This is a genomic window from Paenibacillus hemerocallicola (genome assembly GCF_006265175.1).
Classification (GTDB): domain Bacteria; phylum Bacillota; class Bacilli; order Paenibacillales; family NBRC-103111; genus Paenibacillus_AB; species Paenibacillus_AB hemerocallicola.
In genome coordinates this window covers 1-52884 of the sequence record NZ_VDCQ01000069.1, presented here as the reverse complement: position 1 = coordinate 52884, position 52884 = coordinate 1, and the positions used below count along the sequence as shown (strand labels likewise).

49 protein-coding genes and 1 pseudogene are annotated in these 52884 nt (G+C 56.0%); 7 read left to right on the top strand and 43 right to left on the bottom strand.

Translation table 11 applies throughout. The features are described from left to right. Positions 1-129: 129 nt before the first annotated feature. Positions 130-828 (bottom strand): response regulator transcription factor, encoded by a 699-nt coding sequence (locus FE784_RS33410; protein ID WP_139606591.1) that lies wholly within the window; start codon positions 826-828, stop codon positions 130-132. A gap of 40 nt (positions 829-868) precedes the next feature. Beyond that, the gene (locus tag FE784_RS33405; protein ID WP_139606590.1) at positions 869-1231 is read right to left on the bottom strand and encodes a winged helix-turn-helix transcriptional regulator; all 363 of its coding nucleotides are present in this window, start codon (positions 1229-1231) and stop codon (positions 869-871) included. A 128-nt stretch (positions 1232-1359) separates the two neighbouring features. Here FE784_RS33405 and FE784_RS33400 point away from each other — a divergent pair, with 128 nt between their 5' ends. Both FE784_RS33400 and FE784_RS33395 read left to right on the top strand, forming a co-directional pair. After that, complete coding sequence (locus FE784_RS33400; RefSeq protein ID WP_139606589.1) at positions 1360-2565, top strand: MFS transporter; 1206 nt, start codon at positions 1360-1362, stop codon at positions 2563-2565. A gap of 64 nt (positions 2566-2629) precedes the next feature. Then, a complete protein-coding gene (locus tag FE784_RS33395; RefSeq protein WP_139606588.1) occupies positions 2630-3472 on the top strand; it encodes an aldo/keto reductase in 843 nt (280 codons plus the stop codon). 231 nt (positions 3473-3703) lie between these two features. Here FE784_RS33395 and FE784_RS33390 read toward each other — a convergent pair whose 3' ends face one another. The 23 genes from FE784_RS33390 to FE784_RS33285 form a co-directional block, all read right to left on the bottom strand. After that, complete coding sequence (locus tag FE784_RS33390; protein ID WP_139606587.1) at positions 3704-5614, bottom strand: discoidin domain-containing protein; 1911 nt, start codon at positions 5612-5614, stop codon at positions 3704-3706. Positions 5615-5632: 18 nt separating this feature from the next. Next, positions 5633-6700, bottom strand: a complete 1068-nt coding sequence (locus FE784_RS33385) for a Gfo/Idh/MocA family protein (protein ID WP_139606586.1) — start codon at positions 6698-6700, stop codon at positions 5633-5635. Positions 6701-6768: 68 nt separating this feature from the next. After that, a complete protein-coding gene (locus tag FE784_RS33380; RefSeq protein WP_139606585.1) occupies positions 6769-7734 on the bottom strand; it encodes a carbohydrate ABC transporter permease in 966 nt (321 codons plus the stop codon). 52 nt (positions 7735-7786) lie between these two features. Continuing rightward, positions 7787-8704 carry a carbohydrate ABC transporter permease gene (locus FE784_RS33375; protein ID WP_139606584.1) on the bottom strand — a complete coding sequence of 306 codons (918 nt, stop codon included), beginning with the start codon at positions 8702-8704 and terminating at the stop codon, positions 7787-7789. Next, positions 8701-10926, bottom strand: coding sequence for a DUF5696 domain-containing protein (locus tag FE784_RS33370; protein WP_246132303.1), 2226 nt, complete (start codon positions 10924-10926; stop codon positions 8701-8703). Before FE784_RS33370 ends, FE784_RS33375 begins: the two co-directional genes overlap by 4 nt. A gap of 52 nt (positions 10927-10978) precedes the next feature. Continuing rightward, positions 10979-13039 carry a YIP1 family protein gene (locus FE784_RS33365; RefSeq protein WP_139606582.1) on the bottom strand — a complete coding sequence of 687 codons (2061 nt, stop codon included), beginning with the start codon at positions 13037-13039 and terminating at the stop codon, positions 10979-10981. A 13-nt stretch (positions 13040-13052) separates the two neighbouring features. Continuing rightward, positions 13053-13895: a carbohydrate ABC transporter permease gene (locus FE784_RS33360; RefSeq protein ID WP_139606581.1), complete on the bottom strand. Its 843-nt coding sequence runs from the start codon at positions 13893-13895 to the stop codon at positions 13053-13055. 68 nt (positions 13896-13963) lie between these two features. Further along, complete coding sequence (locus FE784_RS33355; RefSeq protein WP_139606580.1) at positions 13964-14917, bottom strand: carbohydrate ABC transporter permease; 954 nt, start codon at positions 14915-14917, stop codon at positions 13964-13966. Continuing rightward, positions 14918-17905 (bottom strand): extracellular solute-binding protein, encoded by a 2988-nt coding sequence (locus FE784_RS33350; RefSeq protein ID WP_139606579.1) that lies wholly within the window; start codon positions 17903-17905, stop codon positions 14918-14920. Positions 17906-17932: 27 nt separating this feature from the next. Then, positions 17933-19252 (bottom strand): ABC transporter substrate-binding protein, encoded by a 1320-nt coding sequence (locus tag FE784_RS33345; RefSeq protein WP_139606578.1) that lies wholly within the window; start codon positions 19250-19252, stop codon positions 17933-17935. An 84-nt stretch (positions 19253-19336) separates the two neighbouring features. Further along, entirely contained in the window at positions 19337-20944 is a 1608-nt protein-coding gene (locus FE784_RS33340) for an FAD-dependent oxidoreductase (RefSeq protein WP_139606577.1), read from the bottom strand. A gap of 12 nt (positions 20945-20956) precedes the next feature. After that, complete coding sequence (locus tag FE784_RS33335) at positions 20957-21787, bottom strand: sugar phosphate isomerase/epimerase family protein (protein ID WP_139606576.1); 831 nt, start codon at positions 21785-21787, stop codon at positions 20957-20959. 555 nt (positions 21788-22342) lie between these two features. Then, positions 22343-23974 (bottom strand): response regulator, encoded by a 1632-nt coding sequence (locus tag FE784_RS33330; protein ID WP_139606575.1) that lies wholly within the window; start codon positions 23972-23974, stop codon positions 22343-22345. Beyond that, on the bottom strand, positions 23971-25821 hold the full coding sequence (locus tag FE784_RS33325; protein ID WP_139606574.1) for a cache domain-containing sensor histidine kinase: 1851 nt from the start codon (positions 25819-25821) through the stop codon (positions 23971-23973). The genes FE784_RS33330 and FE784_RS33325 overlap by 4 nt, the downstream gene beginning before the upstream one ends. 51 nt (positions 25822-25872) lie before the next feature. After that, positions 25873-27423 (bottom strand): extracellular solute-binding protein, encoded by a 1551-nt coding sequence (locus tag FE784_RS33320; RefSeq protein ID WP_139606573.1) that lies wholly within the window; start codon positions 27421-27423, stop codon positions 25873-25875. 979 nt (positions 27424-28402) lie between these two features. After that, positions 28403-28765 carry a hypothetical protein gene (locus FE784_RS33315; protein WP_139606572.1) on the bottom strand — a complete coding sequence of 121 codons (363 nt, stop codon included), beginning with the start codon at positions 28763-28765 and terminating at the stop codon, positions 28403-28405. A 507-nt stretch (positions 28766-29272) separates the two neighbouring features. After that, complete coding sequence (locus FE784_RS41260) at positions 29273-29422, bottom strand: hypothetical protein (RefSeq protein WP_176706691.1); 150 nt, start codon at positions 29420-29422, stop codon at positions 29273-29275. Positions 29423-29637: 215 nt separating this feature from the next. Further along, positions 29638-30378: a WecB/TagA/CpsF family glycosyltransferase gene (locus FE784_RS33310; protein ID WP_139606571.1), complete on the bottom strand. Its 741-nt coding sequence runs from the start codon at positions 30376-30378 to the stop codon at positions 29638-29640. A gap of 59 nt (positions 30379-30437) precedes the next feature. Next, complete coding sequence (locus FE784_RS33305) at positions 30438-30680, bottom strand: hypothetical protein (RefSeq protein WP_425465580.1); 243 nt, start codon at positions 30678-30680, stop codon at positions 30438-30440. Positions 30681-31344: 664 nt separating this feature from the next. Then, positions 31345-32268 carry a helix-turn-helix transcriptional regulator gene (locus FE784_RS33300; RefSeq protein WP_139606570.1) on the bottom strand — a complete coding sequence of 308 codons (924 nt, stop codon included), beginning with the start codon at positions 32266-32268 and terminating at the stop codon, positions 31345-31347. 80 nt (positions 32269-32348) lie between these two features. Then, the gene (locus FE784_RS33295; protein ID WP_139606569.1) at positions 32349-33515 is read right to left on the bottom strand and encodes an epoxide hydrolase family protein; all 1167 of its coding nucleotides are present in this window, start codon (positions 33513-33515) and stop codon (positions 32349-32351) included. A gap of 112 nt (positions 33516-33627) precedes the next feature. Further along, positions 33628-34209, bottom strand: a complete 582-nt coding sequence (locus tag FE784_RS33290; protein WP_139606568.1) for a GNAT family N-acetyltransferase — start codon at positions 34207-34209, stop codon at positions 33628-33630. Positions 34210-34300: 91 nt separating this feature from the next. Next, on the bottom strand, positions 34301-34789 hold the full coding sequence (locus tag FE784_RS33285) for an RrF2 family transcriptional regulator (protein WP_176706693.1): 489 nt from the start codon (positions 34787-34789) through the stop codon (positions 34301-34303). 307 nt (positions 34790-35096) lie between these two features. Between FE784_RS33285 and FE784_RS33280 the strand changes: the two genes are divergently transcribed. The 3 genes and pseudogenes from FE784_RS33280 (at position 35097) to FE784_RS33270 (ending at position 36706) form a co-directional block, all read left to right on the top strand. After that, the gene (locus tag FE784_RS33280) at positions 35097-35480 is read left to right on the top strand and encodes a DoxX family membrane protein (RefSeq protein ID WP_246132302.1); all 384 of its coding nucleotides are present in this window, start codon (positions 35097-35099) and stop codon (positions 35478-35480) included. A 165-nt stretch (positions 35481-35645) separates the two neighbouring features. Beyond that, a pseudogene (locus FE784_RS43010) lies at positions 35646-35918 on the top strand (DUF6444 domain-containing protein); the annotation flags it as partial. Between the two features lie 314 nt (positions 35919-36232). Next, a complete protein-coding gene (locus FE784_RS33270; protein ID WP_176706692.1) occupies positions 36233-36706 on the top strand; it encodes an IS66 family transposase in 474 nt (157 codons plus the stop codon). A gap of 303 nt (positions 36707-37009) precedes the next feature. Here the strand turns inward: FE784_RS33270 and FE784_RS33265 are convergent, their stop codons facing one another. From FE784_RS33265 to FE784_RS33255, 3 genes are all read right to left on the bottom strand, one after another. Then, on the bottom strand, positions 37010-37189 hold the full coding sequence (locus tag FE784_RS33265) for a hypothetical protein (RefSeq protein ID WP_139606565.1): 180 nt from the start codon (positions 37187-37189) through the stop codon (positions 37010-37012). Between the two features lie 96 nt (positions 37190-37285). Beyond that, positions 37286-37807 (bottom strand): hypothetical protein, encoded by a 522-nt coding sequence (locus tag FE784_RS33260; RefSeq protein ID WP_139606564.1) that lies wholly within the window; start codon positions 37805-37807, stop codon positions 37286-37288. A 211-nt stretch (positions 37808-38018) separates the two neighbouring features. Further along, positions 38019-38681 carry a hypothetical protein gene (locus FE784_RS33255; protein ID WP_139606563.1) on the bottom strand — a complete coding sequence of 221 codons (663 nt, stop codon included), beginning with the start codon at positions 38679-38681 and terminating at the stop codon, positions 38019-38021. A gap of 642 nt (positions 38682-39323) precedes the next feature. Here FE784_RS33255 and FE784_RS33250 point away from each other — a divergent pair. Both FE784_RS33250 and FE784_RS33245 read left to right on the top strand, forming a co-directional pair. Beyond that, on the top strand, positions 39324-40196 hold the full coding sequence (locus tag FE784_RS33250) for an ankyrin repeat domain-containing protein (protein WP_139606562.1): 873 nt from the start codon (positions 39324-39326) through the stop codon (positions 40194-40196). A gap of 18 nt (positions 40197-40214) precedes the next feature. After that, the gene (locus tag FE784_RS33245; protein WP_139606561.1) at positions 40215-40607 is read left to right on the top strand and encodes an ankyrin repeat domain-containing protein; all 393 of its coding nucleotides are present in this window, start codon (positions 40215-40217) and stop codon (positions 40605-40607) included. A 146-nt stretch (positions 40608-40753) separates the two neighbouring features. Here the strand turns inward: FE784_RS33245 and FE784_RS33240 are convergent, their stop codons facing one another. The 15 genes from FE784_RS33240 to FE784_RS41665 form a co-directional block, all read right to left on the bottom strand. Beyond that, the gene (locus FE784_RS33240; RefSeq protein ID WP_139606560.1) at positions 40754-41809 is read right to left on the bottom strand and encodes a hypothetical protein; all 1056 of its coding nucleotides are present in this window, start codon (positions 41807-41809) and stop codon (positions 40754-40756) included. Positions 41810-42275: 466 nt separating this feature from the next. Then, positions 42276-42911 (bottom strand): phosphatase PAP2 family protein, encoded by a 636-nt coding sequence (locus FE784_RS33235; protein ID WP_139606559.1) that lies wholly within the window; start codon positions 42909-42911, stop codon positions 42276-42278. A gap of 88 nt (positions 42912-42999) precedes the next feature. After that, positions 43000-43350, bottom strand: coding sequence for an MmcQ/YjbR family DNA-binding protein (locus FE784_RS33230; RefSeq protein ID WP_139606558.1), 351 nt, complete (start codon positions 43348-43350; stop codon positions 43000-43002). Then, positions 43337-43744: a VOC family protein gene (locus FE784_RS33225; protein ID WP_139606557.1), complete on the bottom strand. Its 408-nt coding sequence runs from the start codon at positions 43742-43744 to the stop codon at positions 43337-43339. Before FE784_RS33225 ends, FE784_RS33230 begins: the two co-directional genes overlap by 14 nt. A 135-nt stretch (positions 43745-43879) precedes the next feature. Further along, positions 43880-44785: a DUF6597 domain-containing transcriptional factor gene (locus tag FE784_RS33220; protein ID WP_139606556.1), complete on the bottom strand. Its 906-nt coding sequence runs from the start codon at positions 44783-44785 to the stop codon at positions 43880-43882. Positions 44786-44840: 55 nt separating this feature from the next. Further along, the gene (locus FE784_RS33215) at positions 44841-45827 is read right to left on the bottom strand and encodes an ABC transporter ATP-binding protein (RefSeq protein WP_139606555.1); all 987 of its coding nucleotides are present in this window, start codon (positions 45825-45827) and stop codon (positions 44841-44843) included. Between the two features lie 13 nt (positions 45828-45840). Next, entirely contained in the window at positions 45841-46641 is an 801-nt protein-coding gene (locus FE784_RS33210) for an ABC transporter permease (protein WP_139606554.1), read from the bottom strand. 6 nt (positions 46642-46647) lie between these two features. Beyond that, on the bottom strand, positions 46648-47442 hold the full coding sequence (locus FE784_RS33205; RefSeq protein WP_139606553.1) for an ABC transporter permease: 795 nt from the start codon (positions 47440-47442) through the stop codon (positions 46648-46650). 183 nt (positions 47443-47625) lie between these two features. After that, positions 47626-47844: a CLC_0170 family protein gene (locus tag FE784_RS33200; protein ID WP_139606552.1), complete on the bottom strand. Its 219-nt coding sequence runs from the start codon at positions 47842-47844 to the stop codon at positions 47626-47628. A gap of 41 nt (positions 47845-47885) precedes the next feature. Continuing rightward, positions 47886-49124, bottom strand: coding sequence for a Ger(x)C family spore germination protein (locus tag FE784_RS33195; protein WP_139606551.1), 1239 nt, complete (start codon positions 49122-49124; stop codon positions 47886-47888). Continuing rightward, positions 49093-50214 carry a GerAB/ArcD/ProY family transporter gene (locus FE784_RS33190; protein WP_139606550.1) on the bottom strand — a complete coding sequence of 374 codons (1122 nt, stop codon included), beginning with the start codon at positions 50212-50214 and terminating at the stop codon, positions 49093-49095. Before FE784_RS33190 ends, FE784_RS33195 begins: the two co-directional genes overlap by 32 nt. A gap of 6 nt (positions 50215-50220) precedes the next feature. After that, positions 50221-51849, bottom strand: coding sequence for a spore germination protein (locus tag FE784_RS33185; protein WP_139606549.1), 1629 nt, complete (start codon positions 51847-51849; stop codon positions 50221-50223). A 291-nt stretch (positions 51850-52140) separates the two neighbouring features. After that, positions 52141-52275, bottom strand: a complete 135-nt coding sequence (locus FE784_RS42510) for a hypothetical protein (protein WP_281287195.1) — start codon at positions 52273-52275, stop codon at positions 52141-52143. Next, positions 52272-52535, bottom strand: a complete 264-nt coding sequence (locus FE784_RS33180) for a hypothetical protein (RefSeq protein ID WP_139606548.1) — start codon at positions 52533-52535, stop codon at positions 52272-52274. The genes FE784_RS42510 and FE784_RS33180 overlap by 4 nt, the downstream gene beginning before the upstream one ends. 76 nt (positions 52536-52611) lie before the next feature. Beyond that, positions 52612-52884, bottom strand: a 273-nt coding sequence (locus FE784_RS41665) for a hypothetical protein (RefSeq protein WP_218103854.1), incomplete at its 5' end; no start/stop codon positions are given.

Sequence of the window (52884 nt, the reverse complement as noted above, 5' to 3'; positions counted from 1 at the left end):
AAAACAACACGATGTTAACGGATGTGGAGCGCATTCCCCCAGCTCTTGTCTCCGGCGCTTCCTCTCTTTGCACACTTTTTCAACAGCCAGTTCCGTTCGGCAGTTCCGCTCTGCCTTTCCTTCTCTTCCCTAAGGCTTGAGCCGGTAGCCCATGCCCCATACCGTCTCGATAAATTCGCTGTCGGGAGCAACTTTTGCCAGCTTGCTGCGCAAATTGCTCATATGGACATTAATCGTATTATCGTCTCCGTAGAACGGCTCGCCCCAGACGCTCTCGTACAAATTCGCTTTTGTAAACACTTTCTTCGGCGACGACAAAAGCATGGCCAGTATGTCATATTCCCGCGCGGTGAGCGAGAGTTCCTTCCCCTCCGCCGTCACCCGCTTCGTCTCGATGTCCAGCATAAGCCCTCTGTGCCGCAGTACTTCCGGCTCCGGCTGAGCATGCTGCGCCATTCGCGCATACCGGCGCAGGTGGGAATCGATTCTTGCCGAAACCTCCTCGATATCGAACGGCTTCGTTATGAAATCGTCCGCGCCTCCGCGAAGCGCGGACACCTTGGTCTCCCGCTCGCTCTTGGCCGATATGACAAGCACCGGCACGCCGCTCCGCTCGCCGATTTTCCCGAGCAGCTCCTCGCCGGTCATGCCTGGCAGCATCAGATCGAGCAGGACCATGCTCCACGGCTGGCGCTCCAAATAGAGCAGCGCCTCCGTCCCCGAGAAGGCGGGCTGGGGCGTATAGCCGCTGTTTCTTATTATGCTGCACAATAGCTGGCTTATATCATTGTCATCCTCGACAACCAAAATATTCACGCTGCTCACCATCCGGTTCTCCCTTGTAATGCAGACGCGGCCCGCCGCGCGATTATTTGTTCAGTATATTATCTTCCAGCACGGCGAATTTATCGCCGTATTCCCGGATAATATGATGCTCCCCCCATGCGCACAACGAGTCCAGAATCGACTTGAGACTCCAGCCGTATTCGCTGAGCTCGTATTCGACTTTGGGCGGCACCTGGTTATAAACGATTCGGGTGACGATGCCGTCCTCCTCCAATTCCCTTAATTGCTGGGTCAACATTTTTTGAGTGATGGCCGGCATGAGCCGTCTCAAATCGCTTGTCCGTTTCTTCCCGTACGTCAGATGGCACAGGATGACGCATTTCCACTTCCCCCCGATTACCTCGAGGGTCGCTTCGACGGAGATGTTGTATTTTTTGGTACCCATGTTGGCCTCCTGTTGATAGGAACTTTTTAGTGCCTATAGTACTTTAAAGTACGTACTGTTCTTTTCGTTCCGACGGCTCCATAATAACATGTACCGGCCGGCGATTACCAGATTAGGAGTGAATCGAAATGCCGCTTGATAAAAAACGAAGCACGTTGGCGCTTCTGGCTTTGGCGATAAGCGCCTTTGCGATCGGAACAACCGAATTTATCAGCGTGGGGCTTCTGCCTCTCATCGCTGAAGATTTGCATATATCCGTTACTTTAACGGGGTTAACCGTTACGTTGTACGCACTCGGCGTCATGCTCGGCGCGCCGATATTGACCTCTCTGACATCCGGCGTTCCGCGCAAAACGCTGCTGATGTGGATTATGATCGTTTTTATAGCCGGCAACGGTCTCGCCGCCATATCGGGCGGAATTGCCATGCTGCTTATAGCCCGCGTGGTCTCCGCGCTCGCCCATGGCGTATTCATGTCCATCGGTTCGACGATCGCGGCCGACCTCGTGCCCGACAACCGCAGAGCGAGCGCTATCGCGATCATGTTCTCCGGGCTGACCATCGCCACCGTTACCGGCGTGCCCCTCGGAACCTTTATCGGCCAGCAGTTGGGCTGGCGCGCGGCCTTTATCGCCATAGTCGTCATAGGCATCCTGGCTTTTGTCTCCAACCTGTTTTTAGTTCCGGCCAATTTGCGTAAAGGGAACAAGACCCCTGTTCGCGATCAACTGAAGCTCGTCACCAACGGCCGGCTGCTGCTTGCGTTTCTCATTACCGCCCTCGGGTATGGAGGAACCTTTGTCGTCTTCACTTATTTATCCCCGTTGCTGCATGACATAACCGGATTCAAGGAAACGACCGTAGCCCTCATCCTTCTCCTCTACGGAATTGCCATCGCCATCGGCAATGCGATCGGGGGAAAAGCGGCGAATCGCAACCCGCTGTCGGCCTTGCTCGTCATGTTTGCCCTTCAAGCCGTCGTCCTGTTCATTCTGACGTTCACCGCTCCGTTCAAAATAGCGGGATTGATCACGATATTCGGTATGGGATTGCTCGCATTCATGAACGTACCCGGACTTCAAGTCTATGTAGTCACGCTGGCCGAGCGTTACGCGCCAAAAGCCGTCGATGTCGCCTCCGCCGTCAATATTGCCGCCTTTAATGCAGGCATTGCCATCGGGGCATACTTAGGCGGTGTCGTTACGGATACGATCGGCCTGATTCATACTTCCTGGATAGGAGCGCTCATGGTATTGGCGGCCGTTGCTCTCACGGGATGGAGCCGGGTGCTGGCGAGCAAGGACGAGACGTCTGCCGAAGCACGGGCGGCTTAACGATAACCCGGGCTTTGGACACGAATCATATGACACTACATGAATAAATGGAGGTACTATTTTTATGACTCGACATCTACAAAGCACAACCGCGCTGCACAATGGCGTTCCAATGCCGTGGTTCGGCCTCGGCGTGTTCAAGGTGGAGGAAGGCTCCGAGCTCGTCGAAGCCGTCAAAGCATCCATCCGGCACGGCTACCGCAGCATCGACACGGCCGCGATATACGGCAACGAAACCGGCGTCGGCCAAGGGATTCGCGAAGCGCTTGCCGAGAACGGCCTTTCCAGGAAAGACCTGTTCGTCACCTCGAAAGTGTGGAACTCCGACTTGGGCTACGAGTCTGCGCTGGCCGCTTATGAGACCAGTCTGACCAAGCTCGGCTTGGACTATTTGGACCTTTACCTGATTCACTGGCCCGTGGCGGGCAAGTATAAAGAAGCTTGGAGAGCCTTGGAGACGTTGTACAAAGAGGGCCGCGTTAAAGCGATCGGGGTCAGCAATTTCCAGATTCATCACCTCGAGGATCTGTTGAAGGATGCGGCTGTCAAGCCAATGGTGAACCAGGTCGAATTCCATCCCATGCTGACGCAAAAAGAGCTGCTCGGCTTCACGAGAAGCCAAGGCATTCAACTGGAAGCCTGGTCTCCGTTAATGCAAGGTCAACTGCTGGATAACCCGGTGCTCGGGGAAATTGCCGACAAGCATAGCAAATCGATCGCTCAAGTGATCCTGCGCTGGGATTTGCAGCACGGAGTGATCACCATCCCGAAGTCGACGAAAGAACACCGGATTATCGAAAATGCGGCTATCTATGACTTTGAGCTCACCCAGGCGGAAATGGACCGAATCGACTCCCTGAACGAAAACCGCCGCGTCGGCCCGGACCCGGACAATTTCGATTTTTGATTGCTGCAAAGCTGGGCGGCCGGGCATGTTGCGGCCGCTTTTGATTGGTATGAGGATGGATAGGAAACTTTGTTCGATGCCCCGCCGGCAAAATCGTTATAAGAGATCCGTTTCGATAAGCTTCAACTCAAAAAAACCTCCAGCACCACTTTTATAGTGGATTTGGAGGTTTTGAGGTTTCTATTTATGAGGGTTCCTCGTCAGGTCTTATCGTATCGGAAAAACTTCGTCTCAGAAAGGGTCGTTGTAAACCCCCGCCTCCCATAAGGAAGCTTTCGTCGAGCCTGCGGCCCGCGTCGTCAACAAAATCTTCACGTATCGGGCGCTTGTCGACGCGAAACGGATATCGTCCATGCCTCCGTCACCGGTGGTTGTAGCGTAGACGGTCGAATAGGAGATGTCGTCATCGGAAAGCTGAATCGAATAAGCCGCATCATAGGCGGTTCGCTGCCAGTCGAGCATGATGCGGTTTATCGTCCGCGAAGAGCCGAGGTCTATCTTATACCATTGATTGTCCGCCGCGACGCTTTCCCATCTGGAGCCGACGCCGCCGTCGATCGCGAGGCCGGCGGACGCCGTATTGCCGGAGGCGCTCGCGGTACCGCCCAGGGCCAGGTTAGGCCCTTCCGCTTGGTATACCTCGATTTCTTTCAAGCCGGGTCCTCCCGCAGAGGAGCGGTGCGTCATCAAAATCTTGATGTACCGTTTGTCGTACGGCGAAGTCGCAATGTCGTCCGTCCCTCCGTTGCCGGACGTCTCGGTATGCGCGTTCGTGTACGCCGCCCCGTCATCCGATACTTGGATCGAATATTGATCCGCATAGTCGGCATTCCACTTCAGCACGATCCGGTTGAACGGCTTGCTTGCTCCGAGGTCGATTTGCACCCATTCCGAGTCGGTGGCGCCCCCCGTCCAGCCGTCCAGCAAGCTGCCGTCCGTCAGCTTGCCCGCCTCCGCTCCGTACGCGGAAGCGGTGACGGTGCTCCCGTACGCCAAGTTCGTTTTGTCCCGGATCAGTTTCGCCGCGCGAATGGCGAAGCCGGATTGGTTGTTGTACCACGGATACGGATGCCCGTTCTCGAAAAAGTTCGACCGGGCGCTCGCCATGAAGTTGTCCACCCGCTCCCGGTCGTCCAGCATCGCCGCGGCGAGCGTCAGGTTCGACCAGGGGAAGCTTGTCGTATTTTTCATCGAAGACCAGCCGGGATGGTAGGTGTTAAAGGTGGTATATAGGTCGGAAGCTCTTGTCGAGGCGGGGGAGATGACGCCGAACATCATCGGCCATAGCTGGGAGGTTGCATCCGCATAGAAGGTCGTCCAATTCGTCGATACGGACGGGCTCGTATAATAATAATGCTTGTATTTATCGGCTGCCGGCTGCCACAGCAGCGTTTCGATGCCGTTCTGCACGCCGGTCTGCTTGGACGCGTAATCGGCGGACTTCGCCGCGTCCCCGAAAACGTTCTGCTCCAGCCAGGCGATGCTGCCGTAGCCGTCGTACACCTCCGAGTTGTCCATCAAATATTTGATCTTGTAGTCCGGCTTCGCCCATGTCAAGCCGTCGCCCGTGAGGGTCGCCGTCATGGCGTCGGCGATCGTCTCGATCGCGGTCCGGTGCGTAATCAAATAGGACGTGTCCCCGCCGGATTCGGCATACTTTTTCAAGACGCTCATGAAGGTGGCCGCGTACGAGTCGGACGAGTCGTACTTGCCGCAATGCACCTCGGTCCCGTCGCTCACCTTGGCGTAATGGACGTATACCGTGCCGGTCACCCCGTTATAGTCGGGGGCGTTCGTATGGCCGATATACCAGCCGATCCATTTCTTCGCCGCAGCGAGATTGTCCGCGCTCGGATGCTCCAGCATGCCGAGTACGGCCAAGTTGGACTGATACGGTTCGATTTTGTAATAATCGTCGCCAACGCCCGTCGTACATATGCTGCCGCCGACAGACATTTTCACCTTGGCCGTCAGCGATGACAGCACCGCTCCCGAAGGCTGCTGCAAGCCTGCGATATATGCCGACTCGTTCTCGACGATGCGGGAGTAGTCGACCGCGGCGGATGCCGCGGCCGGAAAAGCGAGGAGAAATACAAGTAAGCTGGCGAGCTGAGAAATTCGTGCGAATAGCGGATGTCCCATCCTCAATCGTCTCCTTGTTCAGACCGGATAATGAATTTCCGTTTGCTTGGCGCCGGATTCGTAAATGCCGCACAGTATTTTCATCATCTCCACTCCATCCTCCACCGGACTGATCGTCTCGCGTCTCCCCAGACAAGCGTCCACGAAATGGTCGATCTCGTTTTGGAAGCCGTTGTTCGGATCGAACGTGAGACTCGTCATTTGCGGCGATACGTTGAGAATCGTATCGTGCTTCTCGGCGACGAGAGACAGCTCCGGTTCAAGCTCCAGCCCTCCTTTCTCGCCGAACAATTTGACCGTCAGCTCGTCTTTTTTGGCATGAAGCGAGAAGCTGACGTCCACGACGAGGGATGCTCCGTTCTCGAAGCGGATAATCGCATTCGCCAAATCTTCCACCGTGTTGCCGGCCGGATCGAAGTCGGAAGACCGGTATGTCTGAAAGTTCCTTACATTGGAACGGTTCCCCAATTTGACGTACGTGTTACCGCTGACCGTCTTGACCTTCGGCTTGCCCATCAAGTACCAGCACAGGTCGATGACGTGAACGCCGAGATCGATCAGCGGCCCGCCCCCCGACTTGTCCTTGTCCGCGAACCAGCCTCCGGGATTGCCGAGGCGGCGCAAGCATGACGCCTTCGCATAATAGATCGGGCCGAGCTCGCCTTCGTCGATAAACTTTTTGGCCACGATGGCGTTCGTGCCGAATCGGCGCACATAGCCGACCTGCAGCACTTTGCCGCTCCGCTTCGTCGCCCGCTCGATCGAGAGGGCCTCCTCCACGTTCATGCACAGCGGCTTGATGACGAGCGCATGCTTGCCCGCATCGAGCGCGGCTATGCTCATCTCCGCGTGGAAGCAGTTCCACGTGCAGACGCTGACCGCATCGAGAAGCGGATCGGCCAGCATCGCCCGATAATCGGTATATACGTTCGGTATGCCGTATTTCGCGGCTTTGTCCCTCGCCCGCTGCTCGTTCAAGTCGCAGACCGCGTGCAGCTCGACTCCGGGATTGGCCGCATACGCCCGCAGATGCGTGTCCGAGATCATGCCCGTGCCGATCATGCCTACCTTCAGCTTTTCGCCCATAGATTCGTCATCTCCTTATTTGTTGCGTCATATTCGGCTTATGCAAAGCTGTTTGTGCATTCAACTTCTTATCCGACGATGCCGGTCCGCTCGATGCTTTTCATGAAATACCGCTGCAGCTCGAGATAGACGAGCAGCACCGGGAGCAGCACGAGCACGCAGGCCGCCATGACGGTCGCCTGGTCGGGAACCGCCGTCGCGCCTCCGCTCATCGTGTTGATGCTCTGGCCGAGCAGCGGCAGCATCATCGGCAGCGTAAACTTGGCATTGTCGACCAGATAAATCGACGGCTCGAAGAAATCGTTCCAATGCCACACCAGCGACAAAATGCCCGAGACGAGCAGCGCCGGCACGACGATCGGCAGCACGATCCGCACGAAGATGGCGATCGAGCCGCAGCCGTCCACGCGGGCGGCGTCCTCCAGCTCATGGGGCAGGTTGCGGAAAAATTGGCGAAAGATGAAGATGAACAACGCGCCCCTGAGACCGTGGGCGAAAAAGCCCGGAACGATCATCGGCCAATACGTGTTGATCCAATCGAGCTGCTTGAACTGGATGAACAGCGGAATGATGATCGTCTGCGGCGGCACGATCATCGTGAACATCGCCAAGCCGAACAACGCCTCCCTCCCGGGAAAATGGAATCTCGCAAAGCCGTAGCCGACGATCGAGCACGATATCATCTGCCCCGCTACGCCCAGCAGCGATAAAACGGCCGTATTTTTCAAGTAGGAAAAATAGTGCAGGGCGGCATATGCATTGAAATAACTGTCCACGTTGAACGTCTTCGGGATCCAGAAGACGGTCGGGTCGACCAAATCGGTGACGGACTTGAACGACGTGGAAATCATGAACAGGAACGGATACAAAAACACGAACGAGAGCCCGATCAGGTACAAATAAACGATCGCCCTGTAGCCGAAGCCGATCCACCGCCGTCCATACGCGATCGCGGTCAGCCGGCCTTTGGAGCTCGGCGGCTTGACCCGTCCGGACGGGACGGCGGCTTGCGGCGTTTCGATGCGGTGCTCCATGCGGCACCTCCTCTCCCTTTGATGGGCCAAGCGCGCTCCGCCTCCTCCGCGGCTACCGCTCGCCGATATAAACGATCCGTTTGCGCGTAAGCGCGATGACGAGCATGACGAGCAGGAAGACGAACAAAAAGTAAAGCCAGCCTAGCGCAGAAGCATAGCCCAATTCGATTTTGCTGAAGCCGGTATATTTGATGTAGATCATCATGACGTTGCGCAGGTCGGTGAATGAGTCGACCAGCGTGAAAATGGCGTTGAGCAGCAGGATCGGCGTCATGAGCGGAAACGTGATTTTCCAAAACATTTCCCATGGCGTCGCGCCGTCGCACTTGGCCGATTCGTACAGCGATTCCGATATGCCCTGCAGCCCGGCAATGAACAGCAAAATCGGGATGCCCGTCTTCCAGAGCGCCACGGTCAGCGTCTTCAGCACGTCGGACAGCGCGTCCGCCAGCTCGGGCGGCAAGTAGACCGTCAGTGCGGCCGGAATGTCCAAGCCGCCGACTTCGCGGATTTGTCCACCGCCGCTCGCGCTTTGCAGCTGCGCCATCGCCGCCTGCATCGGATCGGCCTGCAGCCCGAGCAGCTGCTGCATGACGAACCCGCTGCCGATCAGGACGGGCAGGAAAAACGCCCCGCGAAAAAACAGCTTCCCCTTCACGTTCTGATTCAGCATCGAGGCAATGAATAACGAGAAGGACAAAATAAGCGGGATTTCGATCAGCGATGTCCGCACCGCATGCAGGAAAAACGGAACGAACTGGGTGTCCTTAATAAAAGCGCGCGTATAATTGTCCCAGCCGACGAATTTCATGTTCAGCTCGGACACGTTGTTGATGCTCTGGAAGCTCATATACAGCGACATCGCCAGCGGGTAGACGAGAAAGGCGAGGAAGCCGACGAGCCAGGGCGAGATGAACAAATAGCCGCTCCACATTTTCCGTGTCTCCAAACCGAGCCTGATCCTCTTCATCCGCCCTCTCCTCCCCGTACGACCTCATAGCCGAGCGGACCGACGGCTACGCTGCCCCCGCGGTAAGCCGTTTTGCCGTAATTGACGATCGTCCGCACCCCGGAGGCGTAGGTCGTCTCATATACGCCTTCGGCCAGCTTGCGGTGATTGTCGATCGGCTGCGACCAGACGTCCCCGAGTTTTTCCTGCAGCTCCTTGTACAGGCGGACGAGGTCCGGCTCCCATTGCGCGAATTCGGAGCTGAACAGCCGGTTGTAGCGCGTAAGCCTCAGCGTCTCCGGAGCGTTCCACGTCAGCTCGAAATAAGGCATGCTGCCGTATTCGACCCATTTCAGCAAATGCTCCCTCCGGTCGTAATGCAGGTTGTGCGGAATGTCGTCGCTGTAGGGCACGTACCCGTGCAGGACGATTTGCATGAAAGGCACCTCCTCGTCCGTGTACACGTACCCCGAGGCTCGGAGCGGAACGTCCGACAGCCGGTCGGCGATGCTCCAGGCGTAAGCGTTGGCGCCGCGAACCGCCGTTTTGCCGGTAGCGGCCCTGGCTTTGCCGACAAGCCCGGCGAAGCGGCCCGCCGACTCGCTCCGGTTGAGCCGCGCCTGCTCGTTGTAGTCGTTCGCGACCGTCTCCCCGAGACGGGCAAAGTCGATGCCCGCCCCGTAACCGAACAGCGTCCCGCTGCCCGCATCGAAGCGTTCGTCGGCGCGAGCGGCATTGATCAGGAAGCGGGTGCCGAAATCGTGCTGCACCGGCAGCCGGTTCGGTCCTTTGACCGTATCCTTTTGCTCGGAGAAGCCCGGGTTGCCGGAGCGGGCGTCGAGCAGGTTCACGCTCAGGAACAGCTCGTGACCGTTGTCCCGGGCAAAAGCCGACAGCTCCCGCAGCTTCGGGCTTCCGCCCAGCTCCTTCGAAGCGGTAAGACGGTCGGGGACGATGCCGTAGCCGCCTTCCATCCAGCCGCGCAAAACGACGCTCATCGCGCGAACGCCGGCGTCCTGCAGTCGCCCCACGATCTGCTTCGCCTGCGCGAAGCCGGTGGAGCCGACGAACCGGTCGGCCAGCACGCGCTCCTCCTCCACCCCCATGAACAAATCCAGCGCGAGCGGCAGCGGGGCGTCCGGACGTATACGACCCGTCAGCTTGCCGCTTTCCAGCAAATACGACCGATACGCCTTGGCCATATCGGCATACCCGGCTTTCCCCGGAGGCAAGAAGGCGTATTGCAGCCTGAAGGTAGCGCCGGAGCGCTCCTTCTCCACCTGGGGCACGTTCTGGTCTTTGCGGATCGCCGCGGAAAAGGATCGGCGCAGCGTAAATTCGCCGGCTATCCGGTTCAGATTGATGCCGTAGCCGCTCGGGTAAAAGTTGACGTTCGCGTCGAACTCCCCTTCCGTCATATAAGCGGCGAAAGCGACGCCGTTCCGCTTCACGCCGAATACCGGCATGAAGGCATTCTCCTCGCCCCCCCGCCCCGCATTCGAGCCGTCGTCCGGGCCGTACACCCTGGCGGAATACGGCCTCGTATAGACCGGGTGATCCGGCTTGAACGTCGTGAGCGCCCCGCTGCCGTCGGGATAAACGACGTAGCCTTCGTCGCTGTCGGCGGCGGCGCCGAAGTTGGGCAGCGGCTCCAGCGAGACGAGCACCACGCTCCCCTGCTCGCGTATGGAGGAGGCCGGTACGGTTACGTTCAGCCGGTCCCGCTCCAGCGTATATTCGATGGCGAAGCCTACGCCGTACGCCGGATAATCGTACGTGAACCGGATTCCGCCCGGTATCGGCTCCTTCGCCGACTTCGGCGCGTTCGTGACGGAATTGGTGCGGATCATCTCGTGCAGCGGCCGGGCCGTATCGGCAAAGGTCGCGTTAAACGCCGCCTTCGCCCCGTCCTTGAGCAGCTGGCTGCCGCCCAGCTTCTCGCCGGGGACGTCGGAGGCGGACATCCACACCGCACCGGTCCGGACGTCCTTTACGGCGATGTTCGTCGTGTCCGGCTCCGCATACAAGACGAGGCTGGCGGTTTCCGCCGCTTTCCCGTAATTCGCCAATTCGCCGAGCCGGGACAGCGATTCCTTGCTTGCCGCGGCGCTCTGCGCTCCGGCGAGTCCGGCGGCTGCGGGCTTTTGCGGCTCGTAGCGCTCCATGAGCGCGAGAAACGAGACAAATGCGGCGACGACGGCCGCCCAGAGCGCGATTCGGATCGCCAAGCGCAGCTTTTCCATCGGGCTCACCCCCTTCCACCTCCTTGCCGTATTTCGACATGTCGTGCCATGTTCACGAGCTCCTTACGTACATTTCCACATACAGCTCCCGGACAAATCCGGCTACATGGTCGAGCAGCATGTAGAACAGTACGGCCGCCGCCATCAGTACCATCATCGTAAAAGCGGCGACTAGCGCGACGACGACCGTTTTGACAACCGTATAGTCGTTCAGCGTCATGATCTGGACGAAGCAGACGCCGCAGAGCCATACGAGCATGAGCAGTTCGATCGCATGCAGCAGCCCTTGCTCCTCCAGCGTCAAAACGTTGCTTGCTATCGTCACCAGTATGCGCCCGACCAAGTAAGGGAGAAGCGAGTAGGCGCATGCCGCCACCGTCTGTCCGAACGTCGATTCCCCGTCGAGCACGGTTGTCGCCGCCCACAAGGCGACGACGCCGGCGGCGAGCGGCACTGCCATTTTGGCCGTCTCCAGCACAAGACTGGCGAATTCCGGACGCGTCCCGGCAAAATGAAAGCCGGTGAAATAAATTTCGAAAAAGCGGGCGCCTATGACCGCCGCGAACAGCAGCAGCGCCGCGGCAAGCGACGGCGCCGTCTGGATGCGCGCGAACGCTTCCCTCGGCTGGAATACGAGCAGCGCGGCTTGCGAGAGCGGGGTGCCGCCTCCGGGCGATGCGGCGAGCCGGTTCGTATAGCTTCTCAGCGCTACGGCGGCGTAATAGGCGGCGGCCAGCAGCAGCGCTGCCGCTGCGGCAATCCAGCCGAACCGCTCGCGCAGCAGCTGATGCCGCCAGCCTTTCATCGCCTTGGAATAATTCGTCTTATCCTCGCCGAGCTTCAGCTCCGCCATCGCCTCGGTCCACTTCTCGCGCTTCAGCAGCGCCTTGCCCACGCCCCGATGCGCCAGGACGTAATTCGCGTTCATGGCCAGCGCCGCGTTCCACGGCCCGACCGCTTCCTCATAGCGGCCGTCGTGATACAGGGCGGTCGCCTTCTGCACGAGCGTCGCGAACGCATTCGGCCGGAACACCTGAATGTTCCCGAGCGCGCGGTCGAGCACGTACAGCAGTCCTTCGGAGTCGAGCGCGATGGCGACCGGTTCCTGGAAATAGCCGCTTTGCTGCCCGCTTCCCCCGAACGCCATCAGCATGTTGCCCTCCTGGTCGTACTGGTACACTTTCTTTTGCCGGGAATCGACGACGCTCATAATGCCGTTCGGGGCGACGACGATATCGGCCAGCGCGGCCGACGTCCGCACTCCGTTCGTTTGGCTGTATTCGCCGTACGTCTTCGCCGGATACGTGTTGACGCCGAGCAGGTTGAATCGTTTGATTTCCTCCGACGACGTATTGCCTACCACCGTATACAGACGTCCTTCCTTAGGATCAATCGCGACTCCGCGATGATTCGGCGGCACTTTTTTGCCGGAGGCGTCGCGCTGCTCCTTCGTGGCGAAGACGCGTAATATCCAGTCCTTCAAATCGAATTTCAATTGGTTCGGGGCGATATACCCTTGGAATTTGCCATAAGCGTCCATGACGATCAGCCCGTGGTAATCGTTGCCGCTCTGCACGTACAGGTTGCCTTTGCCGTCGATCGCGAGCTTGTCGGGCCGGTAAGGAAAGTCGGGATCGAGCAGGTCGGATTGCGGCGCCGAGAACGTCTCGATCAGCCGCCCGTCCGGCGATACGTGCACGATGCGGGCGTTGTTCGTATCGGCGACGTACAGATGGCCGTCGGACTCGACGAACAGTCCCTTCGGGGCATTCAGCCCCAGGCTGTCTTCCTTCGTGCCGAACATTCGCAGCGCGTTGCCCCATCGGTCCAGTCGGACGATTCGGTTATGGTCGGTATCGGCGACGTACAGCCGGTCGCTGCCGTCGATGACCAGGTCGGCCGGGTTTTTGAGCGCGTTGCCTCCGCTCGGGACGATTACCCGCTCTACGGAATAGCCGAGCGGCGTCGGCAGCGCGTTGCCTCCGTCGTCGATCACGTATCCCGCGGGGGGAGCGGCGTCGGCGGATGCCGGGAAAACGGCCGGCAGTAGCAGCGCGAGCAGAAGAAGCGCGGCGGTTAAGCGTTTCGTTGCATTACGGTGCGATGTATTCATCAGGATTCCCGTCCTATGACTTGATACCCGAGTGCGCCATCGTATCCATCACCTGCCGCTGCAGAATGATGAACAGGACGAGCGTCGGGACGATCGAGACGAATGCGCCTGCCGCTGCCGCTCCCATGCGGCCCACCGCTCCGTTGGAAATGCCGGCCAGAGCGAGCGGCAGCGTCTTCATCGTTTCGCTCGTCGTATAGATGAGCGGCGAGAAGTAGTCGTTCCAGTCGGCGATGAAGCTGAAGATGACGACGGTCATCCAGGCCGGCTTGACGACCGGCATGACGACGAGCCAGAACGTCGTCCACTCGTTCGCCCCGTCCGACCTGGCGGCTTCGAGCATCGGCTCGGGCAGCTGGTCCATGAACTGCTTCATCAGGAAGAAGCTGTACGGCACCGCAAGCTTCGGCAGGATGAGCGCCCAATACGTGTTGACCATATTCAGGCCGGAGATGACGAAATAAGTCGGAATTTGCGTCACCTGCGGCGAGAACATGAGGGCGGCCACGATAACCGCGAACAAAAAGCCCGAGCCCGGCAGCTTGTAGCGCGATACGATGAAGGCGCCCATCGCGCAAATGACGACGGTTCCCGTCACGGCGACGACCGTAATGAATACACTGTTGAACAAATAGCGCGTGAACGGGACGAGCAAGCTGTCGGTGGCGATCAGCAGATCGCTGAAATTTTTCATCGTCGGCTTCATGACGAAGAAGCGCGGCGGGTAAAGAAACAGCTCGTCGAGCGGCTTGAAGGCCGTCGACACGACATAGACGATCGGCGCGGCCGTCAAGGCGACCAGCGCGGCCATGACGGCGTGCAGCGATATTTTCGATACGATGCGTTTCGTTTTCATTTCCGTACCACCTCCCTCCGTTCCTTACCGCTTCATCTCTTTGCAGACAATTCCGTCGCACACCGCCCTCACATGTCCTTCGACGAGAACAGCCGCATGCAGACGCGTCCGAGCACGAGGGTGACGAGGAACAGAAACACCGCCACGGCGGAGGCGTAGCCCAGCTCGAACCGGATGAACGCGTAATCGTATAAATGCGCGACGATCGTATGCGCCGCATAGTTCGGGCTCGGCATGCCGACGAGCACTTTGGCGATATCGAACACGGCGAACGAAGCGACGATCGCGTTGACCGCCCCGAACAGCAGCTGAGGCTTCATGAGCGGCAGCGTCAGCAGCCACAGCTCCTGGAACTTGCCGCGTATGCCGTCGATCGCGCCCGCTTCGTACAGCTCCCCCGGCACGTTGCGCAAGCCCGCGAGAAAGACGAGGAAGCCGGAACCCATGCTCATCCATAGCGAGACGAACATGACGACCTTCAGCATCGTGTCCGGGTGCTGCAGCCAGAGAACCGGCTGATGCTCCAGTCCGAGCTCCAGCAGCAGCGAATTGAGCAGCCCGTACCGGTCGCCGGAGAAGATGTACATCCAGACGACGGCCAAGGCGACCGAGCTCGTGATCGAAGGCGCATAGAAGCCTAGCGCGAATACGTTGCTGAATTTCAGGTTGTTAATAATCCAGGCGAACAGAAACGAGATGAAATAACTGAGCGGCCCGGTTACGAGGGCGAAGGCGAACGTGTTGCGGATCGCCGTCAGGAAGATGTCGTCCTCGAGAAACAGCTTGCGGTAATTGGATATCCCGCTCCATTCGGGAGTCTGCAGCATGTTGTACGACGTGAAGCTCAGCACGATCGACCAAAACACCGGCACGATCGTGAACACCGCGAACAGCAGCACGAAGGGGGCGAGCATCGCATATTGCAGCCCGCGCGCCCGCATATGGGCGGCGAAGCGGCTCCGTTTCGCGCGAATCGGCGTCGGCGCCGCGGCTTGCATGACGGTTGCGGCTCTGCTTTCCATTCAATCCCCCTCCCTCTTCCCGCCTTTTTCCCCGGACGGGCGCTCGACCGCATATTCTTGCCGCTTCAGCCGCAGCTCCTTGTCGATTTCCTTCACCGCTTCCTCGAGCGATTCGCGCGGATTTTGACCGGAGAGGACGACGCGGTTCCAGGCGTTGCCCAGATGCCGTCCGGTAAAATAACCTCCCAGCACGACCGGCTGCTCGCGGAACCATTTCCACTGCTCCTCGAAGGCGGCCAAATCCTCCTTGCGCCACGGCAGCTCGCGGAACGCCGCAACGTTGGCCGTATTCCACCGCGCCTCGACGCCGAGCAGCGACTCCAGCTCGCGGCCGAATTGCGCCTGCGTCTCCCGGCTCATCCACCATTTCAGAAATGCCCACGATTCCGCCTGCCGCTTCGATTGCTTGAAGATGAGCGACGCCTTCAGCCCTCCTCCCGAGGTTCGGTCGATCGTGCCGTCCGCCCGTCTCGTCCCCGGCGCCGGCGCGATCGCCCAACGTCCGGCAAGCTCGGGAGCCGCCGTCGACAGCTGCACGTACATTTGGTAGCCGGCCAGCCCGATCGGCATTTTGTCGGCGCGCATCCGGCTGAAGAAGTCGGCCTGGATCGGAACGCCGTAGTTCGTGTACAGATCGGTCCATTTTTTGAACGCCTGGTAAGCTTCCGGCGTCGACAGCCCGGATTCGCTGCCGTCGGCGTTGTAGAAGCTTCCGCCCTGCTGGTACAGAAACGGGTCGATCGTGGACGGCACATAGGCGTCCATGCCGCTTCGTTGAAGCGCCGGCAGCATCGAGAGCAGATCGTCCCACGTCTCGGGGATGCCGAGGCCGAGCTCCGCAAGCAAGTCTTTGCGATAAAACAGCACGTTGAAATCCTGCGTCTCCGGCAAGGCATAGTCACCGCCGTTATAGCGGAACGGGATAAGCGCTCCGGGCAAAAACCACGAGGCCGCCTCCCGGTAATCTTCGAACCGGTTAAGGTTGACGACCGCATCGCGGAAGGCGAATTCGGCCGGCAGCGTGCCGTCCACCCCGATGGCCGCATCCGGCGCCTCGCCCGAGCTGAGCGCGAGCAGAAGCGTGTTGACGTGGCCGACGCCGAGCTGGCCGGCCGGGATCGTATTGACGTTGACCGCGATGCCGCTTTGCGGCGTGAAGCTCTCGTCCGCCAGTTCCTTGACCAGCTGGGCCCATTCCCGGCCGTTGCCGACCCATACGTCGATCGACGTCTGCGAGCCGTCCGGCGTATTGCCGATTTGATCGTAATTTTTCGTAAACGAGCGCCAAAAGTTTTTGAACATGACCGCGGTCCGCTGCCATACGTTGGAACGGACAACCGGCTTCTCGGCCCCAGCCGGCGCGATCCAGAAATAATCGAGCGCAAGCGGGGAATCGCCCAGCCCGAGCAGCCAGCTGCCCAGCTTCGTCTGGCTTGCCGCCAAGTCCTCGAGCTGTCCCGGGATGCGATCCGGATTCGCGGCCATGCTTCGGAACTGGTCCCGGACTCCGGCAAGGCTGTGCACGATGGCGGGGGAACGTCCGGTAAGGGCGCGAAGCTTCTCCATTTGCCCTTCCAATTCGTCGCCTATCTTGTTCACGTCGCCCAGCAAGCCCGGAATCCGCTTCTCCAGCTCGTAGCGGTAATTCGGGTCCGGCGTGGAGCCGGTTACCATCTGGATGCTCCGGAGCAAATCGGCGATGCCGCGGATCGTACCGTTAAGCGAGTCGACGATTTCCCCGTAAGGGCCGACTTGGACGGTCATCCGGATCGTATGCGTGCCTTTGGACAAAGCGAATTCGTACTCTCCGCTCCCGTCGCCGAGCGTCTCCAGCCGCCAGTCCCGGCCATAGGGGAACTTGTATTCCTGCAGCTCCCGGAACGGCACGGTTCCGTCGATCTCGATCCGGCGGTAGACGGGCAACCCGTCCCCCCACCATTGTCCCGTCTTCAAGCCGATCCGGTACAAGCCGGTCTCCGGAACCTCGAACGTCCAGACGATTTGCTGTCCGCCCTTGCGCCATCTCCAGCCGCCCATCGTATTCAGCCGCTGGTATCCGTCCGCCTTCGGCTCGACGCGGGGATCGGAGTTCGTTTCCATGCGGAGCGACGGATCGGTTTTGTATGCCGTTTGTTCCGCCTGCACCTTGACGGGCTCGGCCTTCGCCGGTACCAAGCCGTTCGCCTCGTACCGCTTCTTCAGCTCGGCGTAAGCGGGGACCGGCTCGGGCGATACGAGGGCGACGGCGGCGAGCGCGACCGGCTCGCGGAGGCGGCCCATGCGGAGCGTGCGCTTGCCCCGCTCCGCGTAGAAGCGCAGCGGCTCCGCGTATTTCCCTTCGCCGTCCGTCAGCCGGGCGGTTTCCCAGCGCGGAACTTCGGACTGCTTCGGCCGGACGTCGTCCCCCTGATTGTTGACCGTAACCGTCCCCTGGTCGCCCCAAAGCCGCGGCATCGTCAATCGCTGCGCTTCGTTGAACGGAAACGCGCCGTCCAGAGAAACGCTCCTCTCGATCGCGGTTCTGCTTCCTTCGACCGGGTAATACGTCAGCTCCAGCTCGTAAAAGCCGGACTCCGGCACGTCGAACGTCCATTCGATCCAGTCGGTCTTCTCCGTCCACAGCAGCGTTTCTTCCCGTTTGTCGCCGATTCCCGTTCGTAGCTGCGGCGCTGCCGCTGCCGCTGCGTCCGTCCCGGAGGCCGAGCCGCCGTAGCCGCTGTAAGCGGAGGCCGGCAGCGAGAGGCGCAGCCCGGCCGTATCCCGCTTCCCTTCGGCCATAAGCTTGGCGATCGCGTCGTCATAAGCGGGCAGCTGCTGCTCCGTATACGATGCGTAGGCGATCGGCTTGAGCGTATTCGCGCTTCTGTGCTTCTCGGCGAGCGTCTCTCCGCTCCCTCGGGCCGCAGGCGCCACGGCCTCCCCGGCCAGCAGACACGCCGCCAGCCATACGGCGATGGCCGCTTTCCGCCGCTTCAGGTGCAGCGCCATAATCGATTCCCCTCCTTGCACGGCGGTTTACTTGTATTGCTCCACCAACGGCTTCATTTTGTCGGCAATCGTCTTGGAGGCGACCTCCGGACTCGATTTGCCGCCGAACACCTCGCTCGTCGCCTGCACGATCGCCTGCTGATACTGCTCCGTAAACGGAATGGACGGGAACGTCACGACGTTGGCATGTTTGGACGCTTCGAAAAATTCCTTGAAGCCCGGCACGTCCTTGAACACCGCTTCGTCCATCGCCTTCGGAGTGGTCGGCAGGTTGCCGATCGCCGCATCGAATTTGGCCATATTTTGCGGCTTCATGAACCAATTGAGAAACTCCCACGCTTCGTCCGGATGCTTGGCGCCCTTCGGAATGTACAGGGTGCTCGCGTTGACGACGGCGCTGCCCTTCTTGCCCGGCGTCTCGGCGTCGTACGGCATCGGCGCGATGCCGTACCGGAAGCCCGCCGGAGCCGCGTTCTTGATCATCGTGCCGTACCACTCCCCGGCGGATACCATCGCGTATTTGCCGACGAAGAACGGGTCGTCGGGCTTGCCGCTTTGCCCGAACGTTTTGTAGAAGGCATTCAGCTTCTCCGCGCCGCCGACTTTCTGATACAGGCCGTTCATGAAAGCAAGCGCTTTAATGAAGCCGGGCGACTGGGGCGAAATTTCCTGCTTGGCGAAATCGTAGAACCCGCCGCCGAGCATGTACGCATAATGGTAAATGTCCAGATTCGGGTTGATCGCGAGACGCTTGATTTCGCCGCTCGGTTCGACGACGTTGAGCTTGTCGTAATAGTCCTCGAGCTGCTGGATCGTTTCCGGCGGCTTGTCGTAGCCGGCCTGCGCGAGAATGTCCTTATTGTAGAACAGCATGCGGATATGCATCGCCAGCGGCAGCGCATAGGTCGTACCCTTATACTGTGTCTGTTGAATCGCCGCCGGGACGAAATCGGAGGCCTTCATTCCGCTCTTCTGCATGAACGGGTCGAGCGGCGTCATCGCCCCTTGGACGCCCCATGCGGCGCTGTTGTAGCCGAAATTGTTGGCTACGTCGGGCGGACTGCCTCCGGTAATGGCCGTCAGCTGCTTCTTCTGGTCCGTCTCGAGCGTTCCTTTCACGACGATGCGGTCCTGGCCCGCATTGAAATCGGCGATCACTTTTTCCATCGCCTCGCCCTCCGCCCCGCGCCAGCTGTACCAGAAATTGATTTCGACCTTTTCCTTCGGCTTCGCCGGCTCCGTACCGGCCGATTCGGCCGGCTTGCCGCCTGACGAGCAGCCGACGATGGCGGCCAGACAAACCGTGACGACGGCGAACGTCGTCCCTTTCATGGCCTTCCGCTTCATGCGAACCACTCCCTTTAAATCTCATATGATCAATAAATTTACATTTATTGCGTCGCAAAAGCCCCTGTCTCTCACCCGTTGTCCTTATACCGCGTGAACGGAAGGCCAAGCAAGCTCGACTCCCATCGCGGCCAGCGCCTTCTGGAAATCGCCCAGCACTTCGGCGCTGCCGCGCACCTCCCTCGGCTTCAGCCCGCGCGCGAGACAATAAGCCGCCAGCGCGCCCGCCGCTTCGCCGATGTTCCATTCGACCGGATGGAGACGGTAGCAGCCGTTCGTAATATGCGTCGTGCCGATGTTTTTGCATGCCGGCAGCACATTGTCCATACGTACCGGAATCAGGCTGCCGAGCGGAATCTGGAAGGGCAGGCTGGAAATGTCGATATAGTTCCGTCCGCCGGTGCTCGGATGAAGGTCGATCCGGTAGCAGCCGATACCGATGGAATCGGGGTACGCTTCCGCCCGGATTCCGGATGCTGGCGAGGATGTCTTCGCCCCTTCCTCCTCCCGGCACGCCTTCGACAAATGCTGCTCGACCACGGTGAATTCCGCCCGGATGCGGCGCGATTCGCGAATATACGGCGCTTTGGCGAGTCCGTCCCCGGTGCCGACCACATCGGGCCTCAGCCGCAAGCCGGGATAGCCGGCTTTGCCGTCCTGACGCGGCGCCTCCGTCTGCATCCAGTACAGCAGCGACAGGCTCAGCTGCTTCGCGCGCTCCAGATGAGCTGCGCGTTCCTCCTCCGGCACATCGATGATCGGACCGAGCCAGTAATCGTTTTGCGGCCAATTGACGAGCGTAATATCGCTGTCATACGTCCCGGCGGCAAAATGCTCCTTCGCGGCGATGCGCCGGTACAGCCACAGCGACGCGCCGCCGTCGCCCGGAAACAGCCCGTACGTGCGGGGCGCCAGCGTAATCGGATTGCTGCCGGTCCAGCCGAGCAGCGGGCCGGGCCAAAAGTCCGGCCGATACGACCGCCAAAAATCGTAGTCCCGCGGACGCCCGATCGTATGGTTCTCGCCTTCGCGGTAATCCATCGCGAAGCAGTACGTAAACCCTTGCATGTCGGCGGGCCGAGCTGCTTCGGGAGCGTGCGGCTCGCCCGTCGACCGCCGAGATTCCGCGCCGGCGACGTATTCGACGCCTGCCAGCGGCAGCAGGTCGCCGCATTCGGTGGCGTCCAGAAAAAACGATGCCGCGATGTCGACAAGCTCCTCCGATTCGAGCGAACGGACGGTTACCGCTTTCACCTCGTCGCCGGCGACCTCCGCCCGAACCGGAACGTGCCGGTGCAGGATGCGCACCTTGCCGGCGTGTACGTACGGCGCCATCATCTCGTGCAGCGCCGCAAGCGCCGCCCGGGGTTCGTGGCAGAGCCGGCTGACGCCGCCCCCTCCCGGGTTGAGCGCGGCCGATCCGAACGCTTCCGGCGTTAACGGGAAGTTCCGGCGGTAATATGACCGGACCGTCTCGCGGAACCGACGGTACGACCGCGTGCAGCCGAACGACTCGATCCACGGATGCTCATCCGGCGGCACTGCCTGGCTCGTCAATTGACCGCCGATCCAATCCGTCTCCTCGGTCATGACGACCGTTTTGCCGAGCCGGGCCGCCGCAAGCGCCGCCGCGCAGCCCCCGGTTCCGCCGCCGATAATCGCCACATCGGCTTGCAGCTCCTTGTGCTTCATCGCCATCCTCCTTCACGCATAGGCCGCAGTCATTCGCTCGAAATTGCGATAGCTTTGGCGAATGCCCTCGACGTCGCTGCCGAGCCCTTCGTATTCGAGCACGAGTCTCCCCCGGTAGCCGGCATCCGCCAGCAGCCGCAGCGTCTGCGGAAGATCGGTATCGCCTTCCCCCGCCGGGACCCCTTCGTATGTCCGGCCCGATAACGATTTGTAGCGCCCGCCCGGCTGCTCCTTGAAATCTTTGAAGTGCACGTGGCCGACATAAGGTAGCAGCGTCTTGGCCGCTTCGAGCGGATGCTCGTCGACGAGCAGGAAGTTGCCGGTGTCGAACGTGGAGCGCAAGGAGGGAGAATCGACGCGGTCGATGATTTCCTTCACTTGCTCGCCGCGTCCGGCAAGCTTGCCGTGATTTTCCAGACAGAGCGTAACTCCCGCCGCCTCGGCCCGCTCCGCCGCTTCCTTCAACCCGTCGACAACCCACTCCAGCGCGTCCCGGTACTCGATCCCGTCGATCCAGTTGCCCGAGAAGACGCGGATTACATTCGTGCCGAGCTTCTGCGCCAAAGGAATGTCGTCGGTAATTTTGCGCAGTCCCGCCTCCCGTTCCCGCGGATCAGGACTGACCAGGTTGTTCGATACCGCATAGCTGACCACTTCGATGCCGCAAGCTTTCGCCGTTTCCGCCGTCTCGTCGAGCTCGGCCGCGGCGTCCTTCCAAAAATGGGCGAGCAGTTCCACCTTGTTCCACCCTTCCGCTCCGCAAAACCGCAGCCAGTCGGCCGCGCTCCACCCTTTCTCCCTAACCGTCCGGTGCATGCTGTACATGCTCAGCGACAGTTCCATCCGGGTCACCCCTTTCCATCGGGACGGCCGCCCGTTTCCGGCGGCTTATTCCCTGTTCGAATTTATTATAGGCCGGGGGCCGGAACGGTTCCTAGACAACAACCATGACCTTTTATTAAGCTTTCATGACCAGCGGCGAAAAACTGTGACGGCAAATTAGCATCCTTTTCTCGCGCGAAACAATCCTTTGAGAACATAGCGGAACTTGGCTCCGTTAAAGTCATAGCTTCTGACTTGATTCCGAATTTAGCGAAACGGAGCTCCGTTATTTCGACCTTTCAGGAGTGAAGTCGGACGAAAACGGCAAAATAACGGAACACTGTTCCTTTGTTTTGCTGCCGATGTCTCGTTACGGGTAAGTAGCGGAAGCTCACTCCGCTATTCCGTTGCTTCCGAAGGGGATGAAGGCGCTTCGCCCATCGGGCTCGTGACGGATGTGATGCTAAGGCAAAAAAAAGCCCGTCGGCGGCAGCCGGACGGGAACGTGCGCCGCGAGCGGGGATGCGGCCGTTTTTATACATTTTTTATTCTTTGTTTCCGGTCTGTTATTCCTTCCTACGCCCGCTGCGTCCCGAAATTATGCTTGATCTCGCCGGGAGACACGCCCCAATATTTGCGAAACACCTTCGTAAAATAGCTGACATGCCCATAGCCGGTCATGCTCGCCGCATCGTATACTTTGACGCCGCGCAGCAGCGCCGATTTCGCATGCTCCATCTTGCGCTCCAGCACGTAGGCCGAGAACGTCTTGCCGGTCTCCTGCTTGAACAATCGGCTCAAGTAGGAGGAATTGACGTACATCCGGTCGGCGACGTCGTACAGGTTCAGCTCCTTGTCGATTTCCGACTCGATCAGCGCCAGCACCGTCTTGATCGTGTGATGTCCGCCCGACTTTCGACAGCTGGCCGCGTACCCGGCAAAGCAACGGACGATGCGGCCGAGCCACTGGCGAATTTGCGATTTCTCCGCGAGCCGCGGCAGGTCGTGAAAATAGACGTAATCGTCGCCCGCCAGCTGCTTGAGCGGCCAATCGTGCTGGTGCGCCGTTCGGACGAACAGGCTGCAGACGACCAGCAATTGCTCGCGGATTTCTTCCGCGGACCCGGCGTGCTCCATCCGCTCTTCCCACCATGTGTCCAGCGCGGCGCCCGCCCGCTCGAAGTCGCCGGTTTCGAGCGCCGATTCGAGCTCTTTGCGGGAGGCGGTCTGCCTCTCCGCCGTACTGCCGGCTTCCTCCTCATCGTCTCGACGCTCGCGGAACGGAATGGCGATGTTCGGCCCGAGCGCCGCGCGTTCGTTCAACGCGCTTGTCGCTTCCCGGTACAGTCGCTGCACGGGCTGCACCGAGCCGGCGCAGCCGCTGATTCCGGCACTGGCCGTAACCTTGAGGCATTCCTTGACATTCGTCAGCACTTTGACAAGCTGCAGATGAATACGAAGCAGGAATTCGTCCGGCGGTTCGCCTGACGAGCCGGCGAAGACGACGACCGTCGCCCCTTTCGCATCGGGAAACAGATGGCAGGGCATCCCGTGAAAGTATTCGCCCGCGATGCATTCCACGGAAAAGCGGAGAAGCGGCGCGTCCTGCTGCAAAAAACGCTCTTCGCCCTCCAACAGCGGATCGATATCGATTACCGCCAAGGCGTATTGGTCCGAGCCGCGAAGATCGAGCTGGACCTCGTCGCCCTTCCGATCGATTTCCCAGGAAGCGTATTTGCCGGACAAGCAATTTTGCCAGTACAGCTCCCGCAATCGGGGCAAATGCTCCTCCCATTTCCGCAACAGCGCTTCGCGGCCGTGCTTCTCGTCCAGCATGCGTCGCAGCTGACCGGCCGCCACCCGGACCGCTTCCATAATTTCCAGCTTTCCCGCCGGCTTGAGCAAATATTGGACGACTCCGTATTCCATCGCCCGCTGCGCGTATTCGAAATTGTCAAGGCCGCTCAAAATGATAATTTTCAGTCCGAGTCCGCCGTCCCGCACCCGTCTCGCCAGCTCCAGACCGTCCATGTCAGGCATCTGGATGTCGACGATGGCGATGTCCGGCATTTTCGTCTCCATCAGACGCAGAGCTTCGATTCCGTTCGATGCGGTACCGATTATCTCGAAGCCGTTCTCCTCCCACGGTATATGGGTAACCAAACTGTTGCGCAGCTTCGCTTCGTCCTCGACGATCATCAGCTTCATGCCGTTTCTCCCCCTTGAACCGATTGGCACGCTTCCATCGGCAGCAGCAGCTTCACCCGGGTCCCCGCCCCCGGCTCGCTGTCGATCCGAAACGACGCCTCATCGCCGTATACGATTTTCGCCCGGGCGACGACATTGCGCAAGCCGAACAAATCTTTCGATTTATTCGGATCGAACGGGGACAACACCCGGTTGTCAGCCGCCATAGTCGCGCCGAGCTCGCGGCGTATATAGTCGAGCCGATCCCCCGACATGCCGACGCCGTTGTCGGCGACTCCGAGAGCCAGAAACTTCCCTTCCGCCTTGGCGGAAATGGTCAGCAAACCGCCGGAGGCCGCCTTCTCCAGTCCATGCAGGATCGCATTCTCGACCAGCGGCTGGAGCAGAAGGCGGAGTACGCCGGCCTCCTTGACCGCATCGTCCACATCATACACCACCGCGAAATGATGCTGGAACCGCAGCTCCTGGACCCGTACGTAATAGCTCAAATGCTCGATCGTTTCCTTAACTGTTGCCGTTTCCTGCCCTTTTTGCAGGCTCAGCCGGAAAAACTTCGACAAATTGTACACCATGTCCCCGATCTCCTCCGCTTCGTATTCCTGCGCCGTCCAGTAAATCGAATCGAGCGTATTGTACAAAAAGTGCGGGTTGATCTGCGATTGCAAAAATTTCAGCTCGGCTTTGGACGCGCGCAGCTGCTGCTCGTAATAATCGCGAATCAGGCTTCGCTGATCCTGGGCCATCTGATTGAACGACTCCGTCACATAGCCGAGTTCGTCCTTTCTGCCGTTATCGAGCGTCACGTTCAAATTGCCGAGCCGGATTTGCTTCATCCCGAACGAAAGGCTTCGGAGCGGAGCGGCGATTCCGCCGTACACCATCCAGGAAATCCAGAACGCCAGCACGATGCTGATCGCGATGATCGTATACGTGAACAGCTGCAGCTGCCGGTTCTCCTCGTACAGTTCCGCCTCCGGCTGCAGCATGACGAGCGACCAATGGGTTTGCGGCGACCGGACCTTGACCGCAAGCATGGACGAATCCCGCTCCGGCCAAGACACCCGGACCGTCTTCGCGCCGTCGTCGCTCCACTCGCTCAATCTGGAAGGAGCCCGTGTCGGATCGGTGCCGACCACCAGCCGGCCCTCGTGATCGTACAAATACGCCTGCGCGTCCGCGGAGGGGAGCGACGAGGCGATCAGCTGCAGCAGCGAATTTTTTTTGATGCCGAGAATAATGAAATTGGGCGAAAACGATCGGTTGTTCGCGTTCATGCCGCGAATCAAGTAGACGCTTTCCTTGTTGAACGCGTACTCTCCGCGCAGCGGGTATCCGTTCTCGTCGGGAATGTGCAAGTAACTGAAGCCGTTCAGCTCCGCCGCCTTCCTGTACCACGGCTCGAGGGAAGCGTCCTTCAGACGGATGCCCCCGAAGCGGGAAGACAGCAGCGTATCCGTCGGAGCATGCAGCACGGAGACCTGGTACAACATATTGTTAAGCGCCACGATATCGGACAGCTCTCCGATAATTTCCCCGAAATGGACGACCGATTGGACGGACAGCTCGGATCCCGCCTCCGACAGCCAGCCGTTGACCGCCTGGTTGCGGGTGAGCAGGTTGGATATTTCCTCCATGTTGCGCATCGTCAAATCGATATACTCGACAGCCGACTGGAGCAGACTTCTGGTCCTGTCGCTCGTCTTGGCCTCCAAAATTTGATGGGAGCGCATGTTGGCGAACAGGCTGACCGCCACGAGCGGGACGAGGATAAGAAGGAAGTGGACCGTGAGCCGTACTTGGATATAACGGGTAAAGGCGTCGTGTACGAATCTCCATAATCGTTTCATGCGTTCTCCAGCCTTTCCCCGATTCCATGCTCAAGCTGCCGCTAAATAGCGTTACCGGTACCGCGAAAACCAGGCATTCGCCTCGGTCGTCATCTCCTTGCCCCCGTCCTTGTACCACCGTTCCGCAAACCGGTCGAACGCCTCGATCGGCTCCACCCCGGCGACGATTTTGGTGAATAGGCTCTCCTGGACCGCATACAGCTTTGCCCCGTAAGTCGTCATGACCGGCGTGGGGGGGCCGGTAAACCGATTCGGAATGAGGTTTCGCGAAATGCGCTGCAAATTTTCGTACAACCGAAAATGGACGCCAAGCGAATCGAGCCTTTCCCGGTCGACCTCCGGATCGCCCGCGTCGGCCAAGGCGCCATATATGCCCCGGTAGCTTTGTCTGTCGTGCTCCTCGAAATTCGTCACCATCCGCCCCCCGCTGCGCGTCCATACCTCATTCTCGAACCCGAGGTTGAGCGTACGGTACCCGTCTCCCGCGATAAAATTGAGCAGCCGGATGGCGGCCTCCGGATGCTTGCTCGTGGCGGGTACGACGTTGAACATGCGGGCGATCGCGTTGTCGGCTACGCCCCGCAATCCGTCAGGGCCGCTCGGATAGTCGAGCGGAATCCATTCCGCCCGCGGATCCGCCTTGCGGTTCGCTTCGATCGGCCCCCGGGTGTCGTACCAGACGGCCGAGAACAGGCCGGCCTTGCCGGCGACGATTTTCTCCTCCAGCGAGATCAGCTTGTTGATCGGGAATTCGGGATCGATCCATTTGTTCTTGTACAGCCCGGCCAAATAGCGCAGCGCTTCCTTCGTTTCCGGCAGCACGCCCGCGTAGACGAGCTTTCCTTCGCGCTCGTACCAACCGTTCGTCTGCGTGCCGAACGCCCCGAAGAAAGGAGCCGTGCGGACCAAGCCGCTGCCGATCAGCAGCCCGACCGTATCGTTCTTGCCGTTGCCGTCCGGATCGTCCTCGGCAAATCTCCTCATGACCTCCGCATAATCGTCCAACGTTACGGGCGGCGCCATCCCGAGCCGGTCGAGCCAATCTTTGCGCGCGTACATGATTTCGTTGCCCCTGACCGAATTCAGGCTCGGCACCGCATAAATTTTGCCGTTGAACCGGACGAGATCCCACGCCTCCTGCGGTATTTTCTTCTTCAAGTCGCTTCCGTATTTGTCGATGTAGTCGTCCAGGGGGAGCAGGGCGTTGCGCTTCACGTAATCGGCTACCCAGCTGTTGCTTGTCGTGCTGATCAGATCGGGCAGCTTCGAAGACTCCATAATGACGTTCAGCTGTTCGTTATACCCTTCCTGGAGCGGAAGCTTGATGGAAATGTCGAGGCCGGTTTTATCCTCGATATAATCGAGATACGGATTGCGATTCTCGTCGTAGCCCGGGGGAAAGCTGTAGTAGGCGCCCAGCGCTACGACCGTTATCGGCTCGCGGCCACCGTTCGCCAGCTCATTTCGGGCCTTCGGCCCATCCGGCGTCGCGCCCAACAGACCGTATAACGCTATACCGACGGCCGCGGCGCCCAATCCCGCCGCAATCGCCGCATACAAGCGCGGCTTCGGGGCAACTAAAGGGTCCGATTTTTCGTTCATCGCTTCGCCACGCCCCTTTTGCTCTCTTTATCGAATCCGTCATCCATCCATTGGCTAGCTCTTTCTTTTATTATATAAGAAAGCGTTTTCAGTCGAGCAGTGAAATTTGATGACATTTTGTTATACTTCGATGACGGTTTTATCAGCTGTAAATATAACCCAACTGTTGTATTCGACTCCCCTCCCCTCATTCCTTTTCGGGAGGCCGTTTATCCCGTCATGTGAATAGCTGACACAACAGCATGAAAAAAAGGACTGTGCGTGTGCCCAGATCTTCGCTGAAAAAAACTACGACAGCATAATCCGCATGCAAGCTGGAGGCGTTCTGATGAGCTTGATAACACGTTGCCTGTTTATAAATAGCGACACTGGATTCCGTTATTTTCTCGAATTTCGCTACACTTCTGAAAATAACGGCACAGGCTTCCGCTATTTCGATCTTTCGGAGTAAAAATGGATAGTGAGCAGCGTTATAGAGGAATGATTTTCCGTTATTTTACTGTCGAATCTGCTTTTCGCATCAATACCATACGCCAGTTCCGCTATTTTATGGATTCGCAGTCTCGCGAGTACCGGCAATGGCGGCCAATCTTCACCGATCATCCGATGTATGCGCTTCTGTGTGCGATTTATATGTCCCCGAAAAAAAAGAAACCCGCTGGCAACGGGCCACGGGTTCAAAAATATATATTAAAAAGGGGGTCTACTACATAATACCCTCGGAACATTAGCGGAGGATGAAGCGGATATTACATTTGGATTACATATGTGCCTTGCCAACGTTCTCTCGTCAGAAGCACAATCCTATACGGTTAAAATGATACCAGACACTCTTGGAATTTTGTGTGGAGTATGTCCAGCACGCTTGCTGAAGCGCTGCGAATAGAATGCGAAGCAAAAAAGAACCGTCCTTGCCGGGCGGTTCTTCCTCTGTCCGATTGTAATGCTCTGCCGGTTCAAATAACAAGGTTAATCATTGTCACTTACTTGCATCATACTTCTCAATCCACTCTTTTGCGCTCGCCCATTCCTTTACGGGGCTTTTCTCCTTCAATATATCTTCACAAGCTTTGGCCATTATCCACTCTCTTAACCCGCTCCGACCATTTGTCCTCAATTCGTTGGTTAAATATAGTAGCGCCGTATCCCCCATGCCTACTATTTCTTCGTATGCGCTTAATTCGCTTTTTATGTAGTCATACGGATTGCTCGATGCCATGAACTGCTTGTTGGCCGTTATTTGATTCAGATTATCTTCGATATCGCTTGTGTTCTTCTTTTGATTGCAGCCGGTTAACAGTATTGCAATGGAAATCAGAAATACCCCTAAGGCTACTCTCATTATTTTTCCTCCAATCGGATATGCACGCTCTCCTGACTACTTATTAGACGAAGACCCGTATAGGGTAGTTGCGCTAAACTACCCGATCTAACATAGTCCTGCGTTTGTTTCTAAATCCAAGAGCGAATTATCGCGCTCGATAACTCGGCAAAAGGCGAGCAGTTTCCGCAAGTATGCTTCAGCATATCAAATGACTACCTATGATAAGGTTTCCCGTTTGATGGCCTCTTGTCATCATGCGAACATATAGCTTTTCTTCTTCCCCGTCGCGATTTGTAATCTATGTCCGAATGGGCGATGATTGCCGTTCGTTCTTCCATTAGAGCATTTTTGATAAAACCGGCGTTTCGCAGCAAGCGGGAGCTGCCACTCGCCAAGGTGTTGATAAAAGTTTCAATCATGGAATCTATTCTTACTCTTTGATTAGGTAAAGTTGTGATAGCTATCACATTCAAAATCGGTTGAAAAGTTGGTGAAAGCGGGATATTCATACTACCCGTAAATTGGTTAGAGGAATACATTACTCCCGTCGCTCCCGTTGCTCCCGTTGCTCCCGTTGCTCCCGTTGCTCCCGTTGCTCCCGTTGCCCCGTCGCTCCCGTCGCCCCCACAGCCCTGACTCGAAATCGCTATTGACTACGAGGTTGTTGAACGACATTGTGGAGTCACCTTCCAATCTTCATCAATTGCTTGTCTTCCTGCCCGAAGGGTAGCAGTAAAGCATGTATTATTATAGGAGGAGTCGGAAGATTGGAGCGAGCCCCATTTCACGCAAAAGAACCTCCAAATCCACGTATTCAACAATAAGTGGACATGCAGGTTCTTTTTTATGCATAAAGTTCATTTCGACTTTCGGGACAGCCCGTTATAGGATCAAATCCGCTTTTCTCTATATAGCAAAGCTCTTAAAGCAAAGCGCGGCAAAATCAATTGCCTCCTCCATCGCGACGGCTGTTGAATAAGCCTGTACAGCCACTCCATATGCATGCTTTGCCAAATCTCCGGCGCCCGCTTCACTTTGCCCGCTATAATATCGAGACTGCCGCCGACACCGATGGCGATTTTGGCGTTAAGGCTGTGCTTGTACTGGTGGATCCAACGTTCGGCGTACGGAGCCCCCAGCGCTACGATCAAGAAGTCGGGAGCCGCGGCGTTGATTTCTTTGACGATTCCGGCTTCTTCCTCTTTGCCGAAAAAACCGTGATGTCTGCCCGCTATCGCGACATTCGGATAATGCTCGCGAATGACTTCCGCCGATCTTCGGCTCGTCGCCTCGTCCGCCCCGAGGAAATAAAACGACCACCGTTTCCGATTCCCGACCTCGAGCAGCTTCAGCAGCAGGTCGCATCCGGTGACTCTCTCCGGAAGGTGCCCGCCTCTTAGGCGGGATACCATGACGATGCCGATCCCGTCGGCCGTGACAAGGCCCGCCTCCTCTATGATCGAGCGCAATTCCCGGTCATGCTGGCACGACATGACGATTTCCGGGTTTCCCGTTACGACGTGGAACAATCCGTTCTGCTTTCGTTCCACTACTTCGCCCAGCATTTGCAAGCTTTGCTCTACCGTCATTTTCGGAAACGATATTCCCATGATTTTGGCGACGTTATCCATGGAGAAGCCCCCACCCCCGGCTGTAATATCCATATGGTACCACATTTCCGTTGGACGGGCTATCCGGTCATAGTCGGAAGCTCGGCCGCATACTGCTTCGCAAACAGCTCCTTGTAATACCCGTTTCGGCCAAGCAAGGTCTGATGGGTTCCGCTCCCCACAATGTCTCCGTCCTTCAGCACGAAAATCGTATCCGCGCGCACAATCGTGGACAGGCGGTGGGCGATCATGATCGTCGTTTTATCTCTCCCGAATCGACGAATCGATTGCTGCACCAGCTTCTCGCTCTCCTTGTCCAGCACACTGATAGCTTCATCCAATACAAGGATGGACGGGTCCTTCAGAAAGACGCGGCCAGCGCGATTCGCTGCTTCTGCCCTCCGGAAAATTTGATCCTCCTCTCGCCGATTTCCGTATCGTAGCCGTCGGCCAGCTTGAACTACGCCAGCATAATTCGCATACAGAAGTGCTTGCATCGTATGAGCTGTGAAGGCTTGCCGCCATTGCCGGCTCTCGCGAAACCCCGAATCCATAAAATAACGGAACTGACGGATCTTATTGACCCAAATTACCGTGTCAATATCAAAATAACGGAAAACCGCTCCGCTTTTCCGCTGTTCACTACCCATTTTCACCCCGAAAGATCGAATTAACGGAAGCCTGTGCCGTTATATTCAGAAATGCAACGAAATACGGGACAATAACGGAATACAGCTCCTCTATTTACGGCCACATGCGGCACCCGATTCATCAAAAGGCCTCCAGGTTGTATGCGGATTACGCTGTCGTAGTTTAAAATGGAAATCCGCCATATCATATAGTCTGATTGGAATTAGGACATATAACCTCCTTTCGCTTGCACGTCACAGAGCTTGACGCAAACCGTCCCTTCTGACACCTACGAGAGCTGTTACAACTCTTTTTCGACCCCACAGCTCGACCTGATTCGCCTTGCCTGCCGGGACGTCACTCGACCTTGTAAAGTCGGGCCATATTCGCAATATGGCGCCGCAGCTCCGCAATTAAATCGGGCGGCTCCAGTACCATCGCATAGCTGCTGTAGCTTAGAATGCTCTGAACCGCCCGTTCCGTTGACGAATACTGGGCGGTTACGGACAAGGTGCCGTCCGAATTGGCGGTTACTTGGTCAAATCCGAACTCATCCCTTACCCTCGTTTTGACCTCCGGTTGGAAGCGCAGCACCGCCCTCACCTTGGCGAAATTCGCTTGGCCCATGAACTGCCGTTCGACATCCTGCAGCGTATAAGGACGACGGACGAACGTTTCAGGCAAGCTCCTCAAACGGAGCATACGGGAAATTCGGAATACGCGAATATCGGAGCGGGTGAGACAATAGCCGTATAAATACCAGACGTACCCTTTCAGAAAAAGTCCCATCGGCTCGATCGTCCGCTCGGTTTCGGTCCCCTTGTTATCCAAATATTCAAAACGGACTGTGCGCAGCTCCTTGATCGCTTGGTGAAGCGGGCCGATCTTCTCCTTGTCGTTCGGGGTCGGAGTGAAATCGAAATCCACATGATCCGTGCCCGCGGCTCCCGACTGGGCGGGCATTAAAGCGCCTATCCGCTCCAGAAGCCCGTCGATGTCCGAGCTGTCCGTAGCGGATCGGGCCCCGCGCAATGCGGAACAAATCGACGTAAAATCATCGAAAGATAAGATTTGCTTGTCTATGCGATAGCCCGACATAATCTCGTACCCTCCGTCCGAACCGGGAAAGGAAACGATCGGAATGCCGGACTGATTGATCGATTCCATGTCCCGATAAATCGTACGCAAGGAAACCTCGAAGCGCTCGGCCAATTCGGTTGCGCTGACGCGGGTTTGATTCAATAAGGTCATCGTAATGGCGAGCAGCCGGTCCAGCTTCACTTGAAGTTCCCCCTTGACGGAAAACAATCGTCACATGTCCAGATTCCTATCATTTCTACATGTACCGCCCCATGACCTTCTTATCTGTAGCGGCGGAAAAAGACTTGCAGATCGGGGGCCAGAAGATCCGGCGCATCCATCGCGGCGAAATGGGTGCCGCGTTCGAACTCCGACCAGTGCACAATGTCGGTGTTGTCGCGCTCCGCGAACCGTTTCATCGATTTGAAGTCATGGCCGAACACGGCCACGCCGGTCGGAGACGCATTCGGTCCTTGCGCCGCCTGCTCGGAATTGTGCACATTCTCGTAATACAGGCGAGCGGACGATTCGGCCGTATTGGTTAACCAATACAGCATAACATTCGTCAGAAACGCGTCGCGATCCACGAAGTCCACATGGTCGCCGAACCCGTTGAACAGCTCCGCAATCCAAGCGAGCTGGCCTGCGGGAGAGTCCGCAAGTCCATAAGAGAGCGTCTGCGGCCGGGTCTGCTGAATCCCGTTAAATCCGGCCCGTTCATGGAAATTCGCCAGAAACTGAAGACGCTTCTGATCTTCCTCGGACAGGTCGACCATTTCCGCCGGATCGCCGGACGGGAAGGAGAACAATTGCAATACGTGGATGCCGAGCAGGCCTTCCGGCTGTTGAATGCCCATCTCCCGCGAAACGAGCGCTCCGCAGTCGCTGCCATGAGCGCCATATTTCTCGTAGCCCAGGCGGTTCATCAATTGTGCCCAAGCTTTGGCAATACGCGATATATTCCAGCCGGGTTCGAGGGACGAGCCGGAAAATCCGAAGCCGGGCACCGACGGGATGACGAGATGGAAGGCGTCCGCCGGGTCGCCTCCGTGGGACCGAGGATCGGTAAGCGGACCGATCAGGTCCAGAAACTCTACGATCGAGCTCGGCCAGCCATGAGTAAGAATAAGCGGAAATGCGTCAGGCTCGGGCGAGCGGACATGCAGGAAATGCACATTTGCCCCGTCGATCGTCGTCGTGAACTGCGGGAGTTCATTCAGACGCGCTTCGTGCTTGCGCCAGTCGTACCCGTTCTGCCAATAGTCGGCCAGCTGCTTCACATACGGCAGCGAAACGCCGTATTTCCAGCCGGAGCCCGTCAGAGCATCCGGCCAGCGCGTACGGGACAGGCGGTATTGCAGGTCGTCCAGATCGGCTTGCGGTATGGCGATGCGGAAAGGGCGGATTTCGGTATGTACGGCATGGGAAGTCGGATTAGAAGTGGTCATAAAGTTTGCCTCCTCGAATTTGGGGTGTTCTCTGCTTGACACTTCTAATCATAAACGACGCACCCTGACAACATTATGTCAGGGTGCGAAGGAGATCGATCCTTTTATTTTTTTAAGCCAATATCGTTTGGAGTTTTTGCTTAACCGCCGGCCATTCCTCGTCGAGAATGCTGTACACGACCGTATCGCGGACATATCCGTCATACAAAGTCCGGTCTTTGCGCAGCACCCCTTCCTTCGTCCCGCCGATCCTCGCGACCGCTTCGTTCGAGCGCGTATTCCGGCTGTCCACCCGAAATTGGACGCGGATCGTGCGTTTGACCTCGAAGCAATAGCTCAGCAGCAAAAATTTGCATTCCGTATTGACCCGCGTACGCCACACTTTGCTCGAATACCAGGTCCAGCCTATTTCCAAGCTTCGATGTTCGGCCGCTATATTCAACAGTCTAGTCATGCCGACAACCTGCCCGGTTTGTTTATCGTACACGACAAAAGGCACTTCCGTTCCTTGCTCCTGATCCTGCAACGCTTCCACGACATGATGGGTCATATCCTCCAGCTTCTCCATTCGGCTGGGTAAAAACGTCCAAACTTCCGAGCTGTCGACCGCTTGAAACAACTGTTCTGCATGGCTAACCTGCAAAGGAATAAGCATTGCTCTCTCGCCTTCCAAAGTTACCGCATCCGTTCTCATCGCGTTCCTCCTTGCATAATGGGGTGGGCAGTTCATCCACCCTGCCGTGGGCTGGCAACAGGGGGATAATACGGCTCAAGGCCGTTCCCGGCTACGACTGCCGTTCGATTAGCTTCCGAAGCAGATCCAGACGCTCTTCCTGCTCTCCGGGCGTCAGCTTCGAATGGATCGTTGCGGCCATGGCGGACAGCTTGACGCCGCGAAGGTGGGCGTACATTTTCTCCTCCGCCTCCCACATTTGTTCATGGATTTCGCACATGCCCGGAGCGGCTTCATAGCCGAGCGTATACGCGCGAATATTCGAGCATTGAAACATATGCTTGCGGCCGTTCACCGCCATAAATACGTCATAGAACGAAATGTCCTCCGCGGGACGGCCGAGCTTGATGCCGCCTTTGCTGCCTACGCTGCTGCGGACGATGCCGGCTTTGGCCAGCTGGGTGAACATCTTCGCCAAGTACGAGGGCGCAAGCCCCATAAAAGCCGCCAGCTGTTTAATATTAACCGTCATATCGCCGGGAATGACGGCCAAGATCGATACGCTGTGCAGAGCGTACTCCACGCTGAGCGAGTTATTCATGATCGGATCTCCTCCCCGATGAATGGACGACTCCATTGTACCAGAGCGGATAAATCGCGACAATAAACAGCTTTTTTATCGTTGACCGTTACATTCGAAAAGCTCCTTGCCTTAGAAGAAGCCGGCTGTCGGATTACTACCGCTCCAGCCTGTTGCTCCAATCCGCCGGTATAGAGTCGAACAACTGGAAACTACATCGCGAAAAATTAATTACGATAATAAATATCTTAATTATCGTTGACAATTCTTTCCTTCGGAATATAATTAAGATATCCATTGTCTTAATTTCGAAAAGGAGCTGATACACGTGCGAAATCATCCGGTATTCCACATTCTTCGTTATGCGGTAGGACTTATTTTTGTTGCCGCGGGGTTGAACGGTTACTTCGTGTTTTGGGGACTCGAGCCGTTTCTGCCGGAAAGTCCGGAAGCCCTCGAGCTGCTCGGAACGGGCTATTTGCTGGTGATGGAGAAGTCTGTCGAGCTGATCGGCGGCCTGCTGCTGCTCTGGGGCAGGTTTATTCCGCTTGGCTTGGCCGCGCTCTTCCCGCTGACGATCAACATTGCCGCCTTCCATCTATTCCGCGACCCGCAGCTGCTATTGCCGGTACTCGGGCTAACCGCCGCCCATCTGTACCTGCTATGGGTAATACGGGACCGTTACCGGCCGCTATTCGTTTATCGGCTATAGTGGGCTGGTTGGCTACAGTTGGAGAAATAGTGAACCTGAAGTTATATTAATGAACCCATATTCAGTAATAATGAAATGGGGTGTTACTCCTTAGGTCCCCCTTCTAAAAAGAAAAATTTGGTTAATAACAGGTAACCAAGTTTTCTTGAGAAAGAGGGAACCTCGATGAACATCAAGGAAGAGGATATCCATCGAATTAGTCACCAACCGCCAAGTGAAATTGCCAAGGTACTGACCGACTTGTACGCCCTACTCGCTGAACAGTCCGAGCGGTTTGCCGAGCTGTCGGCTCATAACGCTCAACTGACCAAACGAATTACCGAACAAGCGGCCCGGATCGAGGAACTGGAAGACCAAGTCGCGAACCTGAAGCGTCAGTTGGACCAAAATAGTCAAAACAGCCATAAACCGCCGTCTAGCGACTCTTTCCGCAAACCGACGAACCTACGCAAGTCCGGCGGCAAGAAGGGAGCTCCCAGAGGACACCCTGGGCACACTCTGCATCAGGTCGATCATCCGGACACGATCGTCATCCATCGCGTTACGGCTTGCTCCCAATGCTCGGCCTCCCTGGAGGGAGAACCCTGCGAAGGATACGAGAAACGTCAGGTCTTCGACCTGCCGCAACCGCGCATCCTCGTCACCGAGCATCGCGCGGAGCGAACCTGCTGTCCGCACTGCCATTCCCGGCAGCAAGCCGCTTTTCCGGATCGGGTCACCGCTCCCGCCCAGTATGGGGAGAGTTTGACCGCGTGGGCCGTGTATTTGCTTTCGTATCAGATGCTGCCTTGCGGCGAGCCTGCGAACTCATCGCCGATCAGACCGGTCATCGCCCCAGCGAGGCGACGCTGCTGGCCTGCTTGGAGACCGCGCATGAGCAATTGGCACCTTACGAACAGACGATTCGCGAGCAGGTGCTTGCCACCCCAGTTGCGCACGCGGATGAGACCGAGATTCGGATCGAAGGCACCCCACAGTGGCTCCACACCTTTTCTACCCCGGAATGGACGTTTCAGGCGGTCCACGACAAACGGGGCAGCGAGGCATTCGATGACATCGGGCTCATCCCCCGGTATTCCGGCATTCTCGTGCACGACTGCAATATGCCGTATTTCAAGGACGGCTATTCGTTTGAGCTTGCCTTATGCGGCGCTCATCTGAAACGGCTCGAACGACGCTATACGACCATTCTCCACGACGGCGAAACCGAATGTCAGCAAGGCTGAAAGCGGGAGAAAACCGGTGAATCCCGACAGCCCACCAATATGTCACAGCTTGTCGGTTGACAAGAACTTGATCTCATAAATGACAAAACTTTATCCCATTCCCGTCTCCCGCGCATATAAAAAATGCACATAAAAACATCGCCCCGAAGGCGATGTCAAATACACTCAATCATTGAATTGTAAGCCTGAATACATATCGATCAACGTAATCACGAATTGATTTATTTTCAACGGTTGGTTTATCAAAGACTCTCATGGCAACACTTAGTGGTGTATAAGATTTCATTTTACGTAATGCTTTCTTCATGTTTTTGGAGCAAATGCACAGTCAATATCTATTATTTTTGTTGGCAGCATTGTTTCATTCTTAGCAATTACTTTAATCACTTGGTTTTGTCCGACATCTGCATGGTGTTTGAAAATTGCTTTAGGCTGACTCTTTTCTAGCATTATTCTAACTTGACTCCAGTTAGGGACATGCATTTGCTCTGAGCCCTCCTTTGCAATTAAAGCCACGATACCAATACGAGCTATATATTAGCTCGGTCTGTAATGAATTCCTAGAATGTTGTATTATCCTTAATTACTTATCTCTGTCAAATCTAAAATACTGCCGTTAATCAAATCGTTCTTGCTTAGTGACACTTCCCTTTTTCCACCTATCCAAGACATGTCAATTTTAATGTTTGAATAAATATTATTCAATTTCTCTATTTGTTCCTTATTCATTGAGGAAAATTTGTTTATTGCTGTTTTCTTTGAATAAATAATCTTATTTCTATTTAAATTTTTAGAATCTTTAGCTGGCAAATTCATTGGTTCAGTTATAAAACTTAGTAATTGAGTGAACTCCTTCATTTGGTCATCTAATGAAATATCAGCATCAAAATTAATAAGTGCTTTTGCAGATTCGTTTGATAACACCAAATTGTATACAATATAATCCTTTCCTTCATCCGTTTTTCCAGCTTCATAGGTTATTGAATACTCTACTCTAATGTGTGCATTATTTGAAAAAACGGTTATTGTATAAATCAATGATGCTATCACTGCTATCACAACAGCAAGAGATCCACCAATGAAAATTTTCTTATTCTTCATAATAAACACGCTCCTGACATAAACCTGCCGTTTTTCTTTATAAAGTGCATTCTTTGAAGAGATATCATTTTAATAAATATACTGAGGCAAGAATTTTTGCCTCAGTACATTATCATTCAACTAAAAATCATGGACGGAAATTAGTATCCATAATAATGTTCAGGTATGTGTATCGTTGGATGATATCCATAAACAACTGAAGCTCTAGCCTCTATTTCTGAATAACTTGAATATGGTGCCCATTGTGCGGTCTTTGGATACGGGAAGTCAATTGTTGACTGATGTGCAAACCCTTGGGTATCAACAAAATATCCCCAACCATGTTCATATACCTCTCTCGAATGGGAGTAAGCCAAAGATACCCAGTCGTCTGGCACAAGTTGATTATCTTTAAGTAGTTCTTTGCTTCCGCTTGTTCGGAAGTGTCTGGAGTTACTGCGACAAACAGATTTGCTACACCATATAGTATGGAACCAACAAACGTAGATAAACCAAGTACAAGGGATATTGAACTATTTATGATGTTAATCCAAATACCTTTTGTACTACTGGCTGAAAAAAGGCCACTATTAGAATAAGCAATACTCGATCTAGTGTCCCCTACATTCGCCATTATCCCCATATCATTGGTTGCCTTATCCGAATAATACGGATATTTTACGTAGTCATAAGTATGTTTTTTCATAGTTTCTTCAAAAAACGCTGCAGCATCTTTTGGAGACATCGTTTTCATTTTTTCTTCCATCTCCAATAGTATTTCTTTTGTCAACTCCTTCTCTTTAATATCGATATGCTGAAATGATTTACTTGATGCATTAGCCGCGGATGGTAATATAATACAAAAGCACAAAAATACTATAAATATTCTCTTCATGGCTCTCGGATTCCTCTCATAACTATATTTTTTATATGATAGCTGGCCAGCATATCAACTAAGGTACAAAAATAAGTTGAGGGACATCACATCATATAACAATTAACGTTGATGCCTATAAATCCCAACATGTTCCAATAATGTGTATATTACCATCTTAAATGTTAAATTTATACAATATTACATAAAATATTATCAATCTGCTTTTAAAAAAATATTTTTGGTGTGGATTTGGGAAAACGCATTTTATTACATAACACAAAAAAATGTTCTTGAAAAAGCGGTCAGAATTTTCAGTAAAGTTACCTAATTTCATGTCGCTTACGTTGCAGTTAAACGTTGGCAACTCCCGATTTCATACACAGCAAAAATTTTCGAACCTGGACCCGATCAGAAACATCGCCTACAACAGGTGGCATACAAAAAATTTCAAAAGAACGTACACAGTGGTATGAACGACTTGAACGACTTTTGGAAGGAACCAAGCGTCGACGATTTCGAAGAAACCCATATAAATATCTCAAATTGAGAACAAAGTGTGTACGTTAATTGGTCAGTCGCAGTCTTTTTGACAACGTTTTCTATTCCATGTACAATTAACATTGTAATAATTATTACAATAATTTCGCGAAGGAAGCAGTCATGGGCAAGAAACCGAATCGAAGCGTCGTGTTATCCGTAAGACTGGACGAGACTACTCTTGCAGCCGTCGATTTGCTCGTGGATGCGGGCTTGGCCCAAAGCCGTTCCGAAGCGGCGTCCCAATTCATCGGAATCGGGGTACAAGCCTCCGAGCAATTGATCATGAAGGCTAATGCGCTGGCGGAGCATGTCCGGATCCTGAAGCAAGAAATGCTGGACGCGGTGAAAAGCAAAAACCTGGATAAAGTCCAGCATTTGCTGTCCGTGGACGAGAAGCTGAAAAACGCCAAGACGGACGAAGGCCAAACCGCCGTCCTACTGGCCGCCTACTACCGGGCTACCGAGATCAAAGAGCTGCTCCTCCAGCAAGGAGCCGAGCTGAACTTCTTCGAAGCCGCCGCCGTCGGCAATACGTCCAGAGTACGCGAGCTCGCCTCCGCCTCCCCCAAGCTGTTAGACAGCTACAGCTTCGACGGGTATACGCCGCTCGGACTCGCCGCCCACTTCGGCAATGAAGAGACGGCCGCCTATTTGCTGCAGGCCGGTGCCGACATCAATCTGAAGAGCAGGGACGGCAAATTGAATAATACGCCGCTGCACGCCTCCATTGCGGGCAATCATATTAACCTGGTCCGGCTGCTGCTCGAGCACGGAAGCGACATCGACTCCCCATGCGAAGGCGAGCTCCGCAAAGGGTTTACGCCGCTGCATGTCGCGGCGCATTTCAACCGGATCGAGATCGTCAAGCTGCTGCTGGAGCATGGGGCGGATCCGCGAATACCGAACGCCGGGTCTACTGCGCCGGCAGACTATGCATTGGCCAGAGGCAATACCGAAATCGCCGATTTGCTCGGAAGCTTTTCGAATCCATGAATGGAAGGGGACATCGTTATGTCCGGCAGTCTGAACGCTCCATTGGTAAAAGATTTCGTGTACAACGCCCACGGGGATCTGGACAAGGTCAAAGAAATGCTCGAGCGGGAGCCCGGACTCGTTAACGCTTCCTGGGATTGGGGCAACGGAGATTGGGAAACCGCTCTTGGGGCGGCGGCACACGTAGGCAGACGGGACATCGCCCTCTACTTGCTGGACAAAGGGGCTAGAATCGACGTATTCGCGGCAGCCATGCTGGGCAGGCTGGAGATCGTCAAAGCGATCGTCCAGGACGACCCGGCCGTGGTCCATTCACGCGGGCCTCATACGATTCCATTGATCGCTCATGCGAAAGCCGGAGGAGAACAGGCATCGGAGGTCGTTCGTTTTTTGGAAGCGTATCAGTCGTAGTACGCGGGAGGAGTCGGACGATGAAGCTGAAGCGGTTTTTCAAGAAGATGGCGAACTACGTGAAGATCATGACCAAATATTGAGTCGCGGCCGGGATGACCTGCACCTGCAAGGTCATCCCTTTCCGTTTAAGCCCGTGCCGGCTATCAGTCTTCATCCGAGAGATAGGATAAGCCGGGCAGCCCCGTCCTGACGCATAGTCCCCAGCCGAACATGACCTCCTCGCTCGCAACCTCTGCGCGAATCGTGTTGAGCCCCGCTTTCCAACGCACGGATACGGCAGCGTGACCGGGCCGAATCCGTCCGTCGCTTTCCGGCGGTCCCCATTTCCATGCTCCCCCGTACACTTCTTCTTCGTTGACCCACAGCCGGATATGGTCGCTATAGCCGAAGGACAGTACCGATTCCCGCTCTTCCGGCAGCGTAAAGCGGCATTCGGCTCGGACGGACGTGCCCGCTTCCGACTTGTACAGCCTGTTCAGGTTAAGCGTGCCGTTCTCTTCGACTACGACCTTTCGTTTCCCTGCAGGTATGGGATGCCCGTCGCGGGAATAAGGCTCGCTTACCGTCCATTCCGTGACGAAGCTATCCGCCGACAGCTTGTCCGGATCCGTTACCGTTCCATGTACAGGTGCCGGTGGGACCTCTTGGATTTCTTCCACCGAAAGGTTCCTGATATAGCCGGGCAAATACCCCCAAACGCCGATTCGGCCGGAACATCGCCCATGCTGCAAATTCGGGATAACAAGCTGCGGCTCCCCGGTCTCTCCGACATAAATGGAGACGCTGTGCGGCTGAACGTCCAGAGCCAGCTTCGTCCACTCACCCGGCGCGAACGGCGCGGGGGCTTGGTAGCGGGGACCGTTGTAAATTTGCCAAGTGCTCGACCCGTTCATGAACGGATCGTACTGGATTTCTCCGGGATAATCCTTATACGCCGGAGACACGTACACCAGTTCGAAATTGTCCGCATCGCGGGCTCCGAATACAAGCCCGATGAAGCCTACCGGTCCGGGGCATGCTATTTCCGCTTGAAGACGAAAGCGGTCGAGACCGATTTCATCGCGAAGCAGCACGGGGGCCGCCAGTTTGTTCTCGAAGTACAAAGCTTCGCGCCCGCGCCAAACGCCGGGGCAAACCCCTGAAACCCCCGGATCGAATTCATTCCTATCCTGCGGCAGACTCCATGCCAGTTTGAACATCGCTACACCTCGTTGCACAAAATGATTGCCCCTACCCCGTTCGTCCGTACATAGTCTACTAAGCGGTTAGCGGAACTGCAGTACGTTATTCGCTCGAAATCACTGCCCGGCACGAAAATAGCGGAACCGATTTCCTCTATTGCATGGCCGCAGTCGCTATTCGTCGGAAACCGAGGCTCATAGCGGAACGGAGTTCCTTTATTATCGGGAAATAGCGAGAATGAACCTCGTTAACGGAACTGTATTCCGTTATCGACTCCCAGATGCTTAACACCGTAAAACTTCGGGGTGCGTACGGTACGACAGTTGGCGGTAATAGTTACTTAATTTACTTAAGATACTATAGAACACGCGTTCGCAAGTCAATCCTTTTATTCCCACTATTCTCCATCGCGAATTGGATGCAATTCGGCAAAACGAATAGCCCCGGTGACTATTCACCGGGGCTGTGCTTGATACCCATTTGTTACGCCGTAGCCGATACGGGCTTCTCCTTTGGCAGCGGAGCGATTTTATGCGCCAAGTAAAACATCAGCTCGACCAGCAGGATCGCTCCCGCGATGTCCAGTACGACATGCTGCTTCACGAATACGGTCGAGACGATGATGGCCCAGCCGATCGCGAAGATGCCCAGACGGGCATAACGCTTCACATCCAAGTATTGGAACGTATGCTTCAGGATGACATAAGTCGTCAACACATGGATGCTCGGAAAACAATTGAAAGGCTGGTCGTTGCTGTAGACGAAGTGTAAGAGCCAATAAAACGGCACATCGTCGGTTATGAGGGGCCGGGACACCGTCGTTTGGTAGAAAAAATAGGTGATGTAGCACACGATTAGCCCGATACATAGTTGGACTAACGCCCGGTAATAGACCGCCCGGTTCTTCATAAACAAGAACACGAACATGGCGATCATGAAAGGATACCAGATCAAATAGGGCACCACGAATGCCGGTACGAAAGGAGTGACGGCGTCCAGCCCCGTCATCAGGCTGCGCACCTGGGCTCCTTCGCGATTCAATATGCCGTAGAACACATTCAATACCGGTATGCAAAACATCCAGAGCAATGGCGCATATGACGCCGCTATTTTTTTCATATGTCTTCAACCCTTCGACCCTTTATCTTCTATAACGAAGATTATGACCGATGGTTACACCTTGTGTCACGCCTTTTTTTCAAACGTGTTATCCGCCCTCATTTCCCCGGTCGTAAGCCGCGACCGCACGCTTCGGCGAAACGAGCCGCCATGCCTGAACGATCAACTCCCGGCATTCGGACGGTTCGATCCGATCCAGCCGCACGATCATATAAGCCAGATTCGCAAAACTGTCGGGCATGCCGAATATGTCGGGCGCCATCGTCGTGTAGGCGAGCCGATCGTCTTTGGTCGTCTTGAGGACAAGCGATACGCCGTCCGGCCGGATGACCGCAAAAATTTTATCGCGCACGCGGAACGAAGGCTTCCCCCAATGCTCGCGCTGCTCGGCGCCCGGCAGCGACATCGCGATGCGGCTCGCCTCGTCACTTGTAACCATGTCCTTCTCCGCCGAGAAACGTAGCGATGTACCAATGGTTGCCGAACGGATCCTCGACTCCAGCGCTTCGCTCCCCGTAAGGCATGTCGGCCGGCTCGTACAGCGAGACGGCTCCCGCCTCCAGAGCGCGTCTGTAGCTATTGTCGGTATCGGCCACGAAAATATGCAGCGTGTTCGATCTGGGCGGAAACCGGTCGCTTGCGTCCGACAGCTCGACGATCATATCGCCGATCCGCGCCTCGGCATGGGAGACGCGGCCGTCGCTTGCGACCGACCGGCTGATTTCCTCGGCGTCGAATACCGCTTTTGCAAATTCGATCATCTTGTTCGCATCTTTGACGGTGAAATACGGCGTTACGGTACGATATCCGTGTGGAGCATAAGGATGGCTCATCAATAATCCTCCTGCATACGATAATTCTCGCGAGCGGCATGGTGTCCGGGCGAGTTGCCTTCATTGTAGACGATTCCGGCCGGGGTGTATTGTAAATTTTTGAACCGATAGTCGACACCAACAGCCAACAGCCGCTCACGCCCGATAGACGGCGTGATTGTGGTGCCGGCCGGGCAGCGGACGGTACACGCTCGGATTGATGCCGGAGAACGACTGGAAATCTTTAATGAAATGGGCTTGATCGTAATAGCCGCAATGAAGGGCAACGGCAGACCAGTCGATCTCGCGCCCGCTCCCGATAAGGTGCAGCACTTGCTGGAAGCGGAATAGGCGGCTCGACCGTTTCTGGGACATCCCGACTTCCGCTTTGTAAATTTGGTTGAACCGGTTGTGGCTCATGCCGATTTCCCCGACGACATCGGCTACGGTGCCGGTGAAGGAACAATCCCGCAGCTTGTCCAGCGCGTATCGGACGGACGGCTGCGGAACGAGCGGCTTGGCCGCAAGCGCCATGAGCCTTTTCGCGAGTATGCCGAATTTATCGTCAATGGTCGCCGCCTCCAGCAGCTCCTCGCGAAGCTCGCGGGCCGAGGCGCCCCACAGCAAATCCAGAGAAACGTGCGCGTTATGCAGCTCATAAAGAGGAAGATTCAGGAACGGATACGCCCCGCCCGGCTTAAAATGGATGCCGACGACCTCGGCCTCGTCAGCGGTATCGATGATGAAATAATCGGAATGGGGTCCGCATAAGACGGCTCCGCCGAAGTCCAGCTCGCGGTCTTCCCGGTCGAACAGCCGGATCGGATCGCCCCGGAGATCGATTACGATCTCGACCGAGCCGTCGGGAAAAGTCAGCTCCTTGGCATGCGACGGCCGATAGCCGGACAAATACCAGAAGCAATCGACGAACAGCGATAACGGCAAAGCCGGCGTATACATACGCATCTGCATAAGCGTTACAGGCACGGCGGAGTGCATATAGGCTGCGGATGACTGCACAAGGGCCGCGCTTCTCCTCTCCTCGTTCTTTAATACATTCATTATACTACTACCGGAAGCACGAGGCTTAACGCTTCCGCCTTTCGTTCGCGGACAGTCAGTTCGCTTTCGCCTTGCCGTACAAATCCCGGATAATCTCTTCGATATCCGGCTCTTTCAGCTGCAGGTCAAGCACCTTGAAATTGCGGGTAATGTGCGTTATCGCTTCGCCGACCGAAATTTCTTCGCTGCGGAACAAAATTTGCTTGCGCGGCCCTTCGCTTTTGACGACCTGAAGCCGTTTCTCTCCCAATTCCGCATCCTCGTCAGCGAATACGACCGACAGCAGATGGCCCCGGCTGAAGCCGCTTTTGAAGTCGGACAGTGTCCCGTCGTACATGATGGAACCGCGGTCAATCAGGATGATCCGGCTGCATATTTGCTCGATATCGTCCATGTCGTGCGTCGTCAATATAACGGTCGTCCCTTTCTCCTTGTTCACCTCGCGAATAAACGTGCGAATGCGGCTTTTGGCGACGACGTCGAGGCCGATCGTCGGCTCGTCGAGATAGACGATCTTCGGATCATGCAGCAGCGCAACCGCCAGCTCGGCGCGCATTTTCTGTCCAAGGCTCAATTGCCGGACAGGACGGTTCAGGAATTCGCCCATTTCCAGCAGCTCGACGTAAAAGTCCACGTTCCGCCTGAACCTGCCGTTGTCGATGCGGAACATTTTCTGATACAGCTCGAACGTATCGATCATCGGCAAGTCCCAGTACAGCTGCGAGCGTTGGCCGAAGACGACGCCGATATGCATCGCGTTCGCCCTGCGGTTGTCGTGCGGGACTCGCCCGTCGACGCGGATCGCGCCGGCGGAAGGGGTCAGAATGCCGGAAAGCATCTTGATCGTCGTCGACTTGCCGGCGCCGTTCGGCCCGATATAGCCGACCAGCTCGCCCGGCTCGATCGAGAACGAGATGCGCTCCACCGCAACCTTCGTCTCGTATTCGCGATGGACGAGCGACTTCAGCGTGTTCCAGAAGCCGACGGTCCGCTTGTGCACCTGAAACGTTTTGGAAACGTCGTTCATTTCGATAATGGGCATGGGGCGTTCCTCCTCAAGATCCGGTGCTGCGGTAATGGTTGATGCCGAACTTCCAGAACCGGTATGCCAGCGCGAACAGCGCGAGTCCGATCAGCGGGGTCAAATATTGCAGCGCCGGGTGAAACATCAGAAAATCGTCCTTGCGCAAAAAATATTGCGCCGGGTAAAAATTGATGAAGGCGAACGGGAACACCAGCGTAAACATCACTTGCACGAAGCCGTGATACGCCGACAGCGGATACCGGATAAAGCCTTTAAAGTCGTTAAGCAGTCGGGACAAGCTGCCGCTCTGGGTAATCCAGAACGCCGGAACGGCCGCGAAGACGAATGCGGCGGCCTGGATCATCGCTCCCCCCAGCAGCACGAGCGCAAGGAACAGCAGGTCGAGAGCGTCCGGACGAATGTCCAGCTTGACGAAAGCCAGCACGACGACGAAGGCGGCGACCCCCATGTTCGAAAAATAGCCGGTGCTGAATTCGCGGCTCAGCAAGTAGAGAAACGGATTCATCGGCTTCGTCAGCATCTCGTCGAACTCCCCGCTCTGAATGCGCTTCGGCAGGTAGACGAACGGATGGTAGAAGAAGAAGCCGGCCAGCGAGTAAGAGGCGAGATTCAGCCCGAACAGCAGCATCACCTCATAGCTGCTCCAGCCGGCGATCGACTGGAAACGGTCGATCAGAATCCAGAGCACGTAAACTTCAACGGCCCACATCAACGTCTTGGAAAACGTAATAATTAGAAAAGAGCTGCGGTAATCGGTCATCGCCTTCAGCTTGATTTTTATAAACTGCCAATATAGCGGAGCATGCTGCATCCGGCGTCACCCCCCATGAATGTCGATTTGGTCCTGCGCTTTGGCCCACATCCACTTTTCCAGCGCCCACAAGGCGGCAAGCCAGGCCAGCTGTCCGCCAATAACGGCCCACACGGCGGGAAGCGTCAATTTGCCGAGGCAAATCGAGATCGGCTGGAACGTGACCAGATGAAACGGCAAAAATTTGCTGGCCGCATACAGCCAGTCCGGGTAAAACCATAACGGCACGAACGTGCCGGCGAACAAGTCGAAGGCGGCATTCGTAATGGCGTTAATAAACCATGACGTTTTCAGCCATATCGCCAGCAAACCGAATATGTAGTTGATCTGGTTCATAAGCAGCAGGCCGAGGACGAGGCTGAGTATGAACAGCGAGATGCGCGCCGGCTCGTCGGGCAGCCGGAACCCCCAGAGCACGACGGCCAGGGTGACGGCCGGAACCGTGCTGAACAGCAGGGCGAACAAATTTTCGCCGAGCTGGTTGGCCAGATGGTACGACTTGAACGAAACCGGGCGGATCAGATCGATGCTGATCGAGCCGTCCGCGACCCGCTCCCCGATGCGCTGCCCCATATTGGAGCGGATCAGCGAGGCGACGAGCGTATTGATGACGATAAAGCTCATCATATCGTCGAACGTTACGCCGCCGACCTCGGACTTGCCGCCATACAGCGCCCGCCACGCGCTGACCAGCACAAACAGCCCGAGCCAGGTGCTGACAATGGTGATGTAGGAGTTCGTCCGGTATACGAACCGCTCCTGAAACGCTTTGTGCATAAACCCGAAAAAAACGGCCATCATACCCCTCCCTCTTTATTTTCATGCGGTACAGGTCAAGAACAAGTATAGCAAGTGTTCCTTTTCTTGGAAATATGCAAAAAAAATGAACCCGATTCAGCTATGCGAACCCAAGTTCAGCAATAGCAAAATCCGGTTCCGTAGCGGGGAATCCCGCCTAAAACGCCGCACGCCTGCAAGCAGCCGCTACCAGCCCCATTTCTGAAGCGACCAGCTCGCGATAAACGTCAAGATGCCGAGGACGATATTGAGCCATCCGACGAACCGGGATGCTTTCCTTTCCTTATCCATCGCCGCAAGCTCATATCCTTTCACGTCAAGCCGCAAAATAAACAACCCCGTGATCAGCCACAAAGGTATCGCATAACCGATAAAACCGGCATAGCCTATTCCGGCTGTAAACATCGATACTCCCTCCCCTTGTTCTTGACGCGCTCTTGACGGACTTATCTGGCTTTCATGCCGATACGCCGAATTCTCGTGGTTACGCTAACATCGACCGATATATCCTTGTACATTTCTTGCCAGCGTTCTTTCGTTTTCACTTCCGCATTCCAATATTTCGGCTCCTTGGCACGCACGTATTCGCCGAAGCCGAAAATGTCGGAGCCCTTCTCCTGGGTTTTCTTAATCAACTCCTCGTACGTTTTGACGAGGGATTCCTTGTTTTTTTGTTCGATTTCTTTCAATATATCGGAATGGTCGACGGTAAACTGCTCGTTGATCTTCTCCTCCAAATTGATTTCGGTAAAGACGGATACGTTAAAATGCGGCAAGCCGTTTTTGATTTCCACTTCGATTTTGGATTTGCGATTGGTCGCGTAAATCGTCACATTATTATGCTCCGATCCGTCCAAGGTGACGAAGCCCCTGTATCCCGCCGGCGTCATTCCTTTAATCCCCATAAATCCGGCGATTTCAAACGGCTTCGTGACTCCCACCATTTTATCGTGTCGAAAATACGCCATCCCGGTTATTTGGATGTTCTGCTCCTCCATTATTTCTACGTAAGGCAAATAGGCCTCCTGCCCCTTCTTCGTAGAATTGCTCCAATAGATTCCGACATAATCTCTCGGAAATTTCCCCAGCTTGACGGCACTGTCCATCGTCGACAATAAATACAAGGTCGGTACGCGCTCCAATTTCGGCGCGGCGCTCATTAGCCGCTCCGCATTTCCTTTGGCGATCATCATCCAAGCCATGCGGCGCACTTCGGAATTGCGGCGGAAATAGTCGTTCAAATTTTCCAGTCCTTTTTGGGCTACCGCTTCCGATACGACAATGACGCGCAAATGGCCGAAAAACAGTCTGCCCGATATTTGCTGCTGCAAATTCATCAGAGCATCGTCTATCGTATGGCCGACCACATTGATAACCCATACGGTTTGGTCCGAGCCTTGGCCTCCGCCCCCGCTTTCGCCCGGACCGAGCGGAATTCTTCCGGGAAGCGCGATCTGGGCTGCGACGCGGATCATATCTTTTTCCGGGGCGGGGAACTTCCCTTGCAGATGGGAAATCTCGTCCTCCTCCTGCTCGGCCTCCGGTTCCGCCACATCGACCGATATGCCCAGCACGACGGATCGCTCTTCGATTTCCAGCCTGTCCCAGCAGCCCGTCAGGATCGGCAGTACAACAAGCAGAAAGCCCAGCAGCTTACCCGGCGTGATCCATCGGCTTGTTTCCAACGCGATCCCCTCTTTTCTTGCGGACCAAAGAGATCAGCAACAGCGCCCCCGGATAAACAATCGTGATGAAAAGTCCGATCCTCCCGACATTTTGAATGATTTCGTACATATGCAATATGTTCAACGGCAGCATCGCCATTACGAAAACAACCGGCAGAAGGAACATGGAGAACATTTTATGATCGTTCAGACGAAACAGCTTGCTGAGCGAGTGGATCGTAAGAAAATAACTGGAGAACAAGGTGGTGAACACGGCGGTTACCCATACGGCGAGAAAAGCCGCATCCAGACGCTCCAAGATGTTGGCGGGCAATGACGTGGCTTTGGCCAGCTCCAATGTCGGCCACAGCAGCCGCTTGCTCTCCTCGGCGCCGAAAACGCTGACTGTCGCCACCACGATCGTCACGTACAGCCCTCCCGCGATCAAAATCCCCCAGATGCTTGCCTTCATCGCCTTCTCGGGCCGGCGCATGGCCGGGATTACCGCGGTCAAAATGAAGGAGCCCTGGAATAAGGCGGCTATCGTAAACATGCCGGCTACGATCGTCTTCGAGTCGTTTGCCCAAATCGGCTGAAGATTGATCGCCTCGGCATTTTTCAAGGACAGCGCAACAATAAGCAGACAAGGGCCCAAGAGAGCGGGAAAATAAAAATTATGGATGTAGGCAAACGTCGTAATGTTGTTGCGTGTAGAAATCGCCGCCAGCAGCAGCATCACGATGACGGTTACTTCCACGGGAGTCGTTTTCAAGACCGAAGTGACGACCACCTCTCCGAACTCGCGCGCGGTAAGAGACGTCAGCATCGCGAAAAATGCGATTATAAACAAGCTGCCGATCCGGGCGGGCCATTTCCCGATAATATCCTCGCTATATTGAATGATCGATTTCGTAGGGAACCGCATGCCGAGCAGAGCGATCAAGCCCAACCCGACGAAGGCAAGCACCATCCCGAACAGCGTCACGAGAGGAGCGGCGGAATCCGCGGCGCGAACGGCGAATAGAGGAAGGGGGAGTACGCCGACTCCGATAATCGTGCTGACGAGAATGGCTGCCGTTTGGATTACGGTAATTTGACGCGGTGCCTCCATCCGGCATCACTCCTTCCGATCCTTGAATTTTAAGGGATCCATGACGTTGTCCGGCGGCTGCTTCAGCTGTTCGACCGTCTTGTCGCTCAATCTCGTTTTGTCGAGAGGCTGCAGGAACGAGGGTCTATTATTCATCCACCATAGCGGCCCCCGTACAAGCAAGTCCTTCATGCCTTGAAAATTACCCGGAACGAGCGGGCTCAAATAAGGCACGCCGAACGATTTCAAGGAAAGCAGGTGGTTCAGGATGAGGATCAAGCCGATCATGACGCCGTACAGTCCGAAAATGCCGGCCAAAAATATAAGCGGAAAGCGCAAAAGCCGCAAAGCCAGCGCGGCATTATAGGCCGGCGTCGCAAACGATCCGATCGTCGCGAGTGCGATAATGACGACGGTAATCGGGCTGGCAAACCCGGCTGCCACCGCAGCCTGTCCGATAACGAGCACGCCGACTATGGAGAGAGCGCCGCCGACCTGCTGGGGCAAACGGATCGTCGCCTCCCGCAATACTTCCATCGAAATTTCGATGACGAGCACCTCTATGATCGCCGGGAAAGGCACCCCCGCTCTCCCGCCCGCAACCGCTACGGCAAACTCCGTCGGAATCAACTCCGGATTGAAGGAAATAATCGCGACATAAATCGACGGAAATACCAAGGAAAAGATAAGAGCGACAAGACGTGCCATGCGAATCGCGCTCATCAGCAGAAAACGTTCCGTGTAATCTTCCACCGTTTGATAGAATTGATTGAAAACGGTCGGAACGATCAAAGCTAGCGGAGACCCGTCTACCAGAATCGCCACTCTGCCTTCCAGCAGGTTGGCGGCCACTTTATCCGGCCGTTCCGTGTAGTTGACTTGCGGAAACGGGGATAGATGGTTGTCCTCGATAAATTGCTCCAAATACCCCGAATCGAGAACCGCGTCGATATCGATCCTGGAAAGCCGCTTCTTCACTTCCTTCAACAGATCGGGGTCCGTAATCCCTTCCATATAACAAATCGCGACCTTCGATTTCGTTCTGCGGCCGAGCTCCAGCGTATTGATGCGCAGATCCGGGGTTTGCAGCCGGTAACGAAGCAGGGCGATATTCGTGCCCAGCAGCTCGATAAACCCTTCGCGCGGCCCGCGGATGACCTGCTCCGTTGCGGGCTGGTCGATGGCCCTCTGCTCGATATTGCGCGTACCGATCACAAAAGCCTCGTTCAACCCTTCGATCGCCACGACCGTTTGCCCGCGTAAAATGGCTTCGACCAGCTTGGGAAACCGGCCCTCCGTTCTCACATCGCTGTGGAAGATCGAATCCTGCAGCAGAACGTCCTGCAGCCGGTGAAATTCGATGCTCTTCCCTTCCAAGTGCGGCGGCACATACATGAACGGCTTTAAAATGCTTCCGTTGATCATCGCTTGGTCGATCATGGTAGCATAGTAGAACATGACCGCCTGATAGTGGCCAAATACATGAAACCGCCGTACCCCGAAGTCGTCGTTGCCCCCGAAAATGCGAGTGATAGAATCGATCAACTGCTCCAAACTTCCGCTCATTTCCATGCTTTGAATCAACTCGGACGCCTGATTTGGAATCGGATGGGCCTTCCGCTTTTTCGATTTTTTGAACCAATTGAAAATGGACATTTGTTCCACCTGCCGATCATACTTCTATCATTTCGCCTGGCTGGGCAAAGCAACCTATTAATAGAGTTGACAGTTTCCGTGCCGTTTAAACCAAGATTGCGAGAAACAGGCCATAAAATCGCATTTCCGGCATACTGAACCCAAGCTCGGCACAGCTGCCACGATGCCTTTTGGAGCACCCGGTTCCGCTATCCGTGAAAGAGCCTGCATGAGTACAAAAGAGCGCAAAAAGTCGGTCCGGCAAGCAGGACCGATTCGTCTCTACCTCTACATAGTTGGTGACAAGCCGCATCACTTCAGCCAAGCTTTCAGCCGGTCGGTCATAAGTCCGGCCATCAACCCCGCCGCGATCTCCGCCACGGTCCAGCCGGATTCGATGGCCCACGGCCCCCAGCCCATATCGGCCGGCGAGCCGAATACTTTCATGCGCTCCAGGTCATAGGCCCGAGCCCATGCGCCGTCCAGACGGAATCCGTGCTGGAGAGCTGGGCGTCCGCCATGAAGCCGGCGGTCCGCTCCCACAGCCCGTCAAACTTCGGATCTTCCGTGACGGCATAAGCGACGGCCAAGCCGAGCGGCAGCCAGTTGCTCGTATACAGCAAATCCGCCACCGGATCGCCGTTGTTCGCGATGAGCGAGCTTTCCCCGGTTCCGATCTCCCCGCGCATCGGAAATCGGCTTGACACGCAGCCGGACACCGAAACCAATCAGCTTGTAGGCGTCAATCTCTGGCGCGAGGTGCGCCGGTACTTTCGTTTGAATTTATGGATTATTGTGAACGATTACGGCGCATGATGTCTGCTGACTCGGCAAACAGATTCGCTGCTCGGTAACAGTCTGCTGTCGCGGTAAACATCTGCTGTCGCGATAAACAACTGCTGTCTCGGTAAACAGCTGCTGTCGCGGTAAACAACTGCTGTCGCGGTAAACAACTGCTTCGCGGTAAACAACTGTTGTCGCGGTAAACAGCTGCTGTCGCGGTAAACAACTGATCTCGCGGTAAACAACTGCTGTCGCGGTAAACAACTGCTTCGC

Excerpts from the sequence above, each read along its gene's own strand:
- FE784_RS33365 (WP_139606582.1), bottom strand. The coding sequence starts at position 13,039 with ATGAATACATCGCACCGTAATGCAACGAAACGCTTAACCGCCGCGCTT.
- FE784_RS33330 (WP_139606575.1), bottom strand. The coding sequence starts at position 23,974 with ATGAAGCTGATGATCGTCGAGGACGAAGCGAAGCTGCGCAACAGTTTG.
- FE784_RS33295 (WP_139606569.1), bottom strand. The coding sequence starts at position 33,515 with ATGACCACTTCTAATCCGACTTCCCATGCCGTACATACCGAAATCCGC.
- FE784_RS33315 (WP_139606572.1), bottom strand. The coding sequence starts at position 28,765 with ATGAGAGTAGCCTTAGGGGTATTTCTGATTTCCATTGCAATACTGTTA.
- FE784_RS33405 (WP_139606590.1), bottom strand. The coding sequence starts at position 1,231 with ATGGGTACCAAAAAATACAACATCTCCGTCGAAGCGACCCTCGAGGTA.
- FE784_RS33370 (WP_246132303.1), bottom strand. The coding sequence starts at position 10,926 with ATGGAAAAGCTGCGCTTGGCGATCCGAATCGCGCTCTGGGCGGCCGTC.
- FE784_RS33235 (WP_139606559.1), bottom strand. The coding sequence starts at position 42,911 with ATGAAAAAAATAGCGGCGTCATATGCGCCATTGCTCTGGATGTTTTGC.
- FE784_RS33185 (WP_139606549.1), bottom strand. The coding sequence starts at position 51,849 with ATGTCCATTTTCAATTGGTTCAAAAAATCGAAAAAGCGGAAGGCCCAT.
- FE784_RS33350 (WP_139606579.1), bottom strand. The coding sequence starts at position 17,905 with ATGGCGCTGCACCTGAAGCGGCGGAAAGCGGCCATCGCCGTATGGCTG.
- FE784_RS33190 (WP_139606550.1), bottom strand. The coding sequence starts at position 50,214 with ATGGAGGCACCGCGTCAAATTACCGTAATCCAAACGGCAGCCATTCTC.
- FE784_RS33310 (WP_139606571.1), bottom strand. The coding sequence starts at position 30,378 with ATGGATAACGTCGCCAAAATCATGGGAATATCGTTTCCGAAAATGACG.
- FE784_RS33395 (WP_139606588.1), top strand. The coding sequence starts at position 2,630 with ATGACTCGACATCTACAAAGCACAACCGCGCTGCACAATGGCGTTCCA.
- FE784_RS33265 (WP_139606565.1), bottom strand. The coding sequence starts at position 37,189 with ATGCATGTCCCTAACTGGAGTCAAGTTAGAATAATGCTAGAAAAGAGT.
- FE784_RS33340 (WP_139606577.1), bottom strand. The coding sequence starts at position 20,944 with ATGAAGCACAAGGAGCTGCAAGCCGATGTGGCGATTATCGGCGGCGGA.
- FE784_RS33385 (WP_139606586.1), bottom strand. The coding sequence starts at position 6,700 with ATGGGCGAAAAGCTGAAGGTAGGCATGATCGGCACGGGCATGATCTCG.
- FE784_RS33355 (WP_139606580.1), bottom strand. The coding sequence starts at position 14,917 with ATGGAAAGCAGAGCCGCAACCGTCATGCAAGCCGCGGCGCCGACGCCG.
- FE784_RS33285 (WP_176706693.1), bottom strand. The coding sequence starts at position 34,789 with ATGAATAACTCGCTCAGCGTGGAGTACGCTCTGCACAGCGTATCGATC.
- FE784_RS33380 (WP_139606585.1), bottom strand. The coding sequence starts at position 7,734 with ATGGAGCACCGCATCGAAACGCCGCAAGCCGCCGTCCCGTCCGGACGG.
- FE784_RS33225 (WP_139606557.1), bottom strand. The coding sequence starts at position 43,744 with ATGAGCCATCCTTATGCTCCACACGGATATCGTACCGTAACGCCGTAT.
- FE784_RS33400 (WP_139606589.1), top strand. The coding sequence starts at position 1,360 with ATGCCGCTTGATAAAAAACGAAGCACGTTGGCGCTTCTGGCTTTGGCG.
- FE784_RS33410 (WP_139606591.1), bottom strand. The coding sequence starts at position 828 with ATGGTGAGCAGCGTGAATATTTTGGTTGTCGAGGATGACAATGATATA.
- FE784_RS33200 (WP_139606552.1), bottom strand. The coding sequence starts at position 47,844 with ATGTTTACAGCCGGAATAGGCTATGCCGGTTTTATCGGTTATGCGATA.
- FE784_RS33250 (WP_139606562.1), top strand. The coding sequence starts at position 39,324 with ATGGGCAAGAAACCGAATCGAAGCGTCGTGTTATCCGTAAGACTGGAC.
- FE784_RS33360 (WP_139606581.1), bottom strand. The coding sequence starts at position 13,895 with ATGAAAACGAAACGCATCGTATCGAAAATATCGCTGCACGCCGTCATG.
- FE784_RS33390 (WP_139606587.1), bottom strand. The coding sequence starts at position 5,614 with ATGGGACATCCGCTATTCGCACGAATTTCTCAGCTCGCCAGCTTACTT.
- FE784_RS33255 (WP_139606563.1), bottom strand. The coding sequence starts at position 38,681 with ATGAAGAGAATATTTATAGTATTTTTGTGCTTTTGTATTATATTACCA.
- FE784_RS33230 (WP_139606558.1), bottom strand. The coding sequence starts at position 43,350 with ATGGTTACAAGTGACGAGGCGAGCCGCATCGCGATGTCGCTGCCGGGC.
- FE784_RS33290 (WP_139606568.1), bottom strand. The coding sequence starts at position 34,209 with ATGAGAACGGATGCGGTAACTTTGGAAGGCGAGAGAGCAATGCTTATT.
- FE784_RS33240 (WP_139606560.1), bottom strand. The coding sequence starts at position 41,809 with ATGTTCAAACTGGCATGGAGTCTGCCGCAGGATAGGAATGAATTCGAT.
- FE784_RS33335 (WP_139606576.1), bottom strand. The coding sequence starts at position 21,787 with ATGGAACTGTCGCTGAGCATGTACAGCATGCACCGGACGGTTAGGGAG.
- FE784_RS41260 (WP_176706691.1), bottom strand. The coding sequence starts at position 29,422 with ATGTCGTTCAACAACCTCGTAGTCAATAGCGATTTCGAGTCAGGGCTG.
- FE784_RS33325 (WP_139606574.1), bottom strand. The coding sequence starts at position 25,821 with ATGAAACGATTATGGAGATTCGTACACGACGCCTTTACCCGTTATATC.
- FE784_RS33215 (WP_139606555.1), bottom strand. The coding sequence starts at position 45,827 with ATGCCCATTATCGAAATGAACGACGTTTCCAAAACGTTTCAGGTGCAC.
- FE784_RS33345 (WP_139606578.1), bottom strand. The coding sequence starts at position 19,252 with ATGAAGCGGAAGGCCATGAAAGGGACGACGTTCGCCGTCGTCACGGTT.
- FE784_RS33210 (WP_139606554.1), bottom strand. The coding sequence starts at position 46,641 with ATGCAGCATGCTCCGCTATATTGGCAGTTTATAAAAATCAAGCTGAAG.
- FE784_RS33205 (WP_139606553.1), bottom strand. The coding sequence starts at position 47,442 with ATGATGGCCGTTTTTTTCGGGTTTATGCACAAAGCGTTTCAGGAGCGG.
- FE784_RS33375 (WP_139606584.1), bottom strand. The coding sequence starts at position 8,704 with ATGAAGAGGATCAGGCTCGGTTTGGAGACACGGAAAATGTGGAGCGGC.
- FE784_RS33220 (WP_139606556.1), bottom strand. The coding sequence starts at position 44,785 with ATGAATGTATTAAAGAACGAGGAGAGGAGAAGCGCGGCCCTTGTGCAG.
- FE784_RS42510 (WP_281287195.1), bottom strand. The coding sequence starts at position 52,275 with ATGAAAGTATTCGGCTCGCCGGCCGATATGGGCTGGGGGCCGTGGGCC.
- FE784_RS33245 (WP_139606561.1), top strand. The coding sequence starts at position 40,215 with ATGTCCGGCAGTCTGAACGCTCCATTGGTAAAAGATTTCGTGTACAAC.
- FE784_RS33260 (WP_139606564.1), bottom strand. The coding sequence starts at position 37,807 with ATGAAGAATAAGAAAATTTTCATTGGTGGATCTCTTGCTGTTGTGATA.
- FE784_RS33320 (WP_139606573.1), bottom strand. The coding sequence starts at position 27,423 with ATGAACGAAAAATCGGACCCTTTAGTTGCCCCGAAGCCGCGCTTGTAT.